50 protein-coding genes (1 of these 50 only partly in view) are annotated in these 56,559 nt (G+C 73.4%); 23 read left to right on the top strand and 27 right to left on the bottom strand.

Features of this window, described 5'->3' with window-relative positions; translation table 11 throughout:
• From IE294_RS02380 to IE294_RS02370, 3 genes are all read right to left on the bottom strand, one after another.
• A protein-coding gene (locus IE294_RS02380; protein ID WP_189881744.1) for a ParB/RepB/Spo0J family partition protein crosses the window boundary here: on the bottom strand, nucleotides 1-889 show its 5' portion. 140 nt of this gene lie to the left of the window's left edge; 889 of the gene's 1,029 nt are visible here — the first part of the coding sequence; the start codon lies at nucleotides 887-889; its stop codon lies off the left edge, out of view.
• Nucleotides 890-952: 63 nt separating this feature from the next.
• The gene (locus IE294_RS02375) at nucleotides 953-2,149 is read right to left on the bottom strand and encodes an IS701 family transposase (protein ID WP_229916994.1); all 1,197 of its coding nucleotides are present in this window, start codon (nucleotides 2,147-2,149) and stop codon (nucleotides 953-955) included.
• 150 nt (nucleotides 2,150-2,299) lie between these two features.
• Entirely contained in the window at nucleotides 2,300-3,274 is a 975-nt protein-coding gene (locus IE294_RS02370) for an LLM class flavin-dependent oxidoreductase (protein WP_189881742.1), read from the bottom strand.
• Nucleotides 3,275-3,540: 266 nt separating this feature from the next.
• On the opposite strand from IE294_RS02370, the gene IE294_RS02365 reads away from it, so the two are divergent.
• Nucleotides 3,541-4,158, top strand: a complete 618-nt coding sequence (locus IE294_RS02365; protein ID WP_189881740.1) for a TetR family transcriptional regulator — start codon at nucleotides 3,541-3,543, stop codon at nucleotides 4,156-4,158.
• On the opposite strand, the gene IE294_RS02360 is transcribed toward IE294_RS02365, so the two are convergent.
• The 3 genes from IE294_RS02360 to IE294_RS02350 all read right to left on the bottom strand — a co-directional run bounded on the left by IE294_RS02360 (nucleotide 4,149) and on the right by IE294_RS02350 (nucleotide 7,160).
• Nucleotides 4,149-4,868, bottom strand: a complete 720-nt coding sequence (locus IE294_RS02360) for an HAD-IB family hydrolase (RefSeq protein WP_189881738.1) — start codon at nucleotides 4,866-4,868, stop codon at nucleotides 4,149-4,151. The two genes, IE294_RS02365 and IE294_RS02360, sit on opposite strands and share 10 nt — an antisense overlap.
• Nucleotides 4,865-5,923, bottom strand: coding sequence for an acyl-CoA dehydrogenase family protein (locus IE294_RS02355; RefSeq protein ID WP_189881736.1), 1,059 nt, complete (start codon nucleotides 5,921-5,923; stop codon nucleotides 4,865-4,867). The genes IE294_RS02360 and IE294_RS02355 overlap by 4 nt, the downstream gene beginning before the upstream one ends.
• A gap of 214 nt (nucleotides 5,924-6,137) precedes the next feature.
• On the bottom strand, nucleotides 6,138-7,160 hold the full coding sequence (locus IE294_RS02350) for a ScbA/BarX family gamma-butyrolactone biosynthesis protein (protein ID WP_229916993.1): 1,023 nt from the start codon (nucleotides 7,158-7,160) through the stop codon (nucleotides 6,138-6,140).
• A gap of 139 nt (nucleotides 7,161-7,299) precedes the next feature.
• Here IE294_RS02350 and IE294_RS02345 point away from each other — a divergent pair, with 139 nt between their 5' ends.
• A complete protein-coding gene (locus IE294_RS02345) occupies nucleotides 7,300-7,980 on the top strand; it encodes a ScbR family autoregulator-binding transcription factor (protein WP_189881734.1) in 681 nt (226 codons plus the stop codon).
• A gap of 272 nt (nucleotides 7,981-8,252) precedes the next feature.
• Here IE294_RS02345 and IE294_RS02340 read toward each other — a convergent pair whose 3' ends face one another.
• Nucleotides 8,253-8,846: a CGNR zinc finger domain-containing protein gene (locus IE294_RS02340; protein ID WP_189881732.1), complete on the bottom strand. Its 594-nt coding sequence runs from the start codon at nucleotides 8,844-8,846 to the stop codon at nucleotides 8,253-8,255.
• Nucleotides 8,847-8,950: 104 nt separating this feature from the next.
• On the opposite strand from IE294_RS02340, the gene IE294_RS02335 reads away from it, so the two are divergent.
• A complete protein-coding gene (locus IE294_RS02335; protein ID WP_189881724.1) occupies nucleotides 8,951-10,183 on the top strand; it encodes an MFS transporter in 1,233 nt (410 codons plus the stop codon).
• Nucleotides 10,184-10,265: 82 nt separating this feature from the next.
• Here the strand turns inward: IE294_RS02335 and IE294_RS47315 are convergent, their stop codons facing one another.
• The 8 genes from IE294_RS47315 to IE294_RS02295 all read right to left on the bottom strand — a co-directional run bounded on the left by IE294_RS47315 (nucleotide 10,266) and on the right by IE294_RS02295 (nucleotide 21,340).
• Entirely contained in the window at nucleotides 10,266-12,425 is a 2,160-nt protein-coding gene (locus IE294_RS47315) for an SWIM zinc finger family protein (protein ID WP_229917003.1), read from the bottom strand.
• 389 nt (nucleotides 12,426-12,814) lie between these two features.
• On the bottom strand, nucleotides 12,815-15,670 hold the full coding sequence (locus IE294_RS02325; RefSeq protein ID WP_189881722.1) for an SCO1167/SCO6262 family helicase: 2,856 nt from the start codon (nucleotides 15,668-15,670) through the stop codon (nucleotides 12,815-12,817).
• A gap of 92 nt (nucleotides 15,671-15,762) precedes the next feature.
• Nucleotides 15,763-16,344 (bottom strand): sugar kinase, encoded by a 582-nt coding sequence (locus tag IE294_RS02320; protein WP_189881720.1) that lies wholly within the window; start codon nucleotides 16,342-16,344, stop codon nucleotides 15,763-15,765.
• Entirely contained in the window at nucleotides 16,341-17,486 is a 1,146-nt protein-coding gene (locus IE294_RS02315) for an ROK family glucokinase (protein WP_189881718.1), read from the bottom strand. Before IE294_RS02315 ends, IE294_RS02320 begins: the two co-directional genes overlap by 4 nt.
• A 141-nt stretch (nucleotides 17,487-17,627) precedes the next feature.
• Nucleotides 17,628-18,398, bottom strand: a complete 771-nt coding sequence (locus tag IE294_RS02310) for an ATP-binding cassette domain-containing protein (protein WP_189881710.1) — start codon at nucleotides 18,396-18,398, stop codon at nucleotides 17,628-17,630.
• The gene (locus tag IE294_RS02305) at nucleotides 18,395-19,438 is read right to left on the bottom strand and encodes an ABC transporter permease (protein WP_189881707.1); all 1,044 of its coding nucleotides are present in this window, start codon (nucleotides 19,436-19,438) and stop codon (nucleotides 18,395-18,397) included. Before IE294_RS02305 ends, IE294_RS02310 begins: the two co-directional genes overlap by 4 nt.
• Complete coding sequence (locus IE294_RS02300; protein WP_189881705.1) at nucleotides 19,435-20,439, bottom strand: sugar ABC transporter substrate-binding protein; 1,005 nt, start codon at nucleotides 20,437-20,439, stop codon at nucleotides 19,435-19,437. The genes IE294_RS02305 and IE294_RS02300 overlap by 4 nt, the downstream gene beginning before the upstream one ends.
• Before the next feature lie 163 nt (nucleotides 20,440-20,602).
• The gene (locus IE294_RS02295) at nucleotides 20,603-21,340 is read right to left on the bottom strand and encodes a GntR family transcriptional regulator (RefSeq protein WP_189881817.1); all 738 of its coding nucleotides are present in this window, start codon (nucleotides 21,338-21,340) and stop codon (nucleotides 20,603-20,605) included.
• A 130-nt stretch (nucleotides 21,341-21,470) separates the two neighbouring features.
• On the opposite strand from IE294_RS02295, the gene IE294_RS02290 reads away from it, so the two are divergent.
• The gene (locus IE294_RS02290; protein WP_189881704.1) at nucleotides 21,471-22,487 is read left to right on the top strand and encodes a Gfo/Idh/MocA family protein; all 1,017 of its coding nucleotides are present in this window, start codon (nucleotides 21,471-21,473) and stop codon (nucleotides 22,485-22,487) included.
• Between the two features lie 61 nt (nucleotides 22,488-22,548).
• On the opposite strand, the gene IE294_RS02285 is transcribed toward IE294_RS02290, so the two are convergent.
• A complete protein-coding gene (locus IE294_RS02285; RefSeq protein WP_189881702.1) occupies nucleotides 22,549-23,733 on the bottom strand; it encodes a cytochrome P450 family protein in 1,185 nt (394 codons plus the stop codon).
• Between the two features lie 217 nt (nucleotides 23,734-23,950).
• On the opposite strand from IE294_RS02285, the gene IE294_RS02280 reads away from it, so the two are divergent.
• Complete coding sequence (locus IE294_RS02280; protein ID WP_189881700.1) at nucleotides 23,951-24,337, top strand: ribonuclease domain-containing protein; 387 nt, start codon at nucleotides 23,951-23,953, stop codon at nucleotides 24,335-24,337.
• 72 nt (nucleotides 24,338-24,409) lie between these two features.
• On the opposite strand, the gene IE294_RS02275 is transcribed toward IE294_RS02280, so the two are convergent.
• The 6 genes from IE294_RS02275 to allB all read right to left on the bottom strand — a co-directional run bounded on the left by IE294_RS02275 (nucleotide 24,410) and on the right by allB (nucleotide 32,439).
• Nucleotides 24,410-26,779 (bottom strand): MFS transporter, encoded by a 2,370-nt coding sequence (locus IE294_RS02275; protein WP_189881698.1) that lies wholly within the window; start codon nucleotides 26,777-26,779, stop codon nucleotides 24,410-24,412.
• A 197-nt stretch (nucleotides 26,780-26,976) separates the two neighbouring features.
• Nucleotides 26,977-27,885, bottom strand: coding sequence for a DMT family transporter (locus tag IE294_RS02270; protein WP_189881696.1), 909 nt, complete (start codon nucleotides 27,883-27,885; stop codon nucleotides 26,977-26,979).
• A 373-nt stretch (nucleotides 27,886-28,258) separates the two neighbouring features.
• Nucleotides 28,259-28,885, bottom strand: coding sequence for a dihydrofolate reductase family protein (locus IE294_RS02265; protein WP_189881693.1), 627 nt, complete (start codon nucleotides 28,883-28,885; stop codon nucleotides 28,259-28,261).
• A gap of 99 nt (nucleotides 28,886-28,984) precedes the next feature.
• A complete protein-coding gene (locus IE294_RS02260; RefSeq protein WP_189881691.1) occupies nucleotides 28,985-29,800 on the bottom strand; it encodes an AIM24 family protein in 816 nt (271 codons plus the stop codon).
• A 129-nt stretch (nucleotides 29,801-29,929) separates the two neighbouring features.
• Nucleotides 29,930-31,045: an allantoicase gene (gene alc / locus IE294_RS02255; RefSeq protein ID WP_189881689.1), complete on the bottom strand. Its 1,116-nt coding sequence runs from the start codon at nucleotides 31,043-31,045 to the stop codon at nucleotides 29,930-29,932.
• A 53-nt stretch (nucleotides 31,046-31,098) separates the two neighbouring features.
• Nucleotides 31,099-32,439, bottom strand: coding sequence for an allantoinase AllB (gene allB / locus IE294_RS02250; protein WP_189881687.1), 1,341 nt, complete (start codon nucleotides 32,437-32,439; stop codon nucleotides 31,099-31,101).
• Nucleotides 32,440-32,712: 273 nt separating this feature from the next.
• Here allB and IE294_RS02245 point away from each other — a divergent pair, with 273 nt between their 5' ends.
• Together IE294_RS02245 and IE294_RS02240 are read left to right on the top strand one after the other, a co-directional pair.
• Nucleotides 32,713-33,510: an IclR family transcriptional regulator gene (locus IE294_RS02245; protein WP_189881685.1), complete on the top strand. Its 798-nt coding sequence runs from the start codon at nucleotides 32,713-32,715 to the stop codon at nucleotides 33,508-33,510.
• 325 nt (nucleotides 33,511-33,835) lie between these two features.
• Nucleotides 33,836-34,258 (top strand): DUF6234 family protein, encoded by a 423-nt coding sequence (locus tag IE294_RS02240; protein ID WP_189881683.1) that lies wholly within the window; start codon nucleotides 33,836-33,838, stop codon nucleotides 34,256-34,258.
• A 7-nt stretch (nucleotides 34,259-34,265) separates the two neighbouring features.
• Here the strand turns inward: IE294_RS02240 and IE294_RS02235 are convergent, their stop codons facing one another.
• On the bottom strand, nucleotides 34,266-34,619 hold the full coding sequence (locus tag IE294_RS02235; protein ID WP_189881682.1) for a DUF5955 family protein: 354 nt from the start codon (nucleotides 34,617-34,619) through the stop codon (nucleotides 34,266-34,268).
• Between the two features lie 144 nt (nucleotides 34,620-34,763).
• Between IE294_RS02235 and IE294_RS02230 the strand changes: the two genes are divergently transcribed.
• Both IE294_RS02230 and aceB read left to right on the top strand, forming a co-directional pair.
• On the top strand, nucleotides 34,764-35,372 hold the full coding sequence (locus IE294_RS02230) for a nucleotidyltransferase family protein (protein WP_189881680.1): 609 nt from the start codon (nucleotides 34,764-34,766) through the stop codon (nucleotides 35,370-35,372).
• Nucleotides 35,373-35,556: 184 nt separating this feature from the next.
• Entirely contained in the window at nucleotides 35,557-37,182 is a 1,626-nt protein-coding gene (aceB, locus tag IE294_RS02225) for a malate synthase A (RefSeq protein WP_189881678.1), read from the top strand.
• Between the two features lie 51 nt (nucleotides 37,183-37,233).
• On the opposite strand, the gene IE294_RS02220 is transcribed toward aceB, so the two are convergent.
• Nucleotides 37,234-38,148, bottom strand: coding sequence for a HipA family kinase (locus IE294_RS02220; RefSeq protein ID WP_189881676.1), 915 nt, complete (start codon nucleotides 38,146-38,148; stop codon nucleotides 37,234-37,236).
• A 20-nt stretch (nucleotides 38,149-38,168) separates the two neighbouring features.
• Nucleotides 38,169-39,668 (bottom strand): IucA/IucC family protein, encoded by a 1,500-nt coding sequence (locus tag IE294_RS02215; protein ID WP_189881674.1) that lies wholly within the window; start codon nucleotides 39,666-39,668, stop codon nucleotides 38,169-38,171.
• A gap of 131 nt (nucleotides 39,669-39,799) precedes the next feature.
• Here IE294_RS02215 and IE294_RS02210 point away from each other — a divergent pair, with 131 nt between their 5' ends.
• From IE294_RS02210 to IE294_RS02190, 5 genes are all read left to right on the top strand, one after another.
• The gene (locus IE294_RS02210) at nucleotides 39,800-41,320 is read left to right on the top strand and encodes an IucA/IucC family protein (protein WP_189881815.1); all 1,521 of its coding nucleotides are present in this window, start codon (nucleotides 39,800-39,802) and stop codon (nucleotides 41,318-41,320) included.
• Nucleotides 41,321-41,426: 106 nt separating this feature from the next.
• The gene (locus IE294_RS02205) at nucleotides 41,427-42,968 is read left to right on the top strand and encodes a hypothetical protein (RefSeq protein ID WP_189881672.1); all 1,542 of its coding nucleotides are present in this window, start codon (nucleotides 41,427-41,429) and stop codon (nucleotides 42,966-42,968) included.
• 48 nt (nucleotides 42,969-43,016) lie between these two features.
• Nucleotides 43,017-43,760: an NUDIX hydrolase gene (locus tag IE294_RS02200; RefSeq protein WP_189881670.1), complete on the top strand. Its 744-nt coding sequence runs from the start codon at nucleotides 43,017-43,019 to the stop codon at nucleotides 43,758-43,760.
• Nucleotides 43,761-43,827: 67 nt separating this feature from the next.
• A complete protein-coding gene (locus IE294_RS02195) occupies nucleotides 43,828-45,090 on the top strand; it encodes a VWA domain-containing protein (protein ID WP_189881668.1) in 1,263 nt (420 codons plus the stop codon).
• Entirely contained in the window at nucleotides 45,090-45,890 is an 801-nt protein-coding gene (locus IE294_RS02190; protein ID WP_189881666.1) for a hypothetical protein, read from the top strand. The genes IE294_RS02195 and IE294_RS02190 overlap by 1 nt, the downstream gene beginning before the upstream one ends.
• Nucleotides 45,891-45,945: 55 nt before the next feature.
• Here the strand turns inward: IE294_RS02190 and IE294_RS02185 are convergent, their stop codons facing one another.
• On the bottom strand, nucleotides 45,946-46,572 hold the full coding sequence (locus IE294_RS02185) for a winged helix-turn-helix transcriptional regulator (RefSeq protein WP_189881664.1): 627 nt from the start codon (nucleotides 46,570-46,572) through the stop codon (nucleotides 45,946-45,948).
• Between the two features lie 81 nt (nucleotides 46,573-46,653).
• Here IE294_RS02185 and IE294_RS02180 point away from each other — a divergent pair, with 81 nt between their 5' ends.
• The 6 genes from IE294_RS02180 to IE294_RS02155 all read left to right on the top strand — a co-directional run bounded on the left by IE294_RS02180 (nucleotide 46,654) and on the right by IE294_RS02155 (nucleotide 52,335).
• Nucleotides 46,654-47,862 (top strand): pyridoxal phosphate-dependent aminotransferase, encoded by a 1,209-nt coding sequence (locus IE294_RS02180; protein ID WP_189813795.1) that lies wholly within the window; start codon nucleotides 46,654-46,656, stop codon nucleotides 47,860-47,862.
• Nucleotides 47,863-48,031: 169 nt separating this feature from the next.
• The gene (locus tag IE294_RS02175; RefSeq protein ID WP_229916992.1) at nucleotides 48,032-49,858 is read left to right on the top strand and encodes a trypsin-like serine peptidase; all 1,827 of its coding nucleotides are present in this window, start codon (nucleotides 48,032-48,034) and stop codon (nucleotides 49,856-49,858) included.
• Nucleotides 49,859-49,889: 31 nt separating this feature from the next.
• Nucleotides 49,890-50,678, top strand: coding sequence for a DUF4232 domain-containing protein (locus IE294_RS02170; protein WP_229916991.1), 789 nt, complete (start codon nucleotides 49,890-49,892; stop codon nucleotides 50,676-50,678).
• The gene (locus IE294_RS02165) at nucleotides 50,570-51,154 is read left to right on the top strand and encodes a histidine phosphatase family protein (RefSeq protein ID WP_229917002.1); all 585 of its coding nucleotides are present in this window, start codon (nucleotides 50,570-50,572) and stop codon (nucleotides 51,152-51,154) included. Before IE294_RS02170 ends, IE294_RS02165 begins: the two co-directional genes overlap by 109 nt.
• An 85-nt stretch (nucleotides 51,155-51,239) precedes the next feature.
• The gene (locus IE294_RS02160; RefSeq protein WP_189881660.1) at nucleotides 51,240-51,860 is read left to right on the top strand and encodes a hypothetical protein; all 621 of its coding nucleotides are present in this window, start codon (nucleotides 51,240-51,242) and stop codon (nucleotides 51,858-51,860) included.
• A gap of 52 nt (nucleotides 51,861-51,912) precedes the next feature.
• Entirely contained in the window at nucleotides 51,913-52,335 is a 423-nt protein-coding gene (locus IE294_RS02155; RefSeq protein ID WP_189881658.1) for an acyl-CoA thioesterase, read from the top strand.
• Between the two features lie 13 nt (nucleotides 52,336-52,348).
• Here the strand turns inward: IE294_RS02155 and IE294_RS02150 are convergent, their stop codons facing one another.
• Nucleotides 52,349-52,750: a winged helix-turn-helix transcriptional regulator gene (locus tag IE294_RS02150; RefSeq protein WP_175252304.1), complete on the bottom strand. Its 402-nt coding sequence runs from the start codon at nucleotides 52,748-52,750 to the stop codon at nucleotides 52,349-52,351.
• Between the two features lie 118 nt (nucleotides 52,751-52,868).
• Between IE294_RS02150 and IE294_RS02145 the strand changes: the two genes are divergently transcribed.
• The 3 genes from IE294_RS02145 (at nucleotide 52,869) to IE294_RS02135 (ending at nucleotide 56,446) form a co-directional block, all read left to right on the top strand.
• Nucleotides 52,869-54,308, top strand: a complete 1,440-nt coding sequence (locus tag IE294_RS02145) for an MFS transporter (RefSeq protein ID WP_189881656.1) — start codon at nucleotides 52,869-52,871, stop codon at nucleotides 54,306-54,308.
• Nucleotides 54,309-55,356: 1,048 nt separating this feature from the next.
• The gene (locus IE294_RS02140) at nucleotides 55,357-56,121 is read left to right on the top strand and encodes a helix-turn-helix domain-containing protein (protein WP_189881654.1); all 765 of its coding nucleotides are present in this window, start codon (nucleotides 55,357-55,359) and stop codon (nucleotides 56,119-56,121) included.
• A 142-nt stretch (nucleotides 56,122-56,263) separates the two neighbouring features.
• Nucleotides 56,264-56,446, top strand: a complete 183-nt coding sequence (locus tag IE294_RS02135; protein ID WP_189881652.1) for a hypothetical protein — start codon at nucleotides 56,264-56,266, stop codon at nucleotides 56,444-56,446.
• The last annotated feature ends 113 nt before the right edge of the window (nucleotides 56,447-56,559 follow it).

Genomic DNA, 56,559 nt, shown 5'->3' with positions numbered 1-56,559 from the left:
TGTCGAGCAGTTTCAGCAGCAGGCGCCCGGTCTGGGTGTGCCGCAGGGAGGGGTCCCGCATGAGGGCCGCGAGCGTCGGGCCGCTCGGCCGGCGCCCGGTCCGCTCCGGCGGTCGGGGCGGGTCGGCCTGCGCGGCTCCCCCCGTCCGCCGGCGCAACCGGGGCGGCAGCGGGTCCTCGCTGCGCTGTAATCGCCGGCGTACGTCGCGCGCGGTGCCGGGGGAGATTCCCGCGGCCTGTGCCACCTGCCGCAGGGACGCGTCGGGGTGCCGTCGCAGGAAGGCCGCCGCGCGCTCCCGGCCGTCCGCCCCGTCGACCGGACGGGCCCGCCCGTCCCGGCCGATCCGGGTGTGCAACTGCTGTTCCCGGCCGGTTGCACACCTCTGCCGGAGCTTGCCGATCGTGGTCGCCGACAGGCCCGTGACCTGGGCGACGGCGCGGTCGGACCAGTGCGGGTGCGAGTCGAGGACGCGTTCGGCGGCGGTCAGCCGCTCGGCCCTGGACAGCGGCAGCCCGTGCCGTACGTTCGAGGCCACGGCCAGGACGAAGGCGCCGTCGTCCGGTCCTTCGTAGAAGCGGGCCGGGATCGTCGTCTGTCCGCGCAGCCTGGCGGCGTGCACGCGGTGCGTCCCGTCGATGAGGCGCAGGGTGCCGGCGTGCACGATCACGGGTGGCAGTGGCGCGTCGCTCTCGGCGAGGGTGCGGACGTGCTCGTCGTCCTCCTGGACGCTGCGGGGCGAGTCCGCGGGGAGCAGGTCGCTGATGTCGACCGTGTGAACGGTCGGGGAGACCGCCGTGAGGACGGCGTGCTCCTCCGTCGTCGGCGCCTCGTTCGGTGACGGATGGTCGGATGGAGGTCCGCCGGCGTTCGACGACTTCCGGTGGGCCATTGTCGTTCCTTCCCCCTGCCTTTCGGCTCGGATACGGCATCGGCGTGACGTCGTCCAGGTCGTCTAGGACGTGAGTTCGAGCAGTGCCCCCCTCGGGGTCGGGTGGTGACCGTGCCGGCAGGTCCGGGGCGCGGTGTGGTGGAGGCGGCTGAAGACATAGGCGGCCGCGGCCATCGTCATGTGGTGGTGCCAGCCCGGGTAGGAACGTCCTTCGAAGTCCTGGACGCCGAAGTCGTCGATGAGGTCGGCGATGGCGCAGTCCGTGGCCGTGACGGTCTCCGCCAGTGCCGGCACCTCGTGGATCCGGGTCGCCATGTTCGTCAGCCAGTACCGCCCGTCCCGGTGGAAGGGCGAGGCGGGCTGCATGACGAGCCGGTGGGAGAGCGGGACGCTGTGCGGTCCTCCGGCGAGGCAGGCGGGTCCGGTGTGCAGCAGGAAGCGCCCCGGACGGCGGTCGTCCGGGGGGACCGCCGAGGCGAGGGCCGGCTGTCCCGGGCGGTGGGTCATGGCGGTGGCGGCCGACACGGGACGCCGGCCCAGGGCGGCCAGGTGCATCCGCTGGGCCGGGCCGACCTCGCACAGGAAGTCCTGCCCGTGTTCCGTCAGCGCGTCGACGACCAGGGCGGCGTCCGGGGTCTCGGTCAGGTCCAGCACCCAGGGCGCCTGGCTCCCGTCCGGCACGGCCGGGGCCCCGGTCACCAGTTCCCGTACGTGTTCGGCCAGGGTCCGCGCGGTCTCCGTGTCGGGCACACGGGCCCGTCCGCGTCGTACGGTGTCGGTGCTCCAGGTGCCGTCCAGGAGCAGCCGCCAGTCCACGGGCAGGCTGCCGTGCGCCGTGACCGCGAACAGCCCTATGGCGAGCTGGCAGTTGAGGACGCGTCCGGCCCGGGGGTCGAAGCGCCGGTGGACGCCCACCGAGTGGTGGCCGCGCTTGCGGATGGTGATGGTGGCGATGCTCCAGGCCCGTGGCCGGCCGTGTCCGGTGATGGCCCGCGCCAGGGCCTGGCGCACCGGGGCCCAGTCCCAGGGACTGCCGTTGATGAACTGCTGGAGACCGTGCGCGGACGCCGTACGGGGAGTGACCGCCTGGGCGAGGCCGCGCAGGGTCTTCCTGCCCGGCACGGTCAGCAGACCGTGCAGGTACGCCTGCGCCCACCTGCGCTGGTCGACGCGCGGGAGCGAGGCGAAGATCTCGTTGACGAAGGCTGCGACGGCGGCGCTCTCCGGGATGGTCGGGTGCCCCTCGTACATCTCTAACATCCGGTGTTCCCCCTTGTTACCCACCCACCGCAGCGGGTGCCGGCCGCCGGCCGACCGGCCGCAGCCAAAAATACCTTCCCACAGGTAGTTTTCCCGGATGTAGGAACGACTTTGCGAATTCCCCTGGTGAGCTGGGAAGTTGTCGCTTGATCAGGACTGGAAAGCGGTTGTGACGGCGTGCAGGTCCTCCAGGGCCGCACGTGCGCCCTCGGTGAGGAACACCCCGGTGACGTTGAGGATCACCTCGTCGACGCCCTCGGCCCGGTACGCGCGCAGTCGCTCCGCGATGTCCTTCGGATCACCGGTCAGGTGGACGCCGTCGCCGACGAGCCGGCCGGCCGCCTCCCGGGGGCGGCCCGGGTCGACGTCCAGCCCCGCCCGGCGGAGCATGTCGGTGTAGTGGGCGGACCCGAGGTGGGCTCCCACGGCGGCGAAGGCCACCCGGTCCAGGTCGCGTCCCGGCCGTCGTACCGCGAGGTGCACGACGCTCGCCACCCGCGGCACGGGCCGGTGAGCCGCACGGGCCCCGGCACGCAGCGCGGGCATGATCCGGTCGGCGAGGTAGGGCAGCGGCGCGAGCCAGGTGATGGCCACGTCGGCGCAGGCGCCCGCGGTTCTCGCCATCCCGGGGCGGAGCACCCCGAGCCCCACCTCGACGCCCGGACTGGGCAGTTCGGGCAGGACGTAGCGGGTGGTGTGCGCCGCCCCCCGGTGCTCGACGGCGTCCCCGTCCAGTAACCGCCGCATGACCGTCGCGTAATCGGCCATGGCCGTCAGGGGGCTGCCGTACGGCTCCGGCAGCAGGCGCTCCTGGAGGTCGAGCGAGCCCGGCCCGTACCCGGCGACGTACGGCGCCTTCGACAGCACGCTCACCGTGCGGGCCTCGACGGCGGCCTGGTACGGATGGCGCAGCGGCGCCAGGGAGACCGCGGTGCCGAGCGGGAGACCCGGCTGCCGGGCGGCGAGCGCGGCCAGCGCCATCTGGGATTCGAGGTGGAAGGACTGCCCCAGCCACAGCCGTCCGGCACCCAGGCGCCGGACGAAGGACGCGAAGGCCGCCATGCCGTCCAGGTCCCGGGGCGGCGCGGGGTAGAAGACGGACAGCCCCTTCGGTTCGGCGAGCATCGGGTCTCCTTGTCGCTGTGCCGGCACCTCGGGTGCGTACCGGCCCCGCCGCTGTATACCTGACGCGTGAGCGCGCGGGCCCGGGAGTGCGGGGAACCTGCCGAGGTGGCGGTACGACTTCGCGAGGTCCGAGCGGGGGCGTGCGGCCGGGGCGGCCCCGGTGCCGGTTTCGGACAGCTCGTGCCCTTCCGCTTGTCCGCCCTGCCTCGCTGATAAAAAATTCCGTAATGATGGTTTGTTCTTCGTTCCGATGCCGAAGGGGCGCTGTGGTCAAGCAGGACAGAGCACGAAGGACCCATGAGCTGCTGCTGGACGCGGCAGCCGCGGAGTTCGTCCGCCACGGCTATGTGGGGGCCAACCTCCAGCGCGTGGCCGCGGAAGCCAACCTGACCAAGGGGGCTCTGTACGCGCACTTCACGTCGAAGCGCCTGCTGGCGAACGCGCTGACCGCGCCGTTCGAAGGCACCTGGCGCGAACTTCTGGCGCAGTCCGGACGGACCGACCTGTCACCGGCGGAGCGGCTGCGCCTCGTCACGGACGCGCTCGCCGGGCGGCTCCAGGCGGATCTCCGCTTCCGCGCCGGGTTCCACCTGGCCAGCGAGGACGCCCGCGCACACGGCCGGCTCCCCCGTTTCGCCATGGACTTCAGCGGCTGCGTGCTGGGGCTGGCGGCCGAGGCCCGGCGGCAGGGGCAGTCGGCGGGGGTGCAGGACCCCGAATGGCTGGGGCAGTTGCTGCTGGTCCTCATGTACGGCGTCTACTACACCACGCCCGCGTGCGGCATGGACCGGTTCGGTGACGCGGTGTGCGCCCTGTGGCAGCAGGTCGTGCGCGGCGGCGAGGCCGCTCCGCCTTCCCTGCCCGCCCTGTGCGGTCAGCGGTGACCGGGGTCCTGCCGGGCGGGCAGGCGGTGCGCGCCCGGCAGGGCCCGGCTCAGCTCCGGGTCGTCCCCCACCACCACCGGGTGTCCCACGGCCGCGAGCATCGGCAGGTCGCTGATGTGGTCGCCGTAGGCGTGACAGACCGCGGGCGAGACGTGCGGATAGCGGCGGAAGACCTCCTCCACTGCCCGCAGCTTGCCCGCGCCGATGACCGGATCACCGACCAGCTCCCCGGTGTAGCGGCCGTGGCGGATCTCGGGGCGGCTGCACAGCAGGTGGCCGGCTCCCACCTCTGACGCGATCGGTGCCAGCAACGCGGGGAACGAGCCGGACACCAGCACCAGCAGGGCGCCCCGCGCGCGGTGCCGCAACAGGGCGGCGCGGGTGGCCTCCAGGAAGAGCCGGTGGTCGCGCTGCCGGTCGGCCGCCCAGCGCTTCGCCGCCGCCTCGACGTCGGCCACCGCCTCGCCGCTCCACACCCGGTAGTAGAGCCGGTTGGCCTCCACGCGACCGCCGCCGGCGGCGAGCAGCCGTCCGACGGCGCGGCGCGTGTCCTGCGCGCGGTGCGCCCGGAGCCCGCCGAGGAAGTAGTGGTCCATGAAGTCGAACAGGCTCTTGCACGCGATCAACGTCTCGTCGACGTCGCTGAAGACGATGCTCGCCGGGCCTCTCGCGGCCACGCCCGGGGACGCGGCGGAGGGGGTGCCCGTCATGGACGCTCACCGGCCGGCAGGCCCGCGGCATAGGCGGCGGCTGCCGCGTCCAGACTCAGCGCGCCGTGCGTGGCGACCGTCCGTACGTCGTCCCGCCTGCGCCGGAACTCGTCGTCGAGGGCGTCCGGCGGACCGGTGACGTCCTGCGTGAGGGAGGACACCGCGTCGGCCAGGCGCTGCGCGGAGACGGCCGCGTCCCGTTGGTTACGGGCCACCGTCCCCGGGGTGACGGGCGCGGAGTCGGCGCGGCGGGCGGCGGCGTCCAGCAGCAGTTCGACCGCGTCGATGTCCGCGCCGGCCCGGGCCAGGCCGATGCGGCGGGGCGCGTGCCGCGGCGCCTCCAGCCCGGTCCTGACCTGGCGCGTCCACGCGCGCAGCGCCGCTCTGGCGGCGCCCAGGGCCGGGGCGCACATCAGGAGCTGACCGGCCAGCTGGGCCGGGGCCGTGTGGCACCGCGCCCCGTCCCGGTCCTCGCGCGCCTCCAGCAGGGCGGACAGCGGCAGGCTCCGGTGCTCGGGCACGAACGTCTCGGTGAGCGTGACGTGGTGGCTGCCGGTGGCACGCAACCCGGCCGCGTCCCAGGTGTCGTTCACGGCCACGGCCTCGCGCGGCACGGCGAAGACCCGGGACGGGCCTCCCTCGTCCTCCGGCGCGACCAGGAGGAGCCACGCGGCGTGGTGGACGCCGCTGACCACCGGCCAGCGGCCCTCGACCAGCCATCCCAGGGGCGCCTTCCGGGCCCGGCCGGACGACGGCCACAGGCCCGCGGCGATCCGGGTGTCCGGACCCGCGCCCCACAACTCCCGCTGCGCCGGCAGCGGGAGGCGCGCGGCGAACCGGCCGTGCACCGCCCAGAGCATGCCGCACCAGGCTGCGGACGCGCAGCTCTCGGCCAACGCGGCGGTGGCGTGCAGCAGTTCACGGAACGTGCCGCTGCCGCCGCCCCACCGGCCGGGGACGAAGTGCCGGGCGAACCCGGCCTCGTCCAGAGCGCGCAGTGTCTCCTCGTGGAGGCGGCGCCGGGCGTGCGCCTCCGGGGCGAGGCGAGCGGCCACGCGAGCGGCGCGCTCAAGTCCCCCCTGGCTCAGTGCGGTTCCCCGGACGGCGTCCGGCCCGGCGGCGGGCGCGGGGGGTTGCGGCACCCCCTGGACGGCCGTCGCGTCGCCGGGACGTCCCGGGGCAGGCGTCGCTCGCGGTATCGGTGTGTTGTCGGAGGTCTGCTCATCGGTAGGCATGACGCTGTTTCCTGACGGGGACGGCCGGAAGAGGCTATCGATGGCTGTCGGACGGCACGGGCGTCCCGGCGTGGTGCCAGCGCCCCGTGATCGCGGCGACGCCGCGGTCGTCCTGGGCGGCGTCGATGGCCAGGTACCGGCCGCCGCAGGGAGTGGTGCGGTCGTCGGTGACCCTGAGCCGGACGGGCGGGTCCAGCTCCGCGAAGGCGAGGCAGTCGACCGTCAGGGAGGTGAGCTGGGAGGCGACCGCGGGCCGGCCCCCGCTCGCACCGGAGCCCTTGGTCACCAGGTGACCGAGCTGGCGCACCCCTTCCAACAGGACCATCAGCGGGACATGATCCGTGGGATGGTCGAAGAGGACGGCGTGGTCGAGGTCGGCGTGGAGCTCCCATTCGCCGGCCCGCCCGGTCGCGGCCAGCACGCTGTCCTTGCCGCGCAGCCGCCCCACCTGCGCGGCGGGCAGGGTGAGCACCCGGCGCCGCTGCGCGGGAATCGCCGTGCCACTGCCGCCCGTTCGCCTTCTCAGCACGGAGTAGCGACGCTCGTCCAGGGCGACGACCTGGAGGCTCCCCCGGCCGGTCTTCCGGTCGCCCACGACCAGTTCGGCCTCCAGCCGCATGCCGTGGCGGTGCGGTGGCCGGCTGTCCACCCACTCCCAGCGAGCCTCCAGCACGACGGGCAGCGGCTGCCCGGTGACCCGCAGTGCCTGCGGTTCCGTGATGTCCAGTTCCATGCGCCGGCCGACGAACCGCCGGTCCAGCGGTATCCCGTAGTGCCAGTGCGCGAGGTAGACGAGTGCCTGGCGGATGGTCTCGGCGGCGAGCAGGGGATCGCTGCGCCCGAGAACGTCAGGATGGTAGAGAGCGTGATCACGCGGCCACTGCGCGGCGACCAGGAAGCGGTCGTCACCGAGCGCCAGCGCGTCCGTGAGGAACACCTCCGCCACGGACGCCCGGTGCACCAGGTGCCGGGGAACGGTCCGTTGGAAGGTGAGTCGCCCCGCATGTCCGCCAGGGCTGGTCCGCGCGCCTGCGTTACCCTGCTGCACCTCGCTCATGCATACTCCCCCGGTTGCGTCGGAGACGGCCGAACGGCCAACCCCCCACGTCAAACCTACCTTTGGGAAGGTTTATTCCCTGGCATGGAACGTCTCGCCGGCGCGCGGAAGAGGGACCCCTAGGCATTGGAGACGCCAGATGAACGACCCCCACGACACGACCGCCGGCCACGGCCCGACGGCGCCGCGCAAGGAGCTCAAGCAGGAGCGTGCCATCCGTTCGCGGGGGAACATCCTGCTGGCCGCGGCCCGGGCGTTCGCCCAACGGGGCTATCCGGCCGTGACGATGCTCGATGTCGCCGAACTGTCCGGCATGACGAAGGGCGCCGTGTACTTCCACTTCACCAACAAGGAGGCACTGGCCCTCGCGGTGACCACCGAGTTCTACAAGCGGCTGCCCGCCATCTCCGACGCCGTCGCCGAACTGGAGCTTCCGCCGGTCGCCTCGGTGGCGGAACTGCTGCTGCGCACGGCGGCGGCGCTGCGGGACGAGCCGATGATGAAGGCCGGGGCACGGCTCCAGATAGAGCGGGGGCTGATCGACGTCGACCTGCCCATCCCGTTCCAGGACTACACCGCGCTGATCACGTCCTGGTTCCGCAGCGCGCTGGCCGCCGGGGAACTGGAGCACGAGACACCGCCCGCGGCGCTGGCCCGGGTGCTGGTCTCGGCGTTCTTCGGCGCCCAGCACATGTCCTGGGTCCTGCACGACCGGGAGGACATCATCGAGCGGACCGTGGAAGTGCTGCACGCGGTGGTCCCCTGCACCAGAGACCCCCGGCACGTCAGCCCGTTCCTGCTGGAGCAGACGTCCGCGTGAACCGCTGAGGAGTCCAGGCGTACGCCGGTGCCGTCCGCGGAGTCGGCGGGAGGACGGGACTGTCCGTGAAGTCGGCGGGAGGCCGGGGCTGTCCGTGGGTCAGCCGGAGGCCGGGACCATCCGCGGAGACGACCCGAAGCCGGGACCATCCGCGGAGTCCGCCCGAAGCCGGTGCAGTCCGCGGAATCGACCCGAAGCCGGTGCAGTTCGCGGAGTCAGCCCGAGACCGGTGCAGTTCGCGGAGTCAGCCCGAGACCGGTGCAGTTCGCGGGTCAGCCGGAGGCCGGTGCCGTCCGCTCCCGCATCGCCCGCTTCTTCTCGTGGTTGCCGCATGCGCCCATCGAGCACCAGCGGCGCTTCCCGGGGCGGGAGTTGTCGAGGAACAGGGCCCCGCAACGCGGACCACCGCAACGGCGTACGCGCTCCATCGCCGGGGAGGTGACGAGGTCCAGCGCGTCCCGCGCCACCAGGGACAGCACCGCGCCGGCGACATCGCCGGCCTGCCACCTCAGCCGGCCGGCCGCGTCGAGGTGGGGCACCGGTGGGGGCGCGGACGCCCATGCGTTGAGGCGTGCGCGGACGTCCGCGGGCACCCGGACCGGGCCCGTGTCGCCCAGCCTGCCCGCCAGCAGGCCGTACAGCACCTCGCGCGCCTCCCGCGCACGGTTCACGTCCTCCTGGCGCACCGGCCGCGATCCCGCCGCCGGGGCGCAGGCGCAGCACTGTTCGGCCCACGCCAACAGCTCCTGTGGTGTGCGCAGTTCCTCCACCTCACCGGCGTCGCCGCGGTACCGCAAGGTGCGCAGGAAGTCGAGGCTGAGGCGCCCCGCGCCCTGCCGGAAGACGATCGAGCCCGGCCTGTTCATGCCGGCAAGCCTACTGAGGGAACCGGTTCGACTGGTACCTTGAGGAACCACTTGAACCGGTTCTCGCTTCCTGTTGGGCTTCCGCGTCTCCTCTTGGGGCTTTCGTGTCCGTCACCTCCGCACCCTCCGCCACCGCGACCCGGTTACCCGGCCGGCTCCTGGCCCTGTTGTCCCTCACCTGCGGCGTCAGCGTCGCCAACATCTACTTCCCGCAGGCCCTCACCCCGCTCATCGCCGACGGCTTCTCCATATCGTCCGGCTCGGCCGCGTTCGTCGTGACGGCCGGTCAGTTCGGCTACGCGGCGGGCATCTTCCTCCTCGTCCCGCTCGGCGACCGCCTCCCCTGGCGCCGGCTGCTCGCCGTCCTGCTCTCCCTCACCGGGGCGGGCCTCCTCATCGCCGGTACCGCGACGACACCGCTCGTCCTGACCGTCGCCAGCGTCCTGGTCGGAACGACCACCGTGGTACCGCAGATCATCATCCCGCTGGCCGCCGGTCTCGTCGCCGAACACCGGCGGGGCGCGGCGACCGGCATCCTGCTCAGCGGCCTCACCCTGGGCATCCTGCTCGCCCGGGCGTTCGGCGGCGGCCTGGGCGGCTGGCTCGGCTGGCGCGCGCCCTACCTCCTGGCCGGTGCCCTCGTCCTCATCCTCGCCGCCGTCGTGCCCAGTCTCGTCCCGGCCCACCGGCCGGCGAGCGCGCCCGCCTACCTCGACCTGCTGAAGGCACCCGCCGAGCTGCTGCGCACGGTCCCCGAACTGCGCCGCTCCTGCCTCTACCAGGCGCTGGTGTTCGCCGGATTCAGCGCCGCCTGGACGCTGGTGCCCCTGCTCATGACCGGGCCCGCCTACCACCTCGGTACCGGGGCCGTCGGACTCGTCGCCCTGGTGGGGGCCGGCAGCGTCCTGTCGACCCCGTTCGCGGGCCGGCTCATCGACCGGTACGGCACCGACCGCATGAGCCTGTGGTGTCTGCTCGGCGCGCTGGCGGCCCCGGTCGTCCTGCTGCCCGCGTCGGCGGGCGGCGCGGGCGGCATGACGGCGCTGATCGCCGGGATGCTCGTGCTGGACGTCGCCCTCCAGTCCGGACAGGTGGCCAACCAGACCCGCATCTTCGGCGTGCGCCCCGACGCCAGGAGCCGGCTCAACACCACCTACATGACCTGCGTCTTCCTCGGCGGAAGCCTGGGGTCGTGGGCGGGCGTCACCCTGTTCCGCCACTCGGGGTGGGCCACGGCCCTGAGCGCGGTCCTCCTGGTCAACGCGGTGGCCCTGGGCCGGCATGTGCTGCACCTGACGTACGGCCGGCGGCGGGGCGCGGGGACCGCCGGCCCCTGAGTCGGGTGGTGCGCAGGAGTGGTGGCGCCCTCTCGGCGGGGTACGGCCGCGCGGCAACGCCCCTGTGGCCGACGGCCGTTGCTCAGATCGCGTCGTCGGGTATGCCCAGGCCGGTCAGGGCGCCGACCGGGTCGAGGTCCGGGGTGCCGCGGGGCCACCAGTCGTCCTGGCCGGGGTCCGACTCGTAGGCGTACCACAGGCCGTCGCGGCCCAGGCGGAGCTGGACGTGGCCGCGTGGGTGGGTGAGGCGGTTGCGCCAGGGCCGGAACGCCGGCAGGTCGGCGGCGAGCAGCAGCGGGCGGGCCCGGTCGAAGCGGCCGGCCGGCGGGTCCCACGGCTCCTCCAGCGCGGCCAGCCCCGCCGAGCCGCCCTGCCGCCAGGCCGCGACGGCACGCGCGAGATCGGCCGGGGTGCGCTGGGCGGCGTCCGCGAGCGTGGCGTACAGCGTGCGGGTGGCCGCGGTCAGTCCGGAACCGGGGCGGGCCGCGGCGAGTCGTACCGCGTCCTGCCACAGGGTCAGTTCGCCGACCGGATCGCGTCCGGTGGCGAGCAGGGCGTGGGCGCGGGCGGCGGCGTCGGTCGCCAGCTGGTCCAGTGCGAAGGGGTCAGGGCCGCCGGGCACCGACGGGTACGCCGGGGGCTGCTCGGGGTGCGGGGGCACCGGCAACGGCCGGGGCGGCGGCGGGAGTTCACGCGGAGCGAGGGCGTCGGCGGCACGGACGCCCGGCAGCGTCCGCGGCTGCCGTTCCCGGGCGGCGCGGGCGGCTCGGGCGGCACTGCGCCGGGACAGCGCGTCGAGCAGTTCCCTCTCGCCCCGGCCGCGCAGCAGGAGCAGCACGAAGGGATCGGCGTCGAGCAGACGGGCCGTCTGGTAGCACAGGGCCGCGGCGTGCTTGCAGGGGTGGCCGGAGTCGGGGCAGCTGCACCGGGGGGCGAGGTCACCGGGGCCGGGCAGCAGGGGCACCCCGCAGTCGGCGAGCGACTGGGGCAACTCCTTGTCGAGCAGCGCCGCGATGTGCCCCGGCCGGTCGGCCGCGGCGTCCAGGAACCTCTCCCAGTCCTCGTCCTCCAGCGTGCGCACCCGCACCTGTACGCGGTACGGCCGGGGCCGGCTTCCGCGCACGTACGCCAGCACGAGTCCGGGGGTGACGGTGATCGCGTCCACGTGCCCCTGGTCCGCGTACCCCCGCCCCCGCGCCAGCCGCTTCGCGTCCAACGCGCCCTGCTCCAACGCCCCGGCCCAGGCGTTGCCCCACCACGTCCCGGCGAACGGCCCGGTCCCACCGGCGGTCTCACGCGGGGCGAACGCCGGGAAGGTACGGCGGAGTTCGGTGTCGCGGTGGGGGGTGGCCATGGTCGTCGGTACGTGCGGGGCGGCGGGGGCGGGAGAGGTGCCGGGGTCGGGGGCGGGGCTGGGGTGCGCGGAGGGCTCGGACGGGCCGGCCTGTGCCGGGGTGGGCCGGGCGGCCGGGGTCCAGCGGGCGAACGGTCCGGCCGGGTCGGGGCGGGCGGACGTGTGCGCCGAAGGCTTGGGCGTGGGAGTGGGCGTGGGCGCCTGCGCCTTCGGGGCCGCGGGAGTGGTGCGGGGCACCTCGGCGGAAGGGCCGGACACCGGAGGCGCGGACGGTACGGAAGCCGAGGGCTCCGTCGGCAGGGCCGAGGACCGCACGGCAGGGGCGGTCTCCGACGGATCGGACGCCGGGGGCGGTGGTGCCGACGCCGGTGCCGGCGGGGTCGGTTCGGTCGGCGTGGGCGGGGCGTGCTCCTCCGGCTCCTCGGGGGTTTCCGCCCACGTGGGCATGCGGAAGGCGGTCGCCAGGTAGTGCCGCATGTCCTGCGCGGCCTTGGTCCTGGCGGCCGAGGTCTGCTGCCCGGGTGCCGGTGAGGTACGCGGCGTGGCGGTAGCGGAGCGCGCCGGTGTCCGCCGCTCTCGCCGGGGGTCCGCCGCCTGCGCGCGGGACGCTTCGCGCCGGGCCGCGCGCAGCGCCTCCCGGGCGACGTCACCGGGACGCCCGCCCGTGGCACCGGCCGGCCCTGCACCCTCCGCACCCGTGTCAGCGGCAGCGGAGTCAGCCGCGTCCGCTCCCCGCCCGGACCCCGCTCCAGGACGTGCGGCCTCCGCGCGGTCTCCCTCCGCCACCGGGGCGTCGGCATCGGCCACCGGTGCCGGGCCGGCGGCCGTCGGCGGTGCGCCCCGGCCCCGGCGCGTGGCAACGGCGGCCCTCAGAGCCGCGCGCGCCACATCGCCGGGCCTGTCCCCGCCGGTACCGGCAAGCCCGGCCGGCTCCTCGTCACCCGGCTCACCCCCACCACCGGACTCCACCGCGTCATCCGGCTCACCCCGGCCGCCAGCGGCAAGCCCCACGCCCGGCACGCCCCCCGGCTCGCTCTCGCCATCGGACGGCACCCGGTCGCCGGCGGTCGTCCCGCCACCAGAGAGCCCCGCTCGCCCCTCATCCACCGGCTCCGGCTCCGTCCCGTGAGCCGTCGCCTCCCCCTCGGCCGGCTCGGCAGCCGTTTCCCCCGGGGTGTCCCGCGTCGGTCCCGCCGTCCGCGCCCGCTCGGTCTCCGCTCGCTCGCGGGCCGCGCGGAGGGCCCGGCGGGCGGCGTCGCCGGGGCGGGGCGGGGGTGTCATGGAATCCTCCGCAGGGAGACGAGGTCGGAGAGTTCGCGGTCCGTCAGCTCCGTGAGGGCCGCCTCGCCGGAGCCGAGGATCGCGTCGGCCAGGGCGCGCTTGGACGCGAGCATCTCGGCGATGCGGTCCTCCACCGTGCCTTCGGTGACCAGGCGGTGGACCTGCACCGGCTGGGTCTGGCCGATGCGGTACGCGCGGTCGGTGGCCTGCTCCTCCACGGCCGGGTTCCACCAGCGGTCGAAGTGGACGACATGGCCGGCACGGGTGAGGTTCAGGCCGGTGCCGGCCGCCTTCAGGGACAGCACCAGCACCGGTGTGCCGCCGTCCTGGAAGCGGTCGACCATGCGTTCGCGCTCTGGCACCGGCGTGCCGCCGTGCAGCAGGTCGACGGGGATCGCGCGGGCGGACAGGTGGGCGGTGAGGAGGCGGGCCATGCCGACGTACTGGGTGAAGACGAGCGCCGAGCCGTCCTCGGCGAGCAGGGTGTCCAGCAGCTCGTCCAGGAGGGCGAGTTTGCCGGAGCGGACGGCCAGGCGGTCGGGGCGCGGGTCCTCCTTCAGGTAGAGCGCCGGGTGGTCGCAGATCTGCTTCAGGGCGCCGAGGAGCTTCAGCACCAGGCCCCGGCGGGCCATGCCCCGCGCCGTCTCGATGGCCAGCATCGACTCGCGCACCACCGCCTCGTACAGCGCGGCCTGTTCCCGGGTGAGCGGCACCGGGTGGTCCGTCTCCGTCTTGGGCGGCAGCTCGGGCACGATGCCGGGGTCGGACTTCTTGCGGCGCAGGAGGAAGGGGCGGACCAGCCGGGCCAGGCGCCGCGCCGCTTCCTCGTCCTCCCCGTTCTCCACCGCCCGCGCGTGCCTCGCGCGGAAGGACTTCAGCGGGCCGAGGAGTCCGGGGGTGGTCCAGTCGAGCAGGGCCCACAGTTCGGAGAGGTTGTTCTCCACGGGGGTGCCGGTCAGCGCCACGCGCGCGGGGGACGGGATCGTGCGCAGCGCCTTGGCGGTGGCCGAGTAGGGGTTCTTCACGTGCTGGGCCTCGTCGGCGACGACCATGCCCCAGGGCTGTTCGGCGAGGCGGGCCGCGGTGGAGCGCATGGTGCCGTACGTGGTGAGGACGAAGCCGCCGTCCACGCCGTCCAGGGTGCGCTCGGGTCCGTGGAAGCGGCGGACGGGGACGCCGGGCGCGAACCGGGTGATCTCGCGCTGCCAGTTGCCGAGGAGGCTGGCCGGGCAGACGACGAGGGTCGGCTCGGTGCGGGCCCGCTTCAGGTGCAGGGCGATGAGGGTGACGGTCTTGCCGAGGCCCATGTCGTCGGCGAGGCAGCCGCCGAGGCCGAGGGAGGTCATCAGGTCGAGCCAGGCCAGACCGCGCAGCTGGTAGTCGCGGAGGGTGGCGCGCAGGCCGGGGGGCGGGTCGGCAGGGCGCAGGCCGGCGGTGAGGCGGTCGCGGAGGGTGGCCAGGGCACCGGCGGGGACGGCCTCGACGGTCTCCCCGTCGACCTCGGCGGTGCCGGTGAGGGCGACGGCGAGCGCGTCGACCGGGTCCAGCAGGCCCAGTTCACGTGTGCGGGCCTTGCGGACGAGCGCGGGGTCGACCAGCACCCAGCGGTCCCGGAGCCGTACGACCGGGCGGTGGGCCTCGGCGAGGGCGTCCATCTCGGCCTCGCCGAGCGGGTCGCCGCCGAGGGCCAGCTGCCAGCGGAACCGGAGCAGGTCCTCGCTCTCGAAGAAGCCGGTGCCGTCGGTCGCCGAGCCGGGCGCCGGGCGGACCACGGCGGTGGCGGTCAGGTCGCGGGCGAGGTCCCGGGGCCAGTGCACGGCGACCCCGGCGGCGGCGAGCCGGGAGGCGGCCACACCGAGCAGCTCGCCGAGCTCCTCCTCGGACAGGGCCAGGACGTCGGGGACGTCCTGCTCGGCGAGGCGGTCCAGGGGCGGCCACACCCGTGCGGCGCGCCGCACGGCGAGGGCCGCGTCGACGCGTGCGCGGGGCCCGAACGCCCCGTCCGCCTCCCCCGCCCACAGGGCCGCCGCGTCGGCCACCAGGGTGGGGTCGGCGAGGCTGTGCACCTGGACGACGGCCGCTCCGGCGGCGCGGGCGCCCTCGGCGGCGCCGACGTCGAAGACGTCGTACGCGGACAGGTCCAGGCGGAGCGAGATCCGGACGCCCGCGTCCATCCCGGCGGCGACCTCGGCCGCCCATTCGTGCGCCGCGGGCAGGGCCTGGGGTTCACGGGCGGCGAAGGGCCGGCCGGCGGTGTAGGTGGCAGCCGGCGTGCGCGGCAGGGTGTCGGCGACCGCGTCCAGGAAGGACCGGATGAGGGCCTCGGGCTCGGGCAGCCGGAGCGCGCCCGGACCGGGGAGGGGCACGGCATGGCCCTCGGGGGGCAGGGCCGCGGCGATGGCGCGCAGGTGGGCGATGTCGTCGGGTTCCAGCGGGCCGGCCCGCCAGGCGTCGTGGCCGGCCGGGGTCAGGCCCGGCAGCAGCCGGCCGCGGGCGACGAGCCGCAGCGCGTGCAGGGCGGCGGCGCCCCAGCAGGCGGTGGCCGGGTGGGCGGCCGGGTCGCGCCGGGCGCCGACCAGCAGCGGCAGGGCCTCGGCGAGGGGCAGGGTCAGCGCGGGCACCTGCCGGCGGCGCACACCGGCGCCGTGCCGTCGTACGACCGTCAGCTCCTCGGGGGTGCCCCCGCTCGCGGTGGGCAGCGGGTCACCGGCGGGGTCCCAGAAGGCGAGGCGGCCCTGGCGCGGCAGGGGCGCGGGCAGGTAGACCGACGCGAGGCGCACCGGGACCGGGTGCCCGGCCCCCGCCTCCCGGGGACCCCCCGCACGCTCGGCCACCGCGACCGTGCCGCTCATACGTCCTGCCACCTCCCGCCCGTGTGTCGGATCAGACGTCTTCGACTCTACGGGCGGGGTCTGACAATCGGCTCTGCACGCGGGTCACGGCCCTACGGGACCGTGCGGGAGACCACGAACACCATCGGATACGCCGGGTCGGACAGGTTGACGACCACGTCCTGGGTCGGCGCCGGGTTCTTCTGCTCGTGGGTCAGGCCCCACCAGGGGCCGGTGCCGTCGAAGGTCCAGCCGCTGACCTTCCGGTCGCGTTCGCCGACGGCGATGTCGTCCTTCTTCAGCTGGTCCCGGCGTACGCCCATGGCCTGGAGGAAGCTGTCCAGACCGGCGGGGTTGGTGCGGAACTGCACGTAGAGGCGGCTGGTCTTCCAGTTGTTCGTCTCGTAGTAGGCGATGTCGTCGGCGGGGTGCGGGACGGCCACCTGGTAGAGACGGCGCTGCACCTTCGACGGCCACCCCGGGGTGAGACCGGTCGCCGAGTACTTCGCCTCCTTGTCCTTGCCGCTGTCGCGGCTCTGGTTCGCGGAGATCACCAGGTAGCCGGCCGGGACGCCGATGAGGAGGACGATGATCAGCAGGGTGAGCGCCCGCCGCCTGGCCTTGTGACGCGCGTCCTCGGCGGGCCGCTGCCGCTCGTCCGGCGGGCCGCCCTGGTGGGGCAGCGACGGCGTCATGCGGTGTCCCGGTCGCGGCGGCCCTGGGCGTACCGCTCGTAGCGCTCGTACCGCTCCACCCGGCGCCGCTTGGCCCGGCGGAACCTGCGGGCGACCAACCGGGCCAGGTCGGCGGCGCCCACCATGCCCGCCTCGGGGCCGAGCTGGGCGCGGGTGATGCGGGCCTCGGGGCGGTAGCCGCGGCCGGTGAGGTGCCGCTTGAAGGCGTCCCGGGCCGGGCCGATGAGCAGGTCGTCGGCGGCCGAGACGCCACCGCCGATCACGAAGCAGGAGGGGTCGAGGGCGGCGGCGAGGTTGGCGATGCCGACGCCGAGCCACTGGCCGATGTCCTGGAGCAGCTCCACGCACATCGCGTCGCCCTCGCGGGCCAGCTCGGTGATCATCGGGCCGGTGATGTCGCCGATGTTGCCCTTGACGTGCTCGATGATGCCGTAGGCGACCGGCGAGTCGGCGGCGGCCAGCTCGCGCGCCTCCCGGACCAGCGCGTTGCCGGAGCTGTACTGCTCCCAGCAGCCGCGGTTGCCGCACGGGCAGCGGTGTCCGCCGGGGACGACCTGCATGTGGCCGAACTCGCCGGCGACGCCGAACTTGCCGCGCTTGACCTGGCCGTCCTCCAGGATGGCGCCGCCGATGCCGGTGCCGAGCGTGATCATGACCAGGTGGTCCTCGCCGCGGCCGGCGCCGAAGCGCCACTCCGCCCAGGCGGCCGTGTTGGCGTCGTTGTCCACCAGGACCGGTACGGAGAGCCGGCTGGCGAGGCGGTCGCGCAGCGGTTCGTTGCGCCAGGACAGGTGGGGGGCGAACAGGACGCGGTTGCGGTCGGCGTCGACCCAGCCGGCGGCGCCGATGCCGACCGCGTGCACGTCGTGCCGGTCGGACAGGTCCAGCACCAGCTCGACGATGGTGTCCTCGACGACCTTGGGGCTCTTGGACTTGTCCGGGGTCTCCGTGCGGAGCTTCTCCAGGATGTTGCCGTCGGCGTCCACGACGCCCGCCATCACCTTGGTGCCGCCGATGTCGATGCCGACGGTGGGGACACGGGGTGCGGTCAGATGTGACCGGCGCTCTCGTGTGCCTACGGTGCGCAGGACCGGGGCTCGGCGGGAGCCGATGGGGGCGGTGAGGTCGCGGTAGGTGCTCATCGGGCTCGATTGTGCCGCACGCGCACGCCGGGTGCCGCGCGGGGCCGGAGGGACGGGTGCGCGTCCGGCACCGGGTGCGGGCGCGTCGTGGCTTGTCGCGCCCACGCGGCGGAGCCGCACATCGGCACGGTTCCGCGCCCCTCAGCCTCGTTGCAGTTCATGGCGTAGCGCGTCCAGGTCGGATCCCCCGGCCATCTGCTGGGTCAACTCGTCCAGCGTGATGTCGTCCCGTGTGTAATGGCCCACCATCGTGCCCCTCCTCAGGAGCACGAACCTGTCCCCCACCAGGTACGCGTGGTGCGGGTTGTGGGTGATCAAGACGACGCCCAGGCCCTCGTCCCGTGCCGCCGCCACATATTTGAGGACCACACCGGACTGCTTGACTCCCAGTGCCGCCGTCGGCTCGTCCAGGACCAGGACCTTCGCGCCGAAGTGGACCGCCCTGGCGATGGCGACGCACTGGCGCTCGCCGCCCGACAGCGTGCCGATGGGCTGGTCGACGTCCCGGAGGTCGATGCCCATGCGCAGCAGTGCCTCGCGGGTGGTGCGGCGCATGAAGTCGGTGTCCAGGCGCTTGAAGGGCCCGGCGCCCTTGCGGGGCTCGGAGCCGAGGAAGAAGTTGCGCCAGACCGGCATGAGGGGGACGACGGCCAGGTCCTGGTAGACCGTGGCGATGCCCCGGTCCAGGGCCTCGCGCGGGGAGGAGAGGGTCGTCTCCTCGCCCTCGACGCGCAGGGTGCCGCCGTCGTGCCGGTGCAGACCCGCGACGATCTTGATCAGGGTGGACTTGCCCGCGCCGTTGTCGCCGAGGACACAGGTGATCTGACCCGCGTGGACCTCCAGCGAGACCCCTTCGAGGGCGCGGACGGTGCCGTAGTGCTTGCTGACGTCGGTCAGCTCGACGAGTGTCACTTGGTGGCCTCCGCGCGCTTGCGGACCCAGGCGTTGAGCAGGGTCGCGAGGAGCAGCATCGCTCCGAGGAAGAACTTGAACCAGTCGGGGTTCCACTCGGCGAAGACGATGCCCTTGCTGGTCATGCCGAACAGGAGCGCGCCGACGGCCGAGCCGACCGCGCTGCCGTGGCCGCCGGTGATCAGGCAGCCGCCGATGACGGCCGCGATGATGTAGATCAGCTCGTTGCCGACGCCTTCGCCGGACTGGACGGCGTCGAAGGAGAACAGCAGGTGCTGGCCGGAGATCCAGGCGCCGAAGGCGACGCCCATGTAGAGGCCGATCTTGGTCCGGGCGACCGGGACGCCGACCGCGCGGGCCGCGTCCTCGTTGCCGCCGACGGCGAAGATCCAGTTGCCGGTGCGGGTGCGCAGCAGGATCCAGGAGGCGAGGGCGACCAGGCCCAGCCACCACAGGATGGTGACCTTGATGCCGACCCCGCCGACGTCGATCGTCGAGGCGAAGACGGCGCGGGCGCTCGGGAAGCCCTCCATGTCGGCGATGCTCTTGGTGGAGACCGTGTCGTCGATCAGCTTGGTGAAGCCGAGGTTCATGCCGGTCAGCATCAGGAAGGTGCCCAGCGTGATGATGAAGCTGGGCAGCCTGGTGCGGGTGAGCATGAAGCCGTTGAAGGCGCCGATGGCCAGCGTGACCAGCAGGGACACGCCCACGCCGACCCAGGTGTTCGCCGTCATCTGGTAGCTGAACATCGAGGAGACCAGCGCGGACGACGTCACCAGGACGCCCGCCGAGAGGTCGAACTCGCCGCCGATCATCAGCAGGGCCACGGGGACGGCCATGATCCCGATGGTCGAGGAGGCGTACAGGACCGTGCTGAGGCTGCTGGCGCGCAGGAAGCCGTCGGCGGCGAACGCGAAGAAGACGAAGACGGCGAGGGCGCCGACGACCGAGCCCAGTTCCGGGCGGGCCAGCAGCTTCCGCAGCACGGAGGCCTGCACCACCCTTTCGTCGAGCGGTTTCCCGTCCGTGACCGTGCTCATCGGGTGCCCCGCTCGGTGTACTCGGCGAGGGCGGACGCCTGGTCCTTGGTGATGATCTGCGGGCCGGTCAGCACCGGCTTGCCGCCGCCGAGGACGTCGCCGTTGTACTTGTACAGCCACAGCAGGTCGACGGCCTGGTAGCCCTGGAGGTACGGCTGCTGGTCCACGGCGAAGCCGAGGGTGCCGTCCTTCAGGGAGGCCGCCACCTTGGCGTTGAGGTCGAAGGTGTCGATCTCGGCCTTGCTGCCCGCGTCCGTCCGCGCCTTCACGGCGGTGTCGGCGTAGGGCGCGCCGAGGGTGACGACGGAGTCGATGGACTTGTCGGCCTGGAGCTTGGCCTCGATGGCGGACTGCACGTCGGGCATGTTGGTGCCGTTGACGTAGAGCTTGCGCAGCGTGCCGTGGAAGGTCTTGGCGACGCCGTCACAGCGCTGTTCGTGGCCGACGTTGCCCTGTTCGTGCAGCACGCACAGGGCCTTCTTCTTCCCGCGCTTGTTCAGCTCGTCGCCGACGGCCTCGCCGGCGATGGTCTCGTCCTGGCCGATGTGGGTGAGGGCGCCGAAGGCCTTGGACTCCTCCGAGCCGGAGTTCACGGTGATCACCGGGATGCCGGCCTTCTCGGCGCGGGCCACGGCGGCCTTCATGGCGTCCGGCTTGGCGAGGGTGACGATGATGCCGTCGACCTTCTTGTCCACGGCCGCGTCCACCAGCTGGGCCTGCTGCTGGGCCTCGTCGTCGTGCGAGTACAGGAAGTTGATGTTGTCCTTGACGGCGGCCTGCTTGGCGCCGCTCTGCACGATGTCCCAGAAGGTGTCGCCGTCCCCCGAGTGGGTGATCATCGCGAAGGTCCAGCGCGGGGTGTTCACCGCCGCCCTGCCCTGGGCGGCGGCGGCCTTGCGGGCGTCCTCCGCCCGCTTGCCTCCGGTGCTGCTGCATGCCGCCAGGGACACGGAGAGTGCCCCCGCCAGCGCTATGCCTACCCAGGTCCGAAACCGTGCCACGAGGCCGTGCCCTTCTTGCCGTGTTCGTACAGACGCAAGGGGCCGTCGATCGCATCAGCGGCCCCAAACACTCCAGTATCGAACACGCGGAACACCCATGACGTGACCGGGGAGCCCCCACGGGTCGCATTGTCCGGACATTGCGACGAAGGCGGTCACTCGCTCAGGGGCGTACGAGCAGCTGGAACTCGAAGGAGTAGCGGCTCGGGCGGTAGGTGTGGTCGCCGAACTCCACCGCGCGGCCGGTGTCGTCGAAGGTGGTGCGCTGCATGGTGAGCAGCGGGGCCCCCTCGGCCTCGCCGAGCCGCTCGGCCTCGGCGGCCGTCGCGCCGCGGGCGCCGATGGACTGGCGGGCGCTGTGCAGGGTGATGCCGGCGGAGCGCATCAGCCGGTACAGGCCGGTGGCCTCCAGCTGGTCCGTGTCCAGGTCGAGCAGGCCGGACGGCAGGTGGTTGATCAGGTACGCCATCGGCTCGCCGTGCGCGAGGCGCAGCCGCTCGATGCGGTGGACGTCACCGCCCTCCGCGACGCCGAGTGCGGCGGCGACCGCGGCAGAGGCCGGGACGACCGTGTTGACCAGCACCTTCGTCGCGGGACGCTGGCCGGCCGCCTCCAGGTCGTCGTAGAGGCTGCTCAGTTCCAGCGGGCGCTTGACCTGGCTGTGCACGACCTGGGTGCCCACGCCCCGGCGCCGCACGAGGAGTCCCTTGTCGACGAGGGACTGGATGGCCTGGCGGACGGTCGGCCGGGACAAGCCGAGCCGCGCGGCCAGCTCGATCTCGTTGCCCAGCAGGCTGCCCGGGGTGAGGCGGCCGTGCTCGATGGCGGCCTCAAGCTGCTGGGAGAGCTGGAAGTACAGCGGCACCGGGGAGCTACGGTCCACGCGGAGGTCGAGCGACACGGTCGGGTCCACATCTGGTTTCGGCACGGGCCCGAGCGTAGCCCTGTGCCCGGTTGACGGGAAGTCGTGTAGTCCGGTTGTCCGGACATATGCATTGACAGCGTACGGGGTCGGCCCTCACTTTGTTCCCATGCGCATCGGGGTCATCGGTACGGGCCGCATCGGCACCCTTCACGCGAGGACGCTCAAGCGCCACCGCGAGGTCGGATCCCTGATCCTGACGGACACGGACCCGGCGCGGGCGCAGACGCTGGCGCACCGGCTGGGCGAGACGGCGGCGCCGGGCGTGGACGAGATCTTCCGGTGGGGCGTGGACGCGGTGGTGATCACCACGGCGACGGCGGCCCACGCCGAGCTCATCGGCCGGGCGGCCCGCTCGGGCCTGCCGGTCTTCTGCGAGAAGCCCATCGCGCTGGACCTGCCGGGCACGCTGCACGCGCTCGCCGAGGTGGAGACGGCCGGGACGGTTCTCCAGATGGGCTTCCAGCGGCGGTTCGACGCGGGCTACGCCGGCGCCCGGGAGGCCGTCCGCGCGGGCCGGCTCGGCCGGCTGCACACCGTACGGGCCCTGACCTGCGACCAGTCCCCGCCACCGGTGGAGTGGCTACCGCTGTCCGGCGGGCTGTTCCGGGACACGCTGATCCACGACTTCGACGTGCTGCGCTGGGTGACGGGCCGCGAGGTGACCGACGTGTACGCCACCGGCTCGGACCGCGGCCCCGCCATGTTCCGGGAGGCCGGGGACGTCGACACGGGCGCGGCGCTGCTGACGCTGGACGACGGCACCCTGGCCACGGCGACGGCGACCCGGCTGAACGGCGCCGGCTACGACGTCCGCATGGAACTGGCCGGGGAGCGGGACACGGTGGTGGTGGGCCTGGACGACCGTACGCCTCTCGCGTCCACCGAGCCGACCGGGCCGCCGCCCGCGGACAAGCCGTGGACGGGCTTCCTGGAGCGGTTCGGCCCCGCCTACGAGGCCGAACTGAACGCCTTCGTGGAGGTGGTGCGCGGCGAACGGCCCAACCCGTGCGACGGCCGCGAGGCGCTCCAGGCCCTGCGTATCGCCGAGGCCTGCGAACGCTCCCGCCGCGAACGGCGCCCGGTGGCCCTGGTCGAGGTGCCGGGCGGAAGGGGGGCGCTGTAGGGCCGAGGGGGGGCGGGGGCGGGTGGCGGGGCGCAGGCTCGTACACCTGGGACGTACGCCGTCACCAGCGGACCGGCAGGCTTCTCACGCCTCGCATGAGCATGCCCGGCAGCCACTCCCCCGGCTCGCCGTCCAGGGTGAGGCCGGGAGCGCGGTCCAGGAGTGCGCCGAGGGCGATGCCGGCCTCCAGGCGGGCCAGGGGCGCGCCCAGGCAGTAGTGGATGCCGTGGCCGAACGCGAGGTGGCCCCGGGTGTCGCGGCGGATGTCGAAGCGGTCGGGGTCGGCGAACCGGGCGCCGTCGCGCTGGGCGGCGGTGAGGCCGATCAGCACGTCGTCGCCCCGCCCGATCCCGGTGCCCGCGATCTCCAGCGGCTCGGCGGCGTACCGGTACGTCGCGGTCTCCACCGGCCCCTCCCAGCGCAGGGTCTCCTCCACCGCTGCGTCGAGGAGGGTCGGGTCGGCGCGCAGGGCCGCGAGCTGGTCGGGATGGGTGAGCAGCGCCAGGACGGCGTTGCCGATGAGGTTGACCGTGGTCTCGTGGCCGGCGATGAGCAGCAGGTAGGCCATGCCCCGCAGCTCGTCCATCGAGAGCCGGTCACCGTCCTCGGCGGTGGTGCGGACCAGGTCGCCGAGCAGATCGCCCGTGGGGCCCGCGCACCGCTTGTCCTCGATCAGCTCGGTGAGGTACTCCGCGAGGCGGACGGTCGCCGCGCGTCCGGAGTCCGTGCCGGTCGGCGCGACCACCTCCGTGGAGATCTTCCGGAACTCCGCGCGGTCCATCTCGGGCACCCCGAGCAGCTCGCAGATGACGGTGATCGGCAGCGGGTAGGCGAGGGAGTCGACGAGGTCGGCGTGGCCGCGCGGCAGCATGTCGTCGAGCAGTTCGTCGGTGATCTGCCGGATGCGCGGGCGCAGCAGCTCGACCCGGCGCATGGTGAAGGCACGCGCGACGAGGCCCCGCAGGCGGGTGTGCTGCGGTGGGTCGGCGACCAGCAGGTACTTGCCGATGAGCTGCTCGTCCAGGGGCACGAAGCCCGTCTTGGCGATGTCCTTGGCCAGCCGTTGGTCGGCGAGGGCGGCCCGCGCCTCCTCGTACCCCACCACCAGCCAGGTCTCCCAGGCTCCGCCCGGCGTGGCGAGCCTGACCCGGTGGACGGGACCCCGCTCGCGCAGCCGCGCGTAGACCGGGTGGGGGTCCCGGCGGAGTGCGTCGCCGGACTCCGTCAGGTCGATCACTCGTGCCATGGCTCCCCCTGTGGACTGCCCCGAGGTCCCGGACAGCGGCCGGTACCGGGTGAACGCACACGGCGTCCGGATCGTGCCCGACACGGCGGGCGGGCCGGCAGGCCGACCGAGACGCCGGGCGCGCCTGGCCGACTCCCTGAAAACTCCTCGGACTTCACGGGAAATTCTTCAGGGTTGTCATTGACATGCCACCTTCTACGCGCGTCATCATGAGGCCATGAGATTCCCCCCACGGATCACACGCGCCGGCGCCGCAGCCGCCGTCCTGTCCGCCCTCCTCGTCGGCGGCACCGTCACGGCCACCCCGGCGACCGCCGCGGTCGGCAGCATCTGCTCCAGCGACCTGCCCTCGCAGGCGCACGACACGCTCGACCTGATCGAGCGGGGCGGGCCGTTCCCGTACGCGCAGGACGGCGCCGTCTTCCAGAACCGGGAACGCGTCCTGCCCGGCCGGCCGTCCGGCTACTACCACGAGTACACGGTGATCACCCCCGGCTCGCCCACGCGCGGCGCCCGACGCGTCGTCACCGGCGAGGCGTCCCAGGAGGACTACTACACCTCCGACCACTACGCCACGTTCGACCTGGTCGATTTCGGCTGCTGAGGTCCGGCCGGGCCCCTCGCCCCGCGTACTCCCCCCACGGAGAACGGACACGGGACGAGGGGCCCGTCGGCGCTACGCCTCCTTGTGGCTGAGCAGGATGTCGACTCCGGCCTGGCCGCCGTCCACGGTGACCTGCGTGGCCACCGGCGCGTAACCGGCGGCGATCACGGTGTACTGCTCACTGGCGAGGTCGGTGAAGGAGTAGCTGCCGTCGACGCTCGTGGTGCGCGTCCCGACGACGTTCCCGGCGGCGTCGATCAGGGTCACCCGGGCGTCCTCCAGCACCCGTCCGTCCTGCGTGCGCACCGTCCCCGACAGGGTCGCCGCGGTGGACAGCCGGATGTCGCAGCGGGTGGTCTCGGCGGAGACGGTGGCCGGCACGGCCGCCGGGCGGTGGCCGGGCGCGCTGACGCTGAGCGTGTAGTCCCCGGGCAGCAGGTCGCCGAGCCGGTAGCCGCCGCCCGTACCGGTGGTCGCGGAAGCCGTCACGTCACCGTGCCGGTCGGTGGCCACCACCAGGGCACCGGCAAGCACCTCCCCGTCCCCGCCGCGCACCGTGCCGGCCACGCCGCCCGGGCTGGGCAGGAGCACGAGGTCGTGGGAGACGGGTGTGCCGTCCAGGGTCAGCGTGGCGACCTGCGGCTGGTACCCGGACGCCGAGCCGATGAGGACCAGGCTGCCGCGTTCGGGGATGTCCACCGCGTACCAGCCGTCCTCCCGGGAGGTGGTGCGGGCGAGCTGGTGACCCGTCGTGTCCAGCACGGTGATCGCGGTACCGGGCACGGGTACGCCCGCACCGTCCCGCACCTGTCCACCGATGGCCGCCGCACCGCCCGCGCCCACGGCCGTCGGGGTGGCGGTCCGCCCGGCGGCCTCGGCCGCGGTCTCGGTGGGGGCCGTCGCCCCGGCGCCGGGTACGGCCCCGGTGGCGGGGACGGCCTCGGCCTGGGCCTGGCCCTCGGCATCCTCCGCAGGCAGGCTCGCCCTCTTCCTCGCGCGGAACAGCAGCACGGTGACGAGCACGGCGAAGGCGAAGAAGCCGGCCGACCACCAGTAGGCGACGGTGTAGCTGTGCAGCGCCGCGTTCGCCTTGACCAGGGGGTCGCTCAGGTGGTGCTTGGCGTAGTCGGTGGCCGCGCTGGCGGCCAGCGTGTTCAGCAGCGCGGTGCTGATCGAGCCGCCCACCTGCTGGGTGGTGTTGACGGCCGCCGAGGCCACGCCCTGGTCGCTCGCCCGCACCCCCAGGGTGGCGTAGCTCATGGCCGCGGGCATCGACATCCCGAGGCCCGCGCCCAGCAGCAGCAGCGGCGGCAGCACATGCGGCGCGTAGCTGCTGTGCAGGTCGAGGCGGGTCAGCCAGACCATGCCGCCCACGGCCAGCAGCATGCCGACGGGTACGACGGTCTTGGGACCGATCTTCGGCACCAGCCAGTTGGTGGACAGCTGCGCCATCACCATCAGCGCGCCGACCATCGGCAGGAAGGCCACGCCGTTCTTCACCGGCGAGTAGCCCAGCGTCGACTGGAGGTAGTAGGTGAGGAAGAGGAAGACGCCGAACATCCCGGCGGAGGAGATGAGCACGGTCGACAGGGCGGCGGCGCGGTCGCGGTCGGCCAGGACGCGCAGGGGCAGGACGGGGTGCTTCGCACGGGCCTGCCAGAGGAAGAACGCCACCAGCAGCAGACCGCCCGCGGCGAGGAAGCCCCAGGTCATCCAGTTGTCCCAGTCGTGCGTCTCGGCGTTGGCGAAGCCGTAGACGACACCGAACAGGCCGCCGGAGACCAGCGCGGCGCCGAGGATGTCCAGCTTGGGCCGCTCGGCCGGGACGGAACGGCCGATGAGGACGACCGCGCCGATCAGCGCGGGAATCGCGATGACGTCGTTGACGTACAGCGTCCAGCGCCAGTTGAGGTACTCGGTGAGCAGACCGCCGAGGACCAGGCCGACGGCGGCGCCGGAGCCGGCGATGGCGCCGAATATGCCGAACGCCTTGGCGCGTTCCTTGGGCTCGGTGAACGTCGTGGTCAGCAGGGAGAGCGCCGCCGGCGCGAGCAGGGCGCCGAACAGCCCCTGCACGGCGCGCGCGACGACCAGCATGGTGAAGCCGTTCGCCGCGCCGCCGACCGCGGAGGCGGCGGCGAAGCCGGCGATGCCGATGATGAAGGTCGTCTTGCGGCCGAAGAGGTCGGCGAGCCGGCCGCCGAGCAGCAGCAGGCTGCCGAAGGCCAGGGAGTAGGCGGTGACGATCCACTGCCGCCCGTTGTTGTCGAAGCCCAGGTCATGCTGGGCGGACGGCAGCGCGATGTTCACGATCGTGGCGTCGAGCACGACCATGAGCTGGGCGAGGCCGATCACGGCCAGGGCCCACCAGCGGTGCTTCGGCGGGGCATGGGTCTGGCCGGACGGCCCGGCCTGGACAGTGGCGACCGGGATGGCTTCCACGATGGGACTCCCTGATGGGGCTCGGATTGCTCGGTTGTGCGTCAGCGCCGGCAGGACGACCGTGTCCCCGTCGCCATCGGTCCGAAACAGTTTCGTACTGCAAAGGTAGGCAATCCCGCAGCGAAACTCAAACGTTTCGATCAACCTCCGGGCGATGTGCGGCAGGTCACAGACCAGGGAATCGAGCAGCCTTTCGGTCAGGCTGTCGCCCGGCGTCCCCACGCCGTCCCCAGGAGCACCAGGGCGCCGCCCGCCAGGCCGAGCGCGCCGAGCCGGTCGCCGCCCAGCGCGATGCCGGCGCCGGCGGCCCACAGCGGCTCGGTGCCGAGCAGCAGGCTGACCCGCGAGGGAGAGGTGCGGCGGACGGCCCACATCTGCACGAAGAAGGCGAACACCGTGCACAGCGCCGACAGGAACAGCAGCCCCGCCCACTCCCGCGCGCCGAAACCCGTCGCCGCCGTCCAGGGCGCCGGTGCGCCGGCGGCGGCCGACAGCAGGCCGAAGACGGCGACGGCGGAGCCGAGCTGGACCGTCGTCAGCGGCAGCGCGCCGGCGGCCTGTACGGCCCTGATCCGGGACATGGCCAGGACGTGCACGGTGCGGGCGCACGCGGCGAGCAGCATCAGCAGATCGCCGAGGGAGGGCCGGGTGAAGCCGGCGCCCTGGGTGAGCAGGACGACGCCCAGCACCGACAGGGCCGCCGCGCCGAGGAAGGGCGGCGTGGGCCGGGAGCGGGTGACGGCGGCCTCGGCGAGCGGGGTGAAGATCATGGTGAGGCTGATGATCAGACCGGCGTTGGTCGCCGAGGTGTGCACCACCCCGTACGTCTCCAGCAGGAAGACCCCGGCGAGGACCAGCCCGAGCAGGGCCGCGCCGCGCCACTGGGCGCCGGTGAGGGCGCGCAGGGCCCGGCGGCCGGCGACGGCCAGGGCGGGCAGCGCGAGGGCGAACCGCAGCACCAGGACGGCGAGCACCGTCCGGGCGGTGGTGATCTCCTTCGCCGCGAGGTAGCTGGCGCCCCAGCAGACCGCGACGAGCAGCACGGGCAGGTCGGTGTGCCAGGCCCGGCGGGGCGCGAGCGCGGCGGGCACGGCGAGCGAGGACATCGGTGCGGCTCTCCCGGTCTCCGGAAAAGGGGTGCGCAGACGACGGCGGCTCGCACGGGACGCGCTCACGGTACCGGCGACGACGATCTTCCGGCCAGGTCTTCCCGGGCGGTCGCGTCCGCATGCCGGGCGGGTGCTCCGCCCGGCGTAGCCCCGCTTGGACATCGGGTGGCTGGAGGCCGGCAGGCCGTACCCGAGCTGCCTCGGACCGCACACGTGCGACCCGTGTCCCGAGGCGGGCCGTTCTCGCCGTCGATCCCGACGCGTGGTCCTCCGCGCGCCGGCCCGACGTGCCCTTCCCCGGGTCCCGGACGGCGTGGAACGCATGCCGGAGCATGACACGGTTCCGTTCCGTCCCGGCGCCGGTGGCTCGTCAGGCCTCCTCGGGGAGGTCGTACGTGCCGTACTCCGGGCTGCCCGCCAGGTCGTACGTCTGGAGGGAGATGCCCGAGCCGGTGACGTGGCCGCAGCGGTGGGTGAAGCGGGTGGGGAGCGTGCCCGGCGTGAACAGGCGGCGGCCGGCGCCGAGGACGACCGGGAACGTCAGCAGGTGCAGGGTGTCGACGAGCCGGAGGTCCAGCAGCGAGCGGACCAGGGCGCCGCTGCCGTGGATCTGGAGTTCGCCGTCCGTGCGCTCCTTCAGCGCGGTGACCTCCTTGGCGAGGTCGCCGGAGACGACGGTGGTGCCGGCCCACCCGGGTGCCTGGAGGGTGGCGGAGACGACGTACTTCGGGAGGGCGTTGAGCCTGCCGGCGATCGGGTGGGCGGGGTCGGTCACCTTCGGCCAGTAGGCGGCGAAGATGTCGTACGTACGGCGGCCGAGCAGGAAGCCGCTCGCGCGGGCGAAGATCTCGGTGAGGTACCTGCCGGAGTCGTCGTCGGCGAGCGGGAAGCTCCAGCCGCCCTGGCCGAAGCCGCCGGAGGTGTCCTCCTGGGGGCCTCCGGGTGCCTGGTGGACGCCGTCGAGGGTGACGAAGATCGTGGAGACGAGCCGGCCCATGGCGGGTGCCTTCTTCCGGGTGCGGGGTCTGCGGTCGACAGGTCAGACCCCGCGTCCGCCCGTGACTCATCGGTCCGGCCGGCCCCGGGGGAATCCGGCTCAGCCGGCGTGCGTGGAGAACAGTCCGCCGGTCGGGCCCTGCTTGTCGCCGCCCTGGGCCTTCTTCAGGGCGTTGGCGAGGCTCTCGATGGTGAGGGACTGGAGGATCACCCGGCCGTTGCCCTCCAGCGTGGCCAGGGACAGGCCCTCGCCGCCGAACACGGCGTTCATCAGGCCCTGGCGGTTGAGGCCGCCGACGCGCTGGACGCCGTACTCGATGCCCTCCTCGAAGGCGACCACACAGCCGGTGTCGACCTCGATGCGCCCGCCGAAGTCCGCCGGGTTCAGGTCGATGAAGTTGCCCGCGCCCGCGATGATCACCGTGCCGTGTCCGGTGAACTTCTCCAGGACGAAGCCCTCGCCGCCGCTCATGCCGGTGCGGCCTCCGGCGAAGGCGATGCCGAAGTCGACGGTGGACTCGGCGGCCACGAAGGCGTCCTTCTCCGCGAACCACGCGCGCGTGCCGTCCAGCTCCAGGGCGCGCATCTCGCCGGGCAGCACGCCCGCGAAGCCGACCGTGCCCTCACCGCCCTGGGCCGTGAAGTACTGGAAGGCCAGCGACTCACCGGCGAGCACCCGCTGGCCGACCTGCATGGCGGTGCCCATGGCCTGGCGGAGCAGCCCGCCCATCCCGCCGCCCGAGCCGCCCTGCTGCTGCCCGCCGCTGCCGGACGGGCCGGACAGCCGCGTCTCCATGGTCACGTTCGTGGTCTTGAACAGGAACTTCCCGGCCTCGCAGTACACGGTCTGGCCGGGGTGCAGGTTGACGACCGCCATCTGCATGGCGTTGCCGACGATCTCTTGCTTAAGGGTCACGTGGAGAGAACGCGGAAGGAGCGGGGAAGAGTTCCGGCGGCCCGGAACAGGGGTCCGCGCGGGTGACGCGCGGGGCGCCCCGGTGCTGTCCGGCCGGGGCGCCCCACGCGCGCGTGCGTCGGCGCCGGGTCAGCCGCCCAGTTCCTGGTGCCGGGCGGCGAGGCCGCTCGCGCCCTGCTCGGTCAGGGAGCCGAACAGGCGCAGGCGGGAGATGCCGCCGTCGGGGAATATGTCGATCCGCGCGTGGGTGCCGACCGCCGGCTCGGGCAGGACGAAGCGGTGGTCGGTGTCGGGCTGGAGGCGGGTGCGGGGCAGGATCTCCCGCCATGCGCCGTCCTCCCCGTCCCGCACGGACACCGAGGCCCAGCCGGCGCTGTTGCCCTTCAGGTAGGCCGTGTCGATCTCGACGGCGCGGATCTGGGACCGGGCGACGAGCCGGTAGCGGATCCAGTCGTTGCCCTGGTCGCGGCGGCGGCGGGTCTCCCAGCCGTCGTCCATCTTGCGGGAGCGGCCCGGCTGGATGGTGTTGGTGGCCGGGGAGTAGAAGAGGTCGGAGGCGTCCTCGACCCGGCCGCCGTTCTCCAGGGCGACCACGTCGAAGGTGCCGAGGACCGCGAGCCACCCGGGGTCCGGGACGACCTCGCCGTACACGCGCAGGCGGGCGATGCCCCCGTCGGGGTGCTGGTTGAGCCGCAGGTGCGTGAAGCGCTGCTCGGCCGAGACGGCGAAGCCGTTCGCCGCGTGGCCGCCGACGGCGGTGCGCGGGACGATCGTCGTCCACTTCACGTCGTCGCCCAGCAGTTCCTCCGGGGACGGCGAGCCGGGTACGGACGTGGCCTCAACCGAGACGGCCTGCGGGTAGTTGCCGCGGAAGTGGGCGGTGTCGACGACGATCCCGCGGATCACCCCGGGCGCGCCGAGGCGGACCAGCGCCCAGTCGTGGTCCTCGGCGGGGGGCCACGGGTGCTCGGCCGAGGCGCCGCGCCGGCGGCGGGTCTCCCAGCCGTCCATGATCTTGCCCTTGTGCCCGAAGTGCTCGGGGTCGAACTCGGCCCGCTCGGGCACCAGCAGGTTCTCCCGCTGGGCGAAGAACTCGTCGTTGGCGGCGATGACACCGGCGCCGAGCCGCCGGTCGGCGAGGTTGGCGTACCGGGTGAAGGGGAAGTCGGCGGTGCGGTAGTCCGCGTACGGGTCGCCGCCTCCGTAGGGGTTCGCGTCGCCGGTGAAGCTCTCAATCGCCGTCACGGTGATCAGTGGGTCCTCTCTGGGAGTCGGCCGGGTGCGGTTGCGGTGGTGGGTCACTGGGGGCGGGCGAGCAGCGTGCCCTTCGGCGCGGTGAACTCGCCGTCGGCGACGATGCGTTCGCCGCGCAGCCAGGTGGACTTGACGACGCCGTACAGGGTCCTGCCGGCGTAGGCGGTGACCCGGTTGCGGTGCTGGAGGCCGGCCGGGTCGACGGTGAAGGTCTCGTCGGGGGCGAGGACGGCGAAGTCCGCGTCGTGGCCCGGGGCGATGGCGCCCTTGGAGGCGCCGAGGCCGACGAGGCCGGCGGTCCGCGCGGACATCCAGCGCACGACGTCCTCCAGGCCGTGACCGCGCTCGCGGGCCTCGGTCCAGACGGCGGACAGACTGAGCTGGAGGCCGGAGATGCCGCCCCACGCGGTGGCGAAGTCGTCCGTCTTCAGGTCGGCGGTGGACGGCGAGTGGTCGGTGACCACGCAGTCGATGGTGCCGTCGGCGAGTGCCTCCCAGAGCAGGTCCTGGTTGGCGGCCTCGCGGATGGGCGGGCAGCACTTGAACTCGCTGGCGCCGTCCGGGACTTCCTCGGCGGTCAGGGTGAGGTAGTGCGGGCAGGTCTCCACGGTGATGCGGACACCCTCGGCGCGGGCGGCGCGGATCAGCGGCAGGGCGTCGCCGGAGGACAGGTGCAGTACGTGCACGCGCGCGTCCAGGCGCCGGGCCTGGGCGATGAGGTTCGCGATGGCGGTGTCCTCGGCGTCGCGCGGCCGGGAGGCGAGGAAGTCGGCGTACTTGGGGCCGCCCTGCTGCGGGGCGGCGGCCAGGTGGTGCGGGTCCTCGGCGTGCACGATGAGCAGCCCGTCGAACCCGGCGATCTCGGCCAGGGACTGGGCGAGCCGCTCCTGGTCGAGGTGCGGGAACTCGTCCACGCCGGACGGGGACAGGAAGGCCTTGAAGCCGAAGACGCCGGCGTCGTGCAGCGGGCGCAGGTCCTTGACGTTGTCGGGCAGGGCGCCGCCCCAGAAGCCGACGTCGATGTGTGCCTTGTCCCGGGCGACGTCCTGTTTGATCCGCAGGTGCTCGACCGTGGTGGTCGGCGGCAGGGAGTTGAGCGGCATGTCGACCAGGGTGGTGATGCCGCCGGCCGCCGCCGCGCGGGTGGCGGTCCAGAAGCCCTCCCACTCGGTGCGGCCCGGGTCGTTGACGTGCACGTGGGTGTCGACCAGGCCGGGCAGCAGGACGTGGTCGCCGACGTCCTCCAGCCGGGCGGCGGCCGGGACCTCGGCGTCGTACGGCAGGACGGCCGTGATCCTCCCGGCGGACACGGTGACGGTGGCGGCCCGTGTCCCTTCCGGAGTGACCACGCGCGTGGAGCGCAGCACCAGTTCAGCGTCGGACACCCGAACCCCTCTCTCTACCGCCGTTTTACGCCCAGGAAACGGGATTTACTCCCACGTAACGGACTTCAACGTTCTGTTGAAGGAGTCTTCACGCCCGATTCCCCGCCGTCAAGAGGCACACTTCGGGGCAGCATCGAAGCGGCTCTGGGTCTGGACGTTTCCACAAGGCGGAATTAGAATTCCAGCAAGCAGAACGTAGCTACGTACAAGCAGGGAGTCAACCGACTGCCGGGTAGGCTTCTGCTCTCCCGCCAGTCCCGAAAGGAACGCGCCGTGCCGACGTCCAGCGCCAGCACCACCGACTCCGCCAAGCCCTCCGCCGCCGGCGGGGTGCAGTCCCTGGAGCGCGCCTTCGACCTGCTTGAGCGGATGGCGGACGCGGGCGGCGAGGTGGGGCTGAGCGAGCTGTCCGCGACGAGCGGGCTGCCGCTGCCGACCATCCACCGGCTGATGCGCACGCTGGTCGCCTGCGGCTACGTCCGCCAGCAGGCCAACCGGCGCTACGCCCTCGGACCCCGGCTGATCCGCCTCGGCGAGTCCGCCTCCCGGCTCCTCGGCACCTGGGCGCGGCCGTACCTGGCCCGGCTGGTGGAGGAGACCGGAGAGACGGCGAACATGGCGCTGCTCGACGGGGACGAGATCGTCTACGTGGCCCAGGTGCCGTCGAAGCACTCGATGCGGATGTTCACCGAGGTCGGCCGGCGGGTGCTGCCGCACTCAACCGGTGTGGGCAAGGCGCTGCTGGCCGGGGTGCCGGACGACGAGGTGCGGGCACTGCTGGCCCGGACGGGCATGCCGGCCGCCACCGAGAAGACCATCACCACGCCGGAGGGGTTCCTGGCGGCGCTGGCGGAGGTGCGGCGGATGGGCTACGCCGTGGACGACAACGAGCAGGAGGTCGGGGTGCGGTGCCTCGCGGTGTCCGTGCCGGACTCCCCCACGGCGGCGGCCATCTCCATCTCCGGACCGGCGGGACGGGTCACGGAGGCGGCCACCGACAAGATCGTGCCGGTGCTCCAGCAGATCGCCGACGAACTGTCGGCGGCACTGGTCAGCCAGAACCAGGCCTGACGGGGGTACGGCGCCGGCCCGGCCGGTACCGTCGAGCGCCGCCGCGGTGAGCCCGGGGGCCGACCGGGACGACGTCGGGGGCTGGTCCCTGCGGCGCCCGGGGCGTCCGCGTCGAGGGCTGCGGCCACGGGCGTCCGCCCGGGGCGCCCGGCATGGCGGCCTGCCGCCGGCGACCGCGACCGGCACCGGGCCACCGGGGACCGCTCCCGTACCCCGGCTCGCGCCCGGGGCTGAGCACCCGTACTCATGCGCGGCCCCCGGCTCACGCCCGGCTGAGCACCCGTACTCATGCGCCCCTCCCGCCCCCGCGGGCAGGGTGGCGGGTATGGACCTCCCCGTCGCCCCGCCGGCCTTCGACGCCACCGCCGGTCCCGGACCCCGCCGCCGTGCCGACCGGGGTGCCGATGTCGGAGCCGGGTGCGGGCTGGTGTTCCTGGAACTGGTCGCCCTGGTGGTGATCTTCGGGCTCTGGGTGCTGTCCGGGTGGACCTTCGACACAGCCGAGACCGTCACGCCCGACCCGTTGTGGAACTACCTGGCCGCCGCCGGCGCAGTCGGCGTCTTCGCCCTGGCGGCGGGCCTGATCGCCGCGTGGGCCGGTGCCGTCGTCACGGTGGCCACCCAGGCCGTCATGGCCGCCCTGGTGTGCTTGGTCGTCTTCGGCGGGGCCGCCGCGCAGTCCCACCAGGACCAGGTCTGCCGGGACATGCCGTCGGCATCGGGCTGCCGGGGCGCCGAGCGGCCGTAGCGGACGGTCAGGCCCCGCCGTCCGGATCGTCCGGGCGTCGCGGGGCCCGGTCGCGGGGCGGTTCGCCGAACAGGTCCACCGCGTCGCGCACCTGGGACAGCCCCCGGGCCAGCGCGCTCATCGAGCCGATGGCGCCGGCGATCAGTAACAGGGAGCTGCGCAGGCGCGGGGTCTCCGGCAGGCCGCCGGCGGCCATCGCGGCCAGCGCCGCGAGTTCGTCCTCGGCTATCGCCCGGTCGGGGAAGTCCGCCGGTACCGCGGCGAGTTCGCGGCGCAACCGGGACACCGCGGTCCGCAGTTCCGCCACCCTCGGGTCCTCGTCGCTGCCGGTCACTGGCCTCTGCCCCAAGCTCCGCAACACAGCCCTCCCCCCTGCCACGGCCTCGTGCGCGGGCCAGTAAACGCCACCCCGTGCGGGAGCGCCACAGCGCGGACCGAAATTCAGCCCAAGGGAAGCGGCACCGGAAGACCGGCCGAATCCACGGCCGTCGGGTATGCAGGACCCATGACGGACAACCAGGATCTTCAGGGGGGCGTCGCGGGACTGCTGCTCGCCGCCGGCGGCGGCAGGCGGCTCGGCGGACGCCCCAAGGCGCTGCTGCCGCACCGGGGCCGGCCGCTGGTCGAGCACGCGGTCGGGGTGCTGCGGGCGGCCGGATGCGAGCGGATCCACGTGGTGCTGGGCGCCGCGGCGGACGAGGTGCGGGACCGCGCCCGACTGGACGGCTGTGTGCTGGTGGACAACCCGGACTGGGCGGCGGGCATGGGCTCCTCGCTGCGCGCGGGGCTCGCCTCACTCGCCGGCACGGGCGTCCGCGCGGCCCTGGTGAGCCTGGTCGACCAGCCCGGCATCGGTCCGGCCGCGACGGCCCGGGTGCTCGGCGCCTGCGAGAACGAGACCTCCCTGGTCTCGGCCGCCTACGCGGGGGTACGCGGGCATCCGGTGCTGTTCGGTGCGGCGCACTGGGCGGGTATCGCGCAGACGGCCACCGGGGACCGCGGGGCGCGGGCCTACCTGACGGCGCACGAGGGGGAGATCCGGCTCGTGGAGTGCGCGGATGTCGCGGAGCCGTACGACATCGACACGGAGGCCGACCTGAGCCGCCTCCAGTGACCGGGATGGCACCGGGCGCCACCTTGCCTCGACCCGGAGATTCTCGACATCAACAAACCATTGAACTTCCACGATGAGGAAACTACTATCCACTGATCAGAAGCGCCTGTCCGCACAGTCGGCGCTCACCGTCCTGTTCGTGCCCCTTGGCACCAGGTGCCACCGCTGAAGGAAGTGACAGCTCATGTCCGCACCAGCGCCGTCCCCGCTGGCCATCGTCGACGCCGAGCCCCTGCCCCGGCAGGAGGAGGTCCTCACGGACGCGGCGCTCGCCTTCGTGGCGGAGCTGCACCGGCGGTTCACCCCGCGCCGTGACGAACTCCTGGCCCGCCGGGCCGAGCGCCGCGCCGAGATCGCCCGCACCTCCACGCTCGACTTCCTGCCGGAGACGGCCGCGATCCGCGCGGACGACTCCTGGAAGGTCGCCCCGGCCCCGGCCGCGCTGAACGACCGGCGCGTCGAGATCACCGGCCCCACCGACCGCAAGATGACCATCAACGCGCTCAACTCGGGCGCGCGGGTCTGGCTCGCCGACTTCGAGGACGCCTCCGCCCCCACCTGGGAGAACGTGGTCCTCGGCCAGCTCAACCTGATCGACGCCTACACCCGGAACATCGACTTCACCGACGAGCGCACCGGCAAGTCGTACGCCCTGCGGCCGAACGAGGAGCTGGCGACCGTCGTCATGCGCCCGCGCGGCTGGCACCTGGAGGAACGGCACCTGGCCGACGCCGACGGCCGGGCCGTCCCCGGCGCCCTCGTCGACTTCGGCCTGTACTTCTTCCACAACGCGCGGCGGCTGCTCGACCTCGGCAAGGGCCCGTACTTCTACCTGCCGAAGACCGAGTCGCACCTCGAAGCCCGCCTGTGGAACGACGTGTTCGTCTTCGCCCAGGAGCACCTCGGCGTCCCGCGGGGCACCATCCGCGCCACCGTCCTGATCGAGACCATCACGGCCGCGTACGAGATGGAGGAGATCCTCTACGAACTGCGCGACCACGCCTCCGGGCTGAACGCGGGCCGCTGGGACTACCTGTTCTCCATCGTGAAGAACTTCCGTGACGGCGGCCCGAAGTTCGTGCTCCCGGACCGCAACGCGGTCACCATGACCGCCCCGTTCATGCGGGCGTACACCGAACTCCTCGTCCGCACCTGCCACAAGCGCGGCGCGCACGCCATCGGCGGCATGGCGGCCTTCATCCCGTCCCGCAAGGACGCCGAGGTCAACAAGGTCGCCTTCGAGAAGGTCCGCGCCGACAAGGACCGCGAGGCGAACGACGGTTTCGACGGATCCTGGGTCGCCCACCCCGACCTGGTCCCGATCGCCATGGAGTCCTTCGACAAGGTCCTCGGCGACAAGCCGAACCAGAAGGACCGCCTCCGCGAGGACGTCCGCGTCGAGGCCGCCGACCTCATCGCGATCGACTCCCTCGGCGCCAGGCCGACGTACGCCGGTCTCGTCAACGCCGTCCAGGTCGGCATCCGGTACATCGAGGCATGGCTGCGCGGACTCGGCGCGGTCGCCATCTTCAACCTCATGGAGGACGCGGCCACCGCCGAGATCTCCCGCTCGCAGATCTGGCAGTGGATCAACGCCGGGGTCGAGTTCGAGAACGGCGAGAAGGCCACGCCGGAGCTGGCCCGCAAGGTCGCCGCCGGGGAACTCGCCGCCGTCCGCGAGGAGATCGGCGAGGAGGCCTTCGCCGCCGGGCACTGGCAGGAGGCGCACGACCTGCTGCTGCGGGTGGCCCTCGACGAGGACTACGCCGACTTCCTCACCCTGCCGGCGTACCGGCAGCTGCGCGGCTGAAGCCCTGCCCGTCCGGGCGGCCCGGGGGCGTCTCCCGGGCCGCCCGGCGGGTCAGCCCAGGTGTACCGACCAGTCCTGTTCCGCCGCAGGCTTGCCGTGCAGGTCGGGGACCCGCTTCAGCCAGTCCGGGCGGCCCGCCTGTGTCTTCGCGGTGCGGGCGGCCTCCTCGGCCGCCAGCTCCTCGCGGCTCGGGAAGTCGGTGGGCAGCCACTGGGGCGAGAGCCGGACCCGGTCCAGGAGGTAGCCGACGTAGGCGTCCCGGACGTCGTCGGGCGTGGCGAACCCGGCGTCCTCGGCGAGCCAGGCGTCCGGCACCTCGGCGACGATCCCGCGCAGCAGTTCCTCCGTCACCCGGGGCGCCAGCTCGGCGTCGGCGGCGCGCACGTCGGGGCCGTAGTGGCCGAGGGCGTGGTGCCGGAAGTCGTACCGCCGGCCCGGGGCCGTGGTGTCCCAGCGGTGGTGGAAGACGAGGGCGGCGCCGTGGTCGATCAGCCACAGGCGTGCGGGCGCGGTGCCGAGCGTGGGCCAGACCATCAGGTTGGAGCTGTGGACCGTACGGTCGACGTTCACGGTCAGCGCGTCCAGCCAGACGATCCGGCCGGCCTCCAGCGGGTCCAGCGGGAAGGTCCGGGCGATGTCCGGGGTGAAGTCCCGGGCGCCCGGCAGGTAGTCCATGCCGAGGTTGACGCCCGCGCTGGCGCCGTGCAGCTCGCGCACCTCCTGGTGCGGCTCGGCGGCGGCGATGGCCGGGTCGAAGTGCACGAGGACCAGCTCGGGGAAGCGCAGGCCGAGCGCGCGGGCGAGTTCCCCGACGATGACCTCCGCGACCAGCGCCTTGTGCCCCTGCGCCGAGCCCGTGAACTTCACGACGTAGGTGCCGTCGTCGTCGGCCTCCACGACCCCGGGCACGGAGCCGCCGGAGTGGAGCGGGGTCACGTATCGAACAGCAGTCACATCGCGCAGCACACCGGCCAGAGTACGGCAGGTCAGGCGCCGGCCAGCGGGTTCGGCAGCGGCAGGTAGCGGGCGTCCGCGCCGTCCGCGCCGGTCCAGCGCAGGAGCAGGTTGGTCTTGCCCGGCAGGGTGGGGGCGGTGAGCAGGGCGGGGATCTCGGGGAGGTCGTGACGGGCGAGTTCCCGGCGGGCGGCGGGCCAGGGGTCGAGGCCGGGGTGGTGGTCGGTGAGGGCGCCGGCGATCTCGACGAGGTGGTTGACGACGAGGCAGTACACCAGCCGCTCCCAGCCGGCGGCCCGGGTCACGTCCGGCAGCAGTTTGGCGCCCTCCGCGTCCCGGAACAGGGCCTGCACGGGCGTACCGGCCGCGTCCACGGCGACCAGCGTGTTCTGGAGGTGGGCCTCCAGGACCACCCCGTGGTCGCCGAACGCGCTCAGGGCGGGCGGCACGACCTGCCGCAGGTACGCCTCCCACCAGGCGGCCGGGTCGGTGGCGGCGGCGAGCGGGCTGCCGTCGAAGCCCTCGGCGAGACCCGCCGCGAGCAGGGGGGTGGCGCCCGGCAGCAGATGCCCGCGCAGCCCGTCGCGGACCAGGACGGCCAGTTCCTCGAAGGCGAACGCGGCGGTGCGGTAGCCGCGATCGCGGAGCCAGGCCGCGGGCGGGCCCATCGCCGCGAAGGCGTGCTGGGCCGCGGTGTCGGTACGGCGCAGTTTCCGCAGGTCGTGGCGCCACAGCCGGCGGATGTCGTTGGTGATGCGGACGTCCAGGCTGAACTTCAGGAACAGATCGCGGCGCGGCTCGTACACCGTGCGGACGGCGGCCGTGGGCCAGGTGTCGAACGGGGTCGTGTCCAGCCGCAGCAGCCGCCCGTCGGCGAAGGCGGGCGCGAGATCGCGGGCGACGAGGTCGAGCTGCCAGGGGTGGGCGGGCAGCAGCCGGTAGCCGGGCGGGGCGGTGCCGAGGGCGTCCAGGGCCCGGGTGTCGCCCTCCTCGGCCACCTGGTCCTCGCGGACGCCGAGCAGCGTCAGCGGGAACCGGGCGTGCGCCTCGGGGGCGTACGGCAGCCAGGACGCGACCGGGCCGCCGCCGCGCGCCTTGGGGGCCGGGTGGTGGGGGTGGCCGGTGAGCAGGGACTGCTCGGAGCGCAGATACGGGTCCTCGGGCGCCGTGGCCCGGGCGCGGGCGGTGAGCAGGGCGGCGATCGCGTCCCGGCTGTCGATCATCTCGGCGGGCAGGTCGCCGCCGGGCAGTCCGGTGTGCCGGCGCAGCTCCTCGGCGACCAGTTTGACCAGCTCCGAGTGGCCGATGCGGCGCCAGCCCCCGGCCGTGTACAGCTCGGGGTCGGCGGGGCGCCGACCGGGGCGCACCCGCAGCAGCCGGCCGTCCGGCAGCCGGTGGACACGGCGGTCCCCGGCGTCCGGGAGCGGTTCGGCGACCTCCCGCAGCAGGCAGTTGAGCAGGGGCGCCGTCGCGTACGCGTCGGCACGGCGGCCGACGGCACCATGGGGGAGTGTGAGGTCCACGCGATCCATTCGTTCTTCGTGCAGGGGGCCCGCGGGCTTCCCCGGGGCACGCCGGGTGCGCCCTGCGGGAGCCGGTGACGATCAGTATGGCTGCCGTCCCGGACAATCGTGCCGTGGCCCGTGTACCCGAGGAGCCGACCGTGCACCGTCCCCCGACCGCCGACGCCGAGATCGCCGAGGAGCTGGCCGCCGTCCGGCCCGCGCTGCTGCCCCGGTACGCGGCGGAGCTGCCCGGTGCCCGCGCCGCCGTGCTGACCCGGCTGTGGCGGGCGCTGGCCCATGAGCCGCTGCCGTGGCTGTCCGGCCGGGTGTCCGGGGCGGACGGCCTCGCCCTGCGCCTGGCCGACGGGCGGACCCTGCACGGTCCGCACGCGGACCCGTACGCCACGAGCGCGTACGTCACCTCCGTACGACTGGACCGGGAGCGGTACGACGATCCGGCGCGGCTGATGACCGCGCTCGGGGTGCCGCACGCGCCCGCCTTCGCCGCGGAGCTGGCGCACAGCGTGGCCTCGCTGGCGCTGTCCCGGGCCGGCGCCGATCACCCGAAGGAGTGGCCGGTGCACGGCGGCCGGGACTGGGAGTGGGAGCAGCGGGTGGTGGACGGGCACCCGTACCACCCCAACTGCCGTTCCCGGCCGGGCTTTACGGTGGCGGACCAGCTCGCGTACGCACCCGAGCACGGGCCGGTGGTGGAGCTGGGGACGGTGCCGGTGCCGGCGGACGGGTGCCTGGTGACCGGCGACTGGCCGGCCGAGCTCCGCGACGGCGACCGGATCCTGGTGCCGGTCCACCCCTGGCAGGCCGCGCACGTGCTGGGGCGGTCGTACGACCCCTGGCGCACCGCCCGCCCGCTGATGTCCCTGCGCACGCTGGCGGTGCCCGGCGGCCCGCACGTGAAGACCGCGCTGAGCGCCCGGCTGACGTCGTCGGTGCGGGACATCTCGGTGTACTCGGTGCGGGCCGCGGCGCCGCTGTCGGCGTTCGCCGAGGACCTGGCGGCACGCACGGACGGCCTGCTGCACATCACCCGCACGCTGGGCGCGGTCACGGCCCACTCCCCCGACCTGGCCGCGCTGCTGCGGGAGTCGCCGGAGGTGTACGCCGGTCCCGGTGAGCACGTCCTCCCGGTGGCCGCCCTCGCCACCACGTCCCTGCCCGGCTCCCCCGCCTGGCTGGCCGCGTTCGCCCGGCTGGCGCTCACGGTGGGCCTGCGGCTGCTGGATCTCGGCGTGGCCCTGGAGGCCCACGGCCAGAACCTGCTGGTCGTCCTGTCGGCCGACGGCACCCCGCAGCGCCTGGTCTACCGCGACCTGGCCGACATCCGGATCAGCCCGGCCCGCCTGACCCGCCACGGCATCACCCCGCCCGCGCTCACGGGACGCCTGATCACCGACGACGACACCACCCTGCGCCGCAAACTGTTCGGCTCCCTGGTCGCGGGGGCCCTGGCGGGCGCGGCCGGTTCGGCCCCCGCACTGGGCGCCGCGCTGCGCGCCGCCCTGCCCGGCCTGCCGCCCGGCCCGGACCTGGCGTCCCTGCGCGAGGACCCGCTTCCGTCGAAGGCGTTGACGCTGATGCGTCTTTCGCCCGACCGGGCGGGAGACATCTGGACGTCCCTGCCTCATCCCTGCGCGGCGCCGTTCCCGGTCCAGAGCTGATTTCGCGTCATGTTCGGTGGCTGAAAATGTCATTGTTCTACCACGCGCCGTCCGGCGGTGTACCCCTGATGAGCCAGTCAGGACACGACAGTTTCGAGAGCAGCAGATGACCGACGACGACCGCAGTGACAGCCTGATGTCGCCGATCCAGCCCGAACAGCTGGATCCGGGGGCCGTGATCGCCCAGTCGCTCGACAACCAATGGGTCCCCGCGCAGCTCACCCGGAAGATGATCGAACGCGGTGAGTCCCTGGACCAGGTCGACCGCCAGCGCGTGCGGGAGGTGCGGGCCGAGTACTTCCGCAGCCTCATCAACGCCAGCCAGGTCGTGATCAACCGGGCCTACTTCTACAACAACGACGCGATCAGCCGTGACCTCGTCGAGGAGGGGGAGGCCCGCGCGGCGCACCGCAGGCTGCTCGCCTCGGGCGCGATCGTCCCCTTCCTGCTGCGCGAACGCCACCCGGCCGAGGATCCGCCCGCCCACCTCCACCTGCGCCAGGAGGGCTTCACCGCCTGGCAGGAGACGCTGGCGGGCATGTCCGCGGGCGACCGGGTGCGCTGTGTGCGCATGTCCTGGGACGACTCCGCCGGCGACCAGGAGAACCTGAACCGCACCCGGATACGGCTCTACCAGCCGTTCACCGAGAAGGTCCAGGGACTCACGGCCAAGGACATCGACATCCTCGCCGCGCAGGTCGGCGTGGCCCGCGAGGACACGGACCGGTTCGGCGAACGGCTCGGCGAGGTCGTCGCGTTCAGCAACGGCCTCAGCGTGCGCAGGCAGCAGGTCGTGCGCAACACCCTGTACGAGGAGTTCGTGACCGTCCCGGGCACGAACGTGGCGGAGGGCAGGTACGACCGCGCCAAGCCCTTCGCGGCGGAGATCAAGCAGCTCCTGGACCTCATCTACAACGTCAACCTGGCCGACGCCCTGGGGCGTTACCCCCTCACACCGGTCGGCAGCCTGCGCCGCGTGGTGCTCCAGGAGGCCCGCGAGGCCACGTCCTCCACCGTCGGTGTCGTCCAGGACCCGGAGCGGCTGCTGACGTTCCTGCGGCAGCAGACCTTCGCCGTCGTGCAGGACCACCTGACGCCCCAGGCGGTGAACGACCTGACCCTGCACGACATCTGGCGGCTGCGGCAGACCCCCGCCTGGAACTCCTACATCAAGGCGTTCGGCGCGCTGACCTCCGCGCCGGAGACCTTCCACGACGGCGTCGGGCAGGTCTTCGACTCCTACGTCCGGCTCAACAAGGAGATCCTCCGGCTCGCGCGGGAACGCCGGCAGGCCCGGCCGGCCGCCTGGCGCCCGGTGGTGGAGGTCGTCGTCACGGTGGGCGCGGCCGTGTTCACCGCCGTCAGCGGCAACGACATCTGGGAGGTGGCCGGTACGGTCCTGCCGCTCACGGTGAGCGGCTCGCTGACCGGCTCGGTGCAGCTGGTGCTGCGCAACCACATCGCCGGACGGCAGGAACAGAGGTTCGCCCGCGAGATCGCCTCCGTACGACTGGCGAGTGAACGAGAATGGGAGCAGTTCCACGACCTGGTGCGGCGGCTGCCCGGCTACCGGGACACGGCGGGCCCGGTTCCGTCGGGCACCGCCTCGACGACCACCCAGGACAACGAGGACCTGCCCGACTACTGACGGACCGACGAGCCGGAGTACCCCATTGCCCAGCCTGCCGAGGCCCCGATGAACCGTTACGAGGCACTGCGCCGGGACGTCCCGGAGTGGTTCCGCGACGATCCCGAAGGGGTCCGGATCCTCACGGACCCGGCGCTGATCCGCGACGCCCGCCGCCAGGTGACCACGGCCGGACAGAGCGGTCGCGGCGGCCTGTTCGGGGCCCTGTGGGCACGGCTGCGGGCCGTGCTGCGACCGGTCCCGGCGGGTGTGGTGTCGGCCGGCCGCTACCTGTGGTACCTGCGCGACCCGGTGCGCTTCCCCGACGGCCGCCTCGGCCTGTACGACCGGATCCTGCCGCCCCCGGGTTCCTCTCCCGGCGTGGTGGTCCTGCCGCTGCTCGGTCCCGACAGGAGAGTCGTGCTGATCGAGCACCACCGGCACGCCACCCGGAGCCGGCACTGGGAGGTGGTACGCGGCTTCGGGGATCCGGGTGCGACACCCACCGAGAACGTCACCCGGGAACTGCGGGAGGAGATCGCGGCCACGCCGACGGAGGTGATCCCGCTGGGCGAACTGCACCCCGACACCGGGCTGCTCGGCCACAAGGTCTCCCTCTACGCGGCCCATGTGGACGGCATCGGCGCGGTCGAGCGGGGGGAGGCGATCCACCGGGCCGTCACGGTGACCCCGGCCGAGGCGGAGGAGATGGTCGCCGACGGGCGGATCACCGACGGCTTCACCGTCGCCGTGCTCTACCGGGCCCGCCTGGCGGGCCTGTTCGGGACTCCGGCGCCGGGCGACGGGACCTGAGGCACCTCGGGACCGGCGGCCGGCGGCCGTTTTGGAGGACGGCCTGTCTGATCAATAAGATCCGGCGATGATCAGAAGACAACGGCTGGCGGCGGGCGTCTGTGCTCTGCTCGCCGCCCTGACGGCCGGGATCGCCTTTCCCGCCGGTGCGGTCGCCGACGAGACGGACCAGGCCGCTCCGAAGGTCGAACTGGTGCTGGACGTCAGCGGTTCCATGCGCACCCGTGACATCGACGGCGGCACCCGGATGGCCGCGGCGAAGCAGGCGTTCAACGAGGTGCTGGACGCGACCCCCGAGGAGGTCCGGCTCGGCATCCGTACGCTCGGCGCCAACTACCGCGGCGACGACCGCAAGGAGGGCTGCAAGGACACCGAGCAGCTCTACCCGGTCGGCCCGCTGAACCGGACCGACGCGAAGACGGCCGTGGCCACGCTGGCGCCGACCGGCTGGACGCCGATCGGCCCCGCGCTGCTGAAGGCGGCGGACGACCTGAACGGCGGTGACGGCACCCGCCGTATCGTCCTGATCAGCGACGGCGAGGACACCTGCCAGCCGCTCGACCCGTGCGAGGTGGCGCGGGAGATAGCCGCCAAGGGCATCGGGCTGACCATCGACACCCTCGGCCTGGTCCCGGACGCCAAGACCCGCGACCAGCTCAGCTGCATCGCCGACGCCACCGGCGGCACCTACACCGACGTGCGGCACAAGGAGGAACTGAGCGACCGGGTCGGCGAGTTGGTGGACCGGGCGGCCGAGCCGGTGGTCACTCCGGTGGCCACCGAGGGCGCGGACCGCTGCGAGAAGGCGCCGACGCTCAAGTCCGGCCTGTACACCGACCGCGCCGGGTTCGGGCAGCAGCGCTGGTACAAGGTGGACGTCGAGCCCGGTCAGGAGCTGCGCGCCTCGGTGAGCGTGGCGGACGACCGGGCCGTCCAGCCGAACTACGGTGTGCTGCTGCGGGCGGTGACCGTGCACGGCCGGGAGATCGTCCGCGGCGAGGCCGCCGGCACCGGCCGTACGGACGTCGTCTCCACCGGTCTGCGCTACCCCAGGCCGGACAGCGACGACGAGGCGACGCCCGCGGAGACGGTGTGCCTCCAGGTCACCAGCTCCTTCTCGGCCGCGTCCGGGGTGAAGACGACCCCCGGTCTGCCGCTGGAGCTGACCGTCGACGTCGTGGACGGGCCGTCCGGTCACCACGACGTGGCCGCGTTCGGTCTCGGCCGTGGCTGGTGGCTGCTCGGCACGCTGGTGCTGATCGGCTTCCTCGCCGGTCTGCTGTGGGGCTGGCTGTCGCGCTGGCGGGTCGCCGTCTGGAGGACGAACTGATGCGGATCACACGTGTGGTGGGCGCCGCCCTGCTGGCGCTGGGGCTGGCCGCCGGACCGGCCGCCGCCGACTCCTCGCCCTCCCCGAGCGCCTCCGCCGACGGCGACGCGCCCACCCGGGCGGGCACCTCCTTCCGTACGGCGACCGAGATCGAGCAGGGGCAGCAGGCCACCGCCTCCGGCTCCACCGGCGACTACCTGTACTGGTCGTTCCCCGCGGACACCGGGCAGCGCCCCACCGTCAGGGCGACGGTGAAACTCCCCGACGCGCACGGCTTCGAGACCTGGCAGCTCGACGTGTACGACGGTCTGCGGCGCCGCCAGTCCTGCCAGTACGGCGCCCAGACCCGGACCGCCGCGCAGGGCGCCGGCTCGGTCGAACTGGCCTGTGTGCTGCGCACGGTGCGGGGCTGGGCGGAGCCGTGGGCCAACGACCCGCTGCCGGGCACGTACTACGTCCGGCTGACGGTGGTGGACCTCGGCGCCGCCGACCTCGGCAAGCCGGTGGGCGCCGAGGTGCGCGTCGACTCCAAGGGCATCGGCGGGGCGGCGGCCGTGGACGGCTCGCTGGGCAAGCCGCTCGTCCCCGGGATCGCCGTCACGTCCGAGGAGGACAAGGACGGTGCGAAGGGTGCCGTGCTGTCCAGTTTCGGCTCCGACGACGGCTGGTCCTCCGGATGGTGGTCCGACCGGTGGGTGTGGACCGGGGTCGGCGCGGTGCTGGCCGCGCTCGCCGGGATCGGGGGGTACGTGCTGACCCGGGGGTCCGGGCGGCCGCCCCGGGTGCCGCCGAACGTGTGATCCGCTGGAGCGTGAAGGCCCGCCGTCCGGCGGGCCTTTGCGTTTCTCCGGGCGGTCACGCCTCCCGCAGCGCCTTGGCGAGCGTGCCGTCCCCGGTCACCGTGACCCGGCCGTCCCGTACCGCGTCCGGCAGCCGGGTCTGCCCCCGGGCGATGGCCTCACAGGTCGCCGCGTCCATCTCCAGCCGCGCGTCCGCCTCGCCGGGGGCGGGCCCGTCGCCGTACACCGGGCCCTCCTGCGCGCCGACGTGCAGGTGGAAGTCCCCCTCCTCCAGACGGACTTCCACGACGCCCTGGCCGTCCAGCGCCCGCAGCAGCGGCAGTGCGAACCAGTGCGCGCGGACGGCGTCGGTGGGCCTGCGCTCCCCCAGTTCCTCCTCGCCCCACGCGCCCAGCGCCTGGAGCACGGGCAGCAACCGGCGCCCCCGGGCGGTGAGTTCGTACACGTACGCCGCGCCCGGCGGGGGCAGCCGCCGTCTGGTGGTGAGCCCGTCCCGTTCCATGTCCTTCAGCCGCGAGGCGAGTACGTCCGTGCTGACGCCGGGCAGGTCCGCGTGCAGGTCCGTGTAGCGGCGCGGGCCGGCGAGCAGTTCGCGGACGATCAGCAGGGTCCAGCGGTCACCGACGAGGTCGAGGGCGCGGGCTGCGGAGCAGTACTGGTCGTAGCTTCGGCGAGGTGACATGCGACGCAGTCTAGACGCGTTGTTGGACTTTCCAAGCTCCTGCTTGGTAAAACCAAGCAACACGAGTTTCCGGAGGGGCGCATGGAGTTCCGGCAGTCCAACAAACTCAGCGAGGTGTGCTACGAGATCCGCGGCCCGGTGATCGAGCACGCCAACGCGCTGGAGGAGGCGGGGCACAGCGTGCTGCGCCTGAACACCGGCAATCCCGCGGCCTTCGGCTTCGAGGCGCCGGAGGAGATCCTCCAGGACATGATCCGGATGCTGCCGCGGGCCCACGGCTACACGGACTCCCGCGGCGTCCTCTCCGCCCGCCGCGCGGTCGCCCAGCGGTACCAGACCCTGGGCCTCGACGTGGACGTGGACGACGTCTACCTGGGCAACGGCGTCTCGGAGCTGGTCTCCATGGCCGTACAGGCGCTGATCGAGGACGGCGACGAAGTCCTCGTCCCGGCGCCGGACTTCCCCCTGTGGACCGCCGTCACCACGCTGGCGGGCGGCAAGGCCGTGCACTACCTGTGCGACGAACAGGCCGACTGGAACCCGGACCTGGCCGACATGGCGTCGAAGATCACCGACCGCACCAAGGCCGTGGTCATCATCAACCCGAACAATCCGACCGGCGCGGTCTACCCGAAGGAGGTCGTCGAGGGCATCCTCGACCTGGCCCGCCGGCACGGCCTGATGGTGTTCGCCGACGAGATCTACGACCAGATCCTCTACGACGACGCCGTCCACCACTCGGCCGCGGCGCTCGCCCCCGACCTCGTCGTCCTCACCTTCTGCGGCCTGTCCAAGACCTACCGGGTGGCGGGCTTCCGCTCCGGCTGGCTGGTGGTCACCGGGCCGAAGCAGCACGCCAAGGACTACCTGGAGGGCCTGACCATGCTGGCCTCCATGCGGCTGTGCGCCAACGCGCCCGCCCAGTACGCCATCCAGGCCGCGCTCGGCGGACGCCAGTCCATCGGCGAACTCACCGTGCCCGGCGGGCGGTTGTACGAGCAGCGGAACGTGGCCTGGGAGAAGCTCAACGAGATCCCGGGCGTGTCCTGCGTCAAACCCAAGGGCGCGCTGTACGCGTTCCCGCGCATCGATCCCAAGGTGCACCCGATCCACGACGACGAGAGGTTCGTCCTGGACCTGCTGCTGCGCGAGAAGATCCAGGTGGTCCAGGGCACCGGCTTCAACTGGCCCTCCCCCGACCACTTCCGCATCCTGACCCTGCCGCACGCGGACGACCTGGAGGCGGCGATCGGCCGGATCGGCAGGTTCCTCAGCGGGTACCGGCAGTAGGCGCCTGGCCCGTTCCGCGCGTTCATGCGAAGATCACCCCCGTTGACGACCGGGGGACCGCCGCGGGGCGGGCCGCCCCTCGGCCGCCGGTGCGCGCCCGACCAGCGCCGCACCCCCCTGGTCCGGTGCGAGCGGACCGCTCGGACCTGTCGGAGCAGGGGGAGTCGCAGTGTTCTCGTACGGACAACGCCGTACGCACGGAAGGCGCCGTACGGCCGTCGCCGTGCTGTGCGCGGTGGTACTCGGACTCACGGCGCCGGGCGCCCGGGCCTCAGGCGGGCCCCGGCCGGCCGCGCCCACCGCCGGACAGGAGGCACGGCAGGCCGCGCGGTTCTGGACCGCGCAGCGCATGGCCGACGCCCGGCCGCTGGACGCGGCGCGGCACGTGCCGGCGGAGCCGGGGGCGGCGACCGCGGCGGCGGCCCGGCCGAAGGGCACCCTGTTCACGGGAACCCGCCTGGTGGGCACCTTCTTCGGCGCCGACGGACCGAGCGGCACCACCTGGCACTGCACCGGCAGCGTGATCGACACCAAGGCGCGGAACATCGTCCTCACCGCGGCCCACTGCGCGCTGAACATGAAGGGCGACTACATCTTCGTCCCGAAGTTCGTGAAGGGCGCGGCCCCCGACCGGCAACCGTACGGCATCTTCCCCGTCCAGCGGATCTTCATCGACCCCCGGTACGTGCCCGACCGCGGTTCGGCCACCACCAAGAAGGCCGCGTCCGACCTGGACACCGCGTTCGCCCGGGTCGCGGCCAACCAGCGGGGCGCGTCCCTCCAGGACGCCGTGGGCGGCGGCCTGACCTTCACCCGGCCGGCCGGCTACACCCACCGGAACGTCACCGTCGTCGGCTACCCCTCGCACCGGCACAACAGCGCCGGACGCGCCGTCAAGTGCACGGTCCCGACCACGCAGCTGCGCGGCTACCGGCAGCTGTCGATGACCTGCGGCGGCTACTACGGCGGTGTCTCCGGCAGCCCGTGGATCACCGACTACCAGGACGACGCCCGCACCGGGCACGTCATCGGCGACCTCGGCGGCTACAACGGCGGCGGCAACGACGCCGACGCCGACTACATCAGCTACGCCACCGCGTTCGGCGCGGATGCCGCGAACCTCCTCGCCGACGCCGTCGCCGACCAGGCCCCGCCCGCCGACCTGCCGCCGTACCGGGGCCTGAAGGGCAGCCTGCCCGGCGGCGGCGCACGCTGGCGCAAGGCCGCGCTCATGGCGTCCGGCGACTACACCGGCGACCGGCACGGCGATCTGCTCGTGGTCTGGCCGGACGGCGGGGTCACCCTGTACCCGGGCGACGGCAAGGGCGGTTTCCTGGCCGAGAAGCGGCTGCGGCGGGCCAACTCCACCTGGACCCAAGCCCGCACCCTGACCGGCGGCACCTTCACCGGCGGCACCCGGTCCGGCCTGCTGGTGCGCTGGTCCGACGGCGAGGTCACCCTCTACCCGCAGCCCGGCCCCTCCGGCCTGGGCCGGGAGATCCGGATGGCGCCGCCCGGACCGGCATGGAAGAAGGCCGTCCAGTTCGCCTCCGGGGCGTTCCGGGCGGACGGGGGCACGGGGCTGCTGGTCCGCTGGGCCGACGGCGCGCTCACGCTGTACCCGCAGATCGGGGCCGGTGGCCTCGGCACCGGCACGCGGCTCGTCGCGGCGAACGGCACCTGGACCAAGGCCGCCCTGCTGGCCGGCGGCGACTTCGACGGTACGGCCGGCGGGGACCTGCTGGTGCGCTGGGCGGACGGCGCGCTCGACACGTACACCGGCACCTCGGCGGCGGGTCTCGGCACCAGGACACGGGTGCGCGGCCCGAACAGCCTGTGGCGGCACGCGCAGGCGCTGACGGTCGGCGGCTTCCGCCACGGCGACCCGGGGAACGACCTCGTCGTGCGCTGGTCCGACGGAGAGACGACGCTGTACGCCGACACCGGCACGAAGGCGGTCGGCACCGAGCACACGCTGGTCCATCCCGGCACCTGACCGCGCCACCGCGTACCGTCCAGGGGGAATCATGCGCCTGACCACTCGCCTCGCCGACGGCCTCGCCCTGCTGACGGCCGGCCTGGCGCTGACCGCCTGCGGCACCGGCACGACGGCCGCACCGGACGCCACCGCACCGCCCTGCCGGACCGGCTCACTGGCCTGGACGCTCTCCCTGCTCGACGGGGACGGCACGCGCACGGGTACCGGCCGGCCCGACGCGCGGCTCACCGCCGTCAACAAGGGCCCCGGCGCGTGCGTGTTCGCGGGCTACCCGGGCCTGGAGATCCACAACGGCAAGGCGGAGAGCGTCGAGGGCAGCGGGCAGGGACGTCCGGCCCCCCTCGCCCTGCCCGTCAGGGCCTCCGTGACCGTGGACCTGCGCTACACGCGCCGTGGCACGAAGGGCGCGGATGACAGCTGGTGCGTGCGGCAGGGCGAGGCGTCGGTCCGGGCCCCGCACGACACCCGTGGCACGGTCGTCCCCGTCACGGACGCGCGCGGGAAGGCCGCCGCGATCGACGCCTGCGGGGAGACCCTCGCCATGGCGGCGCCGCGCCGCACACCGGCCGGGTCCTCAAGACAGCGGACGTCCGGACCGCGAGCCGCCGCGCGCAGGCCGTCGCCCCGCGGACCGGCCGTCTGGCGCAGTACGTCCTGCGGGCGGCGGGCGCCCTGTGCCACCGTGCCGTCATGGGTGACCTCTTTCTCGTGCGGCACGGTGAGACCGAGTGGTCGCGGTCCGGGCGGCACACGGGCCGGACCGACGTACCCCTCACCGAGCACGGACGGGAGGAGGCGCGCCGGCTGGTCCCGCTGATCCGCTCGCATCGGATCGGGGCGGCGTTCGTCAGCCCCTTGCAGCGCGCCCGGGAGACCGCCGAGCTCATCGGCGTCCCGGACGCCCGGGTCGACGCCGACCTCCATGAGTGGGACTACGGCGGCTACGAGGGTGTGACCACCGTGGACATCCAGCGGAGCCGGCCCGGCTGGTTCCTGTTCACGGACGGTGTCGCCCCCGGGCCGCCGGACCACCCGGGCGAGACCCCGGAGCAGGTCGGGGAGCGCGCCGACCGGATGCTGGCCAAGGTCGACGCGGCGCTCGGCAACACCGAGGGGGTCGTCGTACTGATCGCCCACGGCCACTTCCTCCGCGTCCTCACCGCCCGCCGCCTGGGCCTGCCACCCCGGCACGGGGCCCTCTTCCAGCTCGCGACGGGGGCACTGTGCCGACTCGGCACGGAGCACGGCCGACCGGTCATCGCGGGGTGGAACATCCGGCCCCCGAGGGAGTGAGGGCCCGCCGCGGGTGGAGCCGGCGTTGTCGGACCCGGGCCGTACTCTGCGAGTGGGTCACCCGTTCGGCAGGAAGGAGCCCTCCGTGAGCCGACCGCCCACCCCCGCGCAGCGGCGGGTGATCGAGGACGCCGATCCGGTCACCGGCCGGCTGCGCGGTACCGACGCCCAGCTCGCGGCGCTGGTGAAGCGGGGGCTCGCCTTCCGGCATCCCCGGCCGCCGCACGACCACTTCCTCACCCCGGCGGGCCACCGGATACGGGACGCGGTGCCCGAGCCACCGGCGGCGCCGGCGCCGGACACCGGCGTGTTCACGGCCCGCGTCGGTGGCGAGGAGGAACCGCCCGCGTCCGGTCCGGCGCGGCAGCGCGAGGTGCACAGTGCCTGGCAGGGGCTGCTGGAGCTGCGCCGGATGACGAATCCCGACGGCGCGGCGGACCGGCCGTGCGGGTGGGAGCGGACGCATCTGGTGCGGGCCGCGGCGCTCGCGCTGGAGGCGGCCGGGCACCGGCCGGCGGGCGGGGACGCGGACGGCTACCGGGTCCGGGCGACCCCGCAGCCGGAGGCGGTGGCGGTGTACGCGCCGGACGCGCGGACGCTGGCCGCCTGTGCGGTCACGCTGGAGCGGGCCGGCTGGCAGGCGGGCGAGTACACCGAGCCCCGGACGAGAGCGCGCTTTCTGCTGGCCTCGCCGCGCCGGGTGTGACCGGCGTGTCAGGATCGGTCGACCGGAGAGTCGAACTGGAGAAGGGCAAGCAGTGGCCGAACCGTTTTCCGTCCGTGTGACCGTCCGCGGCTACGAGACCGATGTGCAGGGGCACCTCAACCAGGCGGTGTACCTCAACTACGCGGAGCACGCCCGCTGGTCGCTGCTCCAGGCGGCCGGGATCAGCCAGGCCCGGCTGGTGGGCCGGGGCGTGGGCCCGGTGGCGCTGGAGACGACCATCCGCTACCGCCGTGAGCTGCTCGCCGGCGACGAGGTCGACGTGACCTGCGCGTTCGAGTGGGGGGAGGGAAAGACCTTCCGGATCCGGCAGGAGATCGTGAAGGCCGACGGCACCCTGGCGGCCGAGGTCGTCGCGGTGGGCGGCCTGATGGACCTGGCCGCGCGCAAGCTGCTGACCGACCCCCGGGAGGTGTTCAAGGAACTGGCGGCGGACCCCGGTCTGTTCGGCCTGTAGGCCCGCCGGATGCCTACGCGTCGAGCGACTCCGGCCGGTGCTCGGCGTCGTAGGCCGCCCGTGCCTCGGCGACGTACACCCGGTTGCGCTCGGCCCAGTCGGTCAGCCGTTGCAGGGTGTCGTGCAACTCGTGGGCGACGGGCGTGAGTTCGTACTCCACCTTGGGCGGCACCGTCGGATGGACGGTGCGCGTCACCAGGCCGTCCCGTTCCAGGTTGCGCAGGGTGAGGGTCAGCATGCGGCGGCTGATGCCCTCGATGCCGCGCTCCAACTCCGTGAACCGGATGGGTCCGTGCGCGGCGGCGACGAGGATCTGCACGCTCCACTTGCCGGCCACCCTGTCAAGAACTTCACGGACGGGGCACGCGTGCGCGTTCACCGCCTGGACGGTAACACCGGTGTTCCCCTGGGACATTGGACTGCCTCCTTACGCCGGTCCTCATGGTCACCCACGATGGTCCCCGTTACAAACCATGCACCAAGGTGCGCGGGAAGAACCAGGGAACGCGGGAAGAACGGGGAGGCGGCACACGATGTCGGCCATGATCGAGAACAGTCCGCCACCGGTGGCGGTGGCCGCGGGGGCACGGTACTCCCGCTGGACCTCCCTCGCCGTGCTGTGCGCGGGCACGCTGATGACGGTACTGGACGGCAACATCGTCACGGTGGCGATGCCCGCCGTCCAGAGCGACCTCGGCTTCAGCGGGCCCGGACTGGCCTGGGTCGTCAACGCCTATCTGATCGCCTTCGGCGGACTGCTCCTGCTGGCGGGACGGCTCGGTGACCTGGTGGGCCGCAAGCGGATGTTCACGGCGGGGCTCGCGGTGTTCACGCTGGCGTCGGTGCTGTGCGGGACGGCGACCGGGCAGGGCATGCTGATCGCGGCGCGGGCGGTGCAGGGCGCGGGTGGGGCGATGGCCTCGGCGGTGGTCCTCGGGATGCTGGTGGCACTGTTCCCCGAGCCGCGCGAACAGGCCCGGGCCATCGCGGCGTTCAGCGCGGTCGGCGCGGCGGGCGGCGCGCTCGGCACCTTCCTCGGCGGCGCCCTGACCGAGGCCCTGAGCTGGCACTGGATCTTCCTGATCAACCTGCCGATCGGGGTGGCCGCGTGGCTGGCCGCGGTGCGGGTGCTCGCCCCGGAGCCCGGCGCCGGGCTCGGCCTGGGCGCCGACTACCCCGGGGCCGCACTGGTCACCGGCGCACTGATGCTCACGGTGTACCTGATCGTCGGCGCGGGCGACCACTCCCGCACCGCCACCCTGCTGCCGGCCGCCCTCGCCCTCGCCCTGTTCGTGGCGTTCGCCCTGCGCCAGGCCCGGGCCGCGCGCCCGCTGCTGCGACTGCGGCTGTTCCGCTCCCGGCTGCTGACCGGCGCCAACGCGGTCCAGGTGCTGATGATCGCCACGATGTACGGCTTCCAGTTCATCGGCGCGCTGTATCTGCAACGGGTGCTGGGGTACGGCGCGCTCGCCACCGGCACCGCGTTCCTGCCGGCCCCGATCGCGATCGGTGTGCTGATGCTGGGGCTGTCCGCGCGGACCGTGGCCCGGTTCGGCGGGTACCGGGTGCTGCTGACCGGCCTGGTGCTGATCACGGCGGGCATGGCCCTGCTGGGCCGGGCACCCGCCGACGGCTCCTACGGCACCGATGTGCTGCCGGCGATGCTGCTGCTGTCCGCCGGGTTCGCGGCGGCCATGCCGGCGCTCACCGGGCTGGCGATGTCGGGCGCCCGGCCGGAGGACGCGGGACTCGCGTCCGGGCTGTTCAACACCACGCAGGTGGTGGGCGGTTCGCTGGGCCTGGCGGTCCTGTCGACGCTCGCGGCGAGCCGCACCGGGGGCCTGCTCGCCGACGGCACGTCCCTGCTGCCCGCGACCGCCGAGGGCTACCGCCTGGCGTTCACCGTGGCCACGGGCATCGCGGCGACGGCCCTGCTCCTGGCGGCACTGCTCCTGCGCGAACGCCGCGCCTGACGCCGGGCGAGGACGGGGCCGATCGTGCCTGCACGGACTCCCCTTGGCCGGGCTTGCCTTGCCGTTGTGTAGCGCGCTCACCGCCTGAGCGAGGTGAAGCCCTTGAGGTGCGTGCCATGAAGTCCTCCAGCGACTGTCATGGCGCGTGGCGAAAGTGCCTGCCTCGGGGTCCAGGATCAGCGTCGTATGCCGCCACTTCTCGCCCGAGGCCCGGATGTGCCGCAGGGACACCACCGGCGAGCCCGGTCCGGCCCGGACAGCTTGTCCGGGCGGGCCCGAGGCGCGTGCAGCCCGGGCGTCAGACCCGTCCGTGATGGCCTTCAGCCGGTGTCAGCGAGCCTTGCGGACCCGTGTCAGGCCACTTGTCAGGGCTCCTGGAGCGGCCTCCCGCCCAGAAGTCTGCCGACGTCGGCGATCATGCGGCTGACAGCCGGGCTGACATGTCAGCCCGGCCCGGCGACGCAAGCACGGACCGCACCCGGACACGCGAGACCCCGGACGACTGAGCGTCCGGGGCTCGGTGCGGAGGGGCGTCAGGCTCCCCGGCCGGTGGGGTACCGACGAGGGCGGTCGGCCTGCGGCGGCGGGGGGAGTCGGCCGGGTCGGCGCAGAGGATGACGTCGACCTCGGGTCCCGAAGCGCGCGGTATCCAGTGCTGGATGCCCGCCTCGGTCCACCGGCCGCAGCGTGCGCACACGCCGGACGCCGGGGGTGACTCCATGTCCCAGGCCGGGCTCATCGGTTCACCTGTCCGGCGCAGCGGTGGCACTCGCATGGTGGGAAGGCCAGGTTGAGGGGAAGCTCGTCGGAGGGCGGTACATGGCGCGGGGGCCGAACCTGGGTGCGCTGGCCGGTCACCAGGTCTAAGCGGTAGACCGAGATGGTCAATCCGGGATGCGCGACCCGTCCGTCACCGTCTGTGGTCGTCATGAGCTTCAACATCGCGCCCACCTGCCACGATGCGCGGCGGCGCAAGGGGCGTCATTCCGGCGACAGAAGGGGCGTCAATTCGGTGTCATTAGTGAGTGTTGCCGGGTAGCTTGATCGCATGACGACACCGAACAGCACGCTCCGGGCCGTACGGCTCGGACTAGTGATGAGCCAGGACGAGTTCGCCCGTGCGGTCCGGGATGCCGGGCAGCGCACAGGCCAGCCCAATGACGCCACCAAGCGGCTCGTACAGCGATGGGAGAGCGGCGAGACAGCCGCACCGCGGCCGGTGTACGCCCGCGCCCTGGAGGCCGTCACGGGGCTTCCGATCGAGGCGCTGGGGTTCGCGGCGCCGGTGCCGCAGTTGCGCGTCTCGGGCGACGGGCACGGCGGCCACGACGTGCAGAACAGCCCGGTCGGCATCCCGGCCGCTAACGGCCAGCCGACACCGCAGACGGCACCGAGGGGCAACTACTCCGGCATCTGGCTGAGCACGTACGAGTTCTTCAGCTCGGGGCGCGACCAGACCTTCACCGGCAAGCACCACGTGGTGCTGCTCCAGCACGGCAACAGGCTCACCGGCCGGAGCCTGCCGCAGGGGTCGCTGAATCCCGACTCGCCGCTCACCCTGGACCTCCAGGTGGAGGGCAACATCGTCACCGGCACGTGGAACGAGCAGACGGCGAGCGACGGCTACTACCGGGGGGCGCGCTACTTCGGTGCGCTTCAGATGCTGGTCGAGCCGACCGGCCGCCGCATGGCCGGGAAGTGGGTCGGCTTCGGCAAGGAGTTCGACGTGAACACCGGCCCGTGGCAACTGGAGTTCGCGGACGCCGACACCGGCAAGGCCACCATCGCCAAGTACAACCGGGCACCGGAATGACCGAGCCCGCACAGCGCTTAGTCCTCGCTGGTTGGCGTGGGCTCAGTCGCGCAGAGGCGGGCGTCAGTCATGCTCGCCAGCCCAGACTAGTCGGCATTTGTGACCGCTTCCGTTGTCAGCGGTGGGTGTCACACTTCCGTGCATGAGTGATGAGCTGCCGTCGCCTGACATGCCCCTCGCCCTGGACGTTCCTCAGAACGCTCCTCTCGTGAGTGAGTGGCTGTTTGGCACGAACGCCCTACTCATGCAGCCCCAGGGGGCCACCAAGACTGCCGAGCTGATCGCGGATGTGACTTCGCTGGAGGTCAAGCTCTGGGACACGTAGCGGGGCGATGAGGGCTACAAGGTCACGCTCGTGGTGGAACCCAGCCGCCCGGAGGTTCCCCGGCTCGCCGCTGGCTGACGGAACCAGGCACTGACTTCGGCTCGTCGGGGTGA

The organism is Streptomyces canarius (assembly GCF_014650735.1).
In the GTDB taxonomy this organism is placed as follows: domain Bacteria; phylum Actinomycetota; class Actinomycetes; order Streptomycetales; family Streptomycetaceae; genus Streptomyces; species Streptomyces olivaceoviridis.
Note: the sequence above shows the minus strand (reverse complement) of the source record. Positions and strands in the feature narration are given on the sequence as shown.

What these genes read in the sequence shown, in the direction of transcription:
- IE294_RS02375 (WP_229916994.1), bottom strand. Translation starts at nt 2,149, where the DNA reads ATGTTAGAGATGTACGAGGGGCACCCGACCATCCCGGAGAGCGCCGCC.
- IE294_RS02370 (WP_189881742.1), bottom strand. Translation starts at nt 3,274, where the DNA reads ATGCTCGCCGAACCGAAGGGGCTGTCCGTCTTCTACCCCGCGCCGCCC.
- IE294_RS02360 (WP_189881738.1), bottom strand. Translation starts at nt 4,868, where the DNA reads ATGACGGGCACCCCCTCCGCCGCGTCCCCGGGCGTGGCCGCGAGAGGC.
- IE294_RS02350 (WP_229916993.1), bottom strand. Translation starts at nt 7,160, where the DNA reads ATGAGCGAGGTGCAGCAGGGTAACGCAGGCGCGCGGACCAGCCCTGGC.
- IE294_RS02345 (WP_189881734.1), top strand. Translation starts at nt 7,300, where the DNA reads ATGAACGACCCCCACGACACGACCGCCGGCCACGGCCCGACGGCGCCG.
- IE294_RS02340 (WP_189881732.1), bottom strand. Translation starts at nt 8,846, where the DNA reads ATGAACAGGCCGGGCTCGATCGTCTTCCGGCAGGGCGCGGGGCGCCTC.
- IE294_RS02325 (WP_189881722.1), bottom strand. Translation starts at nt 15,670, where the DNA reads ATGAGCGGCACGGTCGCGGTGGCCGAGCGTGCGGGGGGTCCCCGGGAG.
- IE294_RS02320 (WP_189881720.1), bottom strand. Translation starts at nt 16,344, where the DNA reads ATGACGCCGTCGCTGCCCCACCAGGGCGGCCCGCCGGACGAGCGGCAG.
- IE294_RS02315 (WP_189881718.1), bottom strand. Translation starts at nt 17,486, where the DNA reads ATGAGCACCTACCGCGACCTCACCGCCCCCATCGGCTCCCGCCGAGCC.
- IE294_RS02305 (WP_189881707.1), bottom strand. Translation starts at nt 19,438, where the DNA reads ATGAGCACGGTCACGGACGGGAAACCGCTCGACGAAAGGGTGGTGCAG.
- IE294_RS02290 (WP_189881704.1), top strand. Translation starts at nt 21,471, where the DNA reads ATGCGCATCGGGGTCATCGGTACGGGCCGCATCGGCACCCTTCACGCG.
- IE294_RS02285 (WP_189881702.1), bottom strand. Translation starts at nt 23,733, where the DNA reads ATGGCACGAGTGATCGACCTGACGGAGTCCGGCGACGCACTCCGCCGG.
- IE294_RS02280 (WP_189881700.1), top strand. Translation starts at nt 23,951, where the DNA reads ATGAGATTCCCCCCACGGATCACACGCGCCGGCGCCGCAGCCGCCGTC.
- IE294_RS02270 (WP_189881696.1), bottom strand. Translation starts at nt 27,885, where the DNA reads ATGTCCTCGCTCGCCGTGCCCGCCGCGCTCGCGCCCCGCCGGGCCTGG.
- IE294_RS02265 (WP_189881693.1), bottom strand. Translation starts at nt 28,885, where the DNA reads ATGGGCCGGCTCGTCTCCACGATCTTCGTCACCCTCGACGGCGTCCAC.
- IE294_RS02240 (WP_189881683.1), top strand. Translation starts at nt 33,836, where the DNA reads ATGGACCTCCCCGTCGCCCCGCCGGCCTTCGACGCCACCGCCGGTCCC.
- IE294_RS02230 (WP_189881680.1), top strand. Translation starts at nt 34,764, where the DNA reads ATGACGGACAACCAGGATCTTCAGGGGGGCGTCGCGGGACTGCTGCTC.
- aceB (WP_189881678.1), top strand. Translation starts at nt 35,557, where the DNA reads ATGTCCGCACCAGCGCCGTCCCCGCTGGCCATCGTCGACGCCGAGCCC.
- IE294_RS02215 (WP_189881674.1), bottom strand. Translation starts at nt 39,668, where the DNA reads ATGGATCGCGTGGACCTCACACTCCCCCATGGTGCCGTCGGCCGCCGT.
- IE294_RS02205 (WP_189881672.1), top strand. Translation starts at nt 41,427, where the DNA reads ATGACCGACGACGACCGCAGTGACAGCCTGATGTCGCCGATCCAGCCC.
- IE294_RS02200 (WP_189881670.1), top strand. Translation starts at nt 43,017, where the DNA reads ATGAACCGTTACGAGGCACTGCGCCGGGACGTCCCGGAGTGGTTCCGC.
- IE294_RS02195 (WP_189881668.1), top strand. Translation starts at nt 43,828, where the DNA reads ATGATCAGAAGACAACGGCTGGCGGCGGGCGTCTGTGCTCTGCTCGCC.
- IE294_RS02190 (WP_189881666.1), top strand. Translation starts at nt 45,090, where the DNA reads ATGCGGATCACACGTGTGGTGGGCGCCGCCCTGCTGGCGCTGGGGCTG.
- IE294_RS02185 (WP_189881664.1), bottom strand. Translation starts at nt 46,572, where the DNA reads ATGTCACCTCGCCGAAGCTACGACCAGTACTGCTCCGCAGCCCGCGCC.
- IE294_RS02180 (WP_189813795.1), top strand. Translation starts at nt 46,654, where the DNA reads ATGGAGTTCCGGCAGTCCAACAAACTCAGCGAGGTGTGCTACGAGATC.
- IE294_RS02170 (WP_229916991.1), top strand. Translation starts at nt 49,890, where the DNA reads ATGCGCCTGACCACTCGCCTCGCCGACGGCCTCGCCCTGCTGACGGCC.
- IE294_RS02150 (WP_175252304.1), bottom strand. Translation starts at nt 52,750, where the DNA reads ATGTCCCAGGGGAACACCGGTGTTACCGTCCAGGCGGTGAACGCGCAC.
- IE294_RS02145 (WP_189881656.1), top strand. Translation starts at nt 52,869, where the DNA reads ATGTCGGCCATGATCGAGAACAGTCCGCCACCGGTGGCGGTGGCCGCG.
- IE294_RS02140 (WP_189881654.1), top strand. Translation starts at nt 55,357, where the DNA reads ATGACGACACCGAACAGCACGCTCCGGGCCGTACGGCTCGGACTAGTG.
- IE294_RS02135 (WP_189881652.1), top strand. Translation starts at nt 56,264, where the DNA reads ATGAGTGATGAGCTGCCGTCGCCTGACATGCCCCTCGCCCTGGACGTT.